Source organism: Bacillus sp. RO1 (assembly GCF_012524115.1).
Classification (GTDB): Bacteria; Bacillota; Bacilli; order Bacillales; family Bacillaceae_I; genus Sutcliffiella_A.
On sequence record NZ_JAAZWB010000092.1, the window covers coordinates 1 to 57,671 of the forward strand.

Annotated in this window: 52 protein-coding genes (1 of these 52 running past the window's edge); 7 read left to right on the plus strand and 45 right to left on the minus strand. The window is 40.7% G+C overall.

The annotated features are described in order from the left end of the window. Positions 1-139: 139 nt before the first annotated feature. The 21 genes from pepF to HC179_RS20445 form a co-directional block, all read right to left on the minus strand. Positions 140-1,951: an oligoendopeptidase F gene (gene pepF / locus HC179_RS20345; protein ID WP_168866016.1), complete on the minus strand. Its 1,812-nt coding sequence runs from the start codon at positions 1,949-1,951 to the stop codon at positions 140-142. Between the two features lie 744 nt (positions 1,952-2,695). Continuing rightward, positions 2,696-3,403, minus strand: a complete 708-nt coding sequence (gene treR / locus HC179_RS20350; RefSeq protein WP_168866017.1) for a trehalose operon repressor — start codon at positions 3,401-3,403, stop codon at positions 2,696-2,698. Positions 3,404-3,430: 27 nt separating this feature from the next. Next, positions 3,431-5,131 (minus strand): alpha,alpha-phosphotrehalase, encoded by a 1,701-nt coding sequence (treC, locus tag HC179_RS20355; RefSeq protein ID WP_168866018.1) that lies wholly within the window; start codon positions 5,129-5,131, stop codon positions 3,431-3,433. Between the two features lie 34 nt (positions 5,132-5,165). Then, positions 5,166-6,848, minus strand: coding sequence for a glycoside hydrolase family 13 protein (locus tag HC179_RS20360; RefSeq protein ID WP_168866019.1), 1,683 nt, complete (start codon positions 6,846-6,848; stop codon positions 5,166-5,168). A gap of 64 nt (positions 6,849-6,912) precedes the next feature. Next, the gene (treP, locus tag HC179_RS20365; RefSeq protein ID WP_168866020.1) at positions 6,913-8,328 is read right to left on the minus strand and encodes a PTS system trehalose-specific EIIBC component; all 1,416 of its coding nucleotides are present in this window, start codon (positions 8,326-8,328) and stop codon (positions 6,913-6,915) included. 51 nt (positions 8,329-8,379) lie between these two features. Continuing rightward, positions 8,380-8,889: a PTS sugar transporter subunit IIA gene (locus HC179_RS20370; protein WP_168866021.1), complete on the minus strand. Its 510-nt coding sequence runs from the start codon at positions 8,887-8,889 to the stop codon at positions 8,380-8,382. A 133-nt stretch (positions 8,890-9,022) separates the two neighbouring features. Then, positions 9,023-9,538 carry a CBO0543 family protein gene (locus HC179_RS20375; protein ID WP_168866022.1) on the minus strand — a complete coding sequence of 172 codons (516 nt, stop codon included), beginning with the start codon at positions 9,536-9,538 and terminating at the stop codon, positions 9,023-9,025. A 133-nt stretch (positions 9,539-9,671) separates the two neighbouring features. Beyond that, positions 9,672-10,154 carry a hypothetical protein gene (locus HC179_RS20380; RefSeq protein WP_168866023.1) on the minus strand — a complete coding sequence of 161 codons (483 nt, stop codon included), beginning with the start codon at positions 10,152-10,154 and terminating at the stop codon, positions 9,672-9,674. Positions 10,155-10,232: 78 nt separating this feature from the next. Beyond that, positions 10,233-11,495: an MBL fold metallo-hydrolase gene (locus tag HC179_RS20385; protein WP_240948604.1), complete on the minus strand. Its 1,263-nt coding sequence runs from the start codon at positions 11,493-11,495 to the stop codon at positions 10,233-10,235. Between the two features lie 74 nt (positions 11,496-11,569). Then, a complete protein-coding gene (locus HC179_RS20390) occupies positions 11,570-13,777 on the minus strand; it encodes a poly(ethylene terephthalate) hydrolase family protein (protein ID WP_168866025.1) in 2,208 nt (735 codons plus the stop codon). 21 nt (positions 13,778-13,798) lie between these two features. Next, the gene (panF, locus tag HC179_RS20395) at positions 13,799-15,262 is read right to left on the minus strand and encodes a sodium/pantothenate symporter (RefSeq protein WP_168866026.1); all 1,464 of its coding nucleotides are present in this window, start codon (positions 15,260-15,262) and stop codon (positions 13,799-13,801) included. Beyond that, positions 15,259-15,552, minus strand: a complete 294-nt coding sequence (locus HC179_RS20400; RefSeq protein WP_168866027.1) for a YhdT family protein — start codon at positions 15,550-15,552, stop codon at positions 15,259-15,261. Before HC179_RS20400 ends, panF begins: the two co-directional genes overlap by 4 nt. Positions 15,553-15,572: 20 nt before the next feature. Beyond that, positions 15,573-16,742, minus strand: a complete 1,170-nt coding sequence (locus HC179_RS20405; RefSeq protein WP_168866028.1) for an acyl-CoA dehydrogenase family protein — start codon at positions 16,740-16,742, stop codon at positions 15,573-15,575. 345 nt (positions 16,743-17,087) lie between these two features. Continuing rightward, positions 17,088-17,621, minus strand: a complete 534-nt coding sequence (locus tag HC179_RS20410; protein ID WP_168866029.1) for a DUF6241 domain-containing protein — start codon at positions 17,619-17,621, stop codon at positions 17,088-17,090. Between the two features lie 147 nt (positions 17,622-17,768). Continuing rightward, entirely contained in the window at positions 17,769-18,215 is a 447-nt protein-coding gene (locus HC179_RS20415; protein WP_168866030.1) for a pyridoxamine 5'-phosphate oxidase family protein, read from the minus strand. Positions 18,216-18,359: 144 nt separating this feature from the next. Then, positions 18,360-19,598, minus strand: a complete 1,239-nt coding sequence (locus HC179_RS20420) for a D-alanyl-D-alanine carboxypeptidase family protein (protein WP_168866031.1) — start codon at positions 19,596-19,598, stop codon at positions 18,360-18,362. 186 nt (positions 19,599-19,784) lie between these two features. Beyond that, on the minus strand, positions 19,785-21,377 hold the full coding sequence (locus HC179_RS20425) for a M3 family metallopeptidase (protein ID WP_240948602.1): 1,593 nt from the start codon (positions 21,375-21,377) through the stop codon (positions 19,785-19,787). Positions 21,378-21,426: 49 nt separating this feature from the next. Beyond that, the gene (locus HC179_RS20430) at positions 21,427-22,323 is read right to left on the minus strand and encodes a GNAT family N-acetyltransferase (protein WP_168866032.1); all 897 of its coding nucleotides are present in this window, start codon (positions 22,321-22,323) and stop codon (positions 21,427-21,429) included. 281 nt (positions 22,324-22,604) lie between these two features. After that, a complete protein-coding gene (locus HC179_RS20435) occupies positions 22,605-23,144 on the minus strand; it encodes a GNAT family N-acetyltransferase (RefSeq protein WP_168866033.1) in 540 nt (179 codons plus the stop codon). A 7-nt stretch (positions 23,145-23,151) separates the two neighbouring features. Next, positions 23,152-23,490: a hypothetical protein gene (locus HC179_RS20440; RefSeq protein WP_168866034.1), complete on the minus strand. Its 339-nt coding sequence runs from the start codon at positions 23,488-23,490 to the stop codon at positions 23,152-23,154. An 11-nt stretch (positions 23,491-23,501) separates the two neighbouring features. After that, complete coding sequence (locus HC179_RS20445) at positions 23,502-24,008, minus strand: GNAT family N-acetyltransferase (protein WP_168866035.1); 507 nt, start codon at positions 24,006-24,008, stop codon at positions 23,502-23,504. Positions 24,009-24,199: 191 nt separating this feature from the next. Here HC179_RS20445 and nagA point away from each other — a divergent pair, with 191 nt between their 5' ends. From nagA to HC179_RS20460, 3 genes are read left to right on the plus strand one after another with little or no spacing between them, the layout of a single operon-like run. Further along, on the plus strand, positions 24,200-25,384 hold the full coding sequence (nagA, locus tag HC179_RS20450) for an N-acetylglucosamine-6-phosphate deacetylase (RefSeq protein ID WP_168866036.1): 1,185 nt from the start codon (positions 24,200-24,202) through the stop codon (positions 25,382-25,384). Between the two features lie 4 nt (positions 25,385-25,388). Then, positions 25,389-26,126 (plus strand): glucosamine-6-phosphate deaminase, encoded by a 738-nt coding sequence (nagB, locus tag HC179_RS20455; RefSeq protein ID WP_168866037.1) that lies wholly within the window; start codon positions 25,389-25,391, stop codon positions 26,124-26,126. 19 nt (positions 26,127-26,145) lie between these two features. Beyond that, positions 26,146-26,871, plus strand: a complete 726-nt coding sequence (locus HC179_RS20460) for a GntR family transcriptional regulator (RefSeq protein WP_168866038.1) — start codon at positions 26,146-26,148, stop codon at positions 26,869-26,871. Between the two features lie 51 nt (positions 26,872-26,922). On the opposite strand, the gene safA is transcribed toward HC179_RS20460, so the two are convergent. The 7 genes from safA to spoIIP all read right to left on the minus strand — a co-directional run bounded on the left by safA (position 26,923) and on the right by spoIIP (position 33,289). Further along, positions 26,923-27,543, minus strand: a complete 621-nt coding sequence (gene safA, locus HC179_RS20465) for a SafA/ExsA family spore coat assembly protein (protein ID WP_168866039.1) — start codon at positions 27,541-27,543, stop codon at positions 26,923-26,925. 128 nt (positions 27,544-27,671) lie between these two features. Further along, positions 27,672-28,427, minus strand: a complete 756-nt coding sequence (locus tag HC179_RS20470) for a threonine/serine exporter family protein (protein WP_481747981.1) — start codon at positions 28,425-28,427, stop codon at positions 27,672-27,674. Next, positions 28,428-28,895, minus strand: coding sequence for a threonine/serine exporter family protein (locus HC179_RS20475; protein ID WP_168866040.1), 468 nt, complete (start codon positions 28,893-28,895; stop codon positions 28,428-28,430). Positions 28,896-29,032: 137 nt separating this feature from the next. Further along, the gene (locus HC179_RS20480) at positions 29,033-29,611 is read right to left on the minus strand and encodes a YdcF family protein (protein WP_168866041.1); all 579 of its coding nucleotides are present in this window, start codon (positions 29,609-29,611) and stop codon (positions 29,033-29,035) included. Positions 29,612-29,903: 292 nt separating this feature from the next. Continuing rightward, entirely contained in the window at positions 29,904-30,548 is a 645-nt protein-coding gene (locus tag HC179_RS20485; RefSeq protein WP_168866042.1) for an SDR family oxidoreductase, read from the minus strand. A 143-nt stretch (positions 30,549-30,691) separates the two neighbouring features. Then, on the minus strand, positions 30,692-31,528 hold the full coding sequence (locus HC179_RS20490; RefSeq protein ID WP_168866043.1) for a nucleotidyltransferase family protein: 837 nt from the start codon (positions 31,526-31,528) through the stop codon (positions 30,692-30,694). Positions 31,529-32,050: 522 nt separating this feature from the next. Beyond that, positions 32,051-33,289 carry a stage II sporulation protein P gene (gene spoIIP / locus HC179_RS20495; RefSeq protein ID WP_240948603.1) on the minus strand — a complete coding sequence of 413 codons (1,239 nt, stop codon included), beginning with the start codon at positions 33,287-33,289 and terminating at the stop codon, positions 32,051-32,053. Positions 33,290-33,624: 335 nt separating this feature from the next. On the opposite strand from spoIIP, the gene HC179_RS20500 reads away from it, so the two are divergent. Both HC179_RS20500 and HC179_RS20505 read left to right on the plus strand, forming a co-directional pair. After that, the gene (locus HC179_RS20500; RefSeq protein ID WP_168866113.1) at positions 33,625-34,827 is read left to right on the plus strand and encodes a GTP-binding protein; all 1,203 of its coding nucleotides are present in this window, start codon (positions 33,625-33,627) and stop codon (positions 34,825-34,827) included. Positions 34,828-34,910: 83 nt separating this feature from the next. Then, positions 34,911-36,053, plus strand: coding sequence for a glycosyltransferase family 2 protein (locus HC179_RS20505; protein ID WP_168866044.1), 1,143 nt, complete (start codon positions 34,911-34,913; stop codon positions 36,051-36,053). Between the two features lie 17 nt (positions 36,054-36,070). On the opposite strand, the gene HC179_RS20510 is transcribed toward HC179_RS20505, so the two are convergent. The 4 genes from HC179_RS20510 to HC179_RS20525 form a co-directional block, all read right to left on the minus strand. Continuing rightward, positions 36,071-36,463: a hypothetical protein gene (locus HC179_RS20510; protein WP_168866045.1), complete on the minus strand. Its 393-nt coding sequence runs from the start codon at positions 36,461-36,463 to the stop codon at positions 36,071-36,073. Positions 36,464-36,597: 134 nt separating this feature from the next. Continuing rightward, positions 36,598-37,161, minus strand: coding sequence for a maltose acetyltransferase domain-containing protein (locus HC179_RS20515; protein ID WP_168866046.1), 564 nt, complete (start codon positions 37,159-37,161; stop codon positions 36,598-36,600). Positions 37,162-37,197: 36 nt separating this feature from the next. Then, positions 37,198-38,130 (minus strand): nucleoside hydrolase, encoded by a 933-nt coding sequence (locus HC179_RS20520; protein WP_168866047.1) that lies wholly within the window; start codon positions 38,128-38,130, stop codon positions 37,198-37,200. Between the two features lie 108 nt (positions 38,131-38,238). Then, entirely contained in the window at positions 38,239-39,165 is a 927-nt protein-coding gene (locus HC179_RS20525; protein ID WP_168866048.1) for a phosphatidate cytidylyltransferase, read from the minus strand. Positions 39,166-39,273: 108 nt separating this feature from the next. Between HC179_RS20525 and HC179_RS20530 the strand changes: the two genes are divergently transcribed. Beyond that, positions 39,274-39,828 carry a C40 family peptidase gene (locus HC179_RS20530; RefSeq protein ID WP_168866049.1) on the plus strand — a complete coding sequence of 185 codons (555 nt, stop codon included), beginning with the start codon at positions 39,274-39,276 and terminating at the stop codon, positions 39,826-39,828. 39 nt (positions 39,829-39,867) lie between these two features. On the opposite strand, the gene HC179_RS20535 is transcribed toward HC179_RS20530, so the two are convergent. The 13 genes from HC179_RS20535 to HC179_RS20595 form a co-directional block, all read right to left on the minus strand. Continuing rightward, positions 39,868-40,833, minus strand: a complete 966-nt coding sequence (locus tag HC179_RS20535) for a DUF6612 family protein (RefSeq protein ID WP_168866050.1) — start codon at positions 40,831-40,833, stop codon at positions 39,868-39,870. A gap of 1,209 nt (positions 40,834-42,042) precedes the next feature. Continuing rightward, complete coding sequence (gene leuD / locus HC179_RS20540) at positions 42,043-42,633, minus strand: 3-isopropylmalate dehydratase small subunit (protein ID WP_168866051.1); 591 nt, start codon at positions 42,631-42,633, stop codon at positions 42,043-42,045. Next, on the minus strand, positions 42,633-44,054 hold the full coding sequence (leuC, locus tag HC179_RS20545; RefSeq protein WP_168866052.1) for a 3-isopropylmalate dehydratase large subunit: 1,422 nt from the start codon (positions 44,052-44,054) through the stop codon (positions 42,633-42,635). The genes leuD and leuC overlap by 1 nt, the downstream gene beginning before the upstream one ends. Before the next feature lie 197 nt (positions 44,055-44,251). Next, the gene (gene leuB, locus HC179_RS20550) at positions 44,252-45,343 is read right to left on the minus strand and encodes a 3-isopropylmalate dehydrogenase (RefSeq protein WP_168866053.1); all 1,092 of its coding nucleotides are present in this window, start codon (positions 45,341-45,343) and stop codon (positions 44,252-44,254) included. Next, positions 45,340-46,890 (minus strand): 2-isopropylmalate synthase, encoded by a 1,551-nt coding sequence (locus HC179_RS20555; RefSeq protein WP_168866054.1) that lies wholly within the window; start codon positions 46,888-46,890, stop codon positions 45,340-45,342. Before HC179_RS20555 ends, leuB begins: the two co-directional genes overlap by 4 nt. Next, entirely contained in the window at positions 46,877-47,902 is a 1,026-nt protein-coding gene (gene ilvC, locus HC179_RS20560; RefSeq protein WP_168866055.1) for a ketol-acid reductoisomerase, read from the minus strand. Before ilvC ends, HC179_RS20555 begins: the two co-directional genes overlap by 14 nt. A 201-nt stretch (positions 47,903-48,103) precedes the next feature. Next, positions 48,104-48,361 (minus strand): acetolactate synthase small subunit, encoded by a 258-nt coding sequence (gene ilvN, locus HC179_RS20565; protein ID WP_010192589.1) that lies wholly within the window; start codon positions 48,359-48,361, stop codon positions 48,104-48,106. Further along, positions 48,358-50,073: an acetolactate synthase large subunit gene (gene ilvB, locus HC179_RS20570; protein ID WP_168866056.1), complete on the minus strand. Its 1,716-nt coding sequence runs from the start codon at positions 50,071-50,073 to the stop codon at positions 48,358-48,360. The genes ilvN and ilvB overlap by 4 nt, the downstream gene beginning before the upstream one ends. Positions 50,074-50,100: 27 nt before the next feature. Next, positions 50,101-51,768 carry a dihydroxy-acid dehydratase gene (ilvD, locus tag HC179_RS20575; RefSeq protein ID WP_168866057.1) on the minus strand — a complete coding sequence of 556 codons (1,668 nt, stop codon included), beginning with the start codon at positions 51,766-51,768 and terminating at the stop codon, positions 50,101-50,103. 290 nt (positions 51,769-52,058) lie between these two features. Further along, positions 52,059-53,003 (minus strand): branched-chain-amino-acid transaminase, encoded by a 945-nt coding sequence (gene ilvE, locus HC179_RS20580; RefSeq protein WP_168866058.1) that lies wholly within the window; start codon positions 53,001-53,003, stop codon positions 52,059-52,061. Positions 53,004-53,532: 529 nt separating this feature from the next. Further along, entirely contained in the window at positions 53,533-54,795 is a 1,263-nt protein-coding gene (gene ilvA, locus HC179_RS20585; RefSeq protein WP_168866059.1) for a threonine ammonia-lyase IlvA, read from the minus strand. Positions 54,796-54,913: 118 nt separating this feature from the next. After that, complete coding sequence (locus tag HC179_RS20590; protein ID WP_168866060.1) at positions 54,914-55,708, minus strand: (2Fe-2S)-binding protein; 795 nt, start codon at positions 55,706-55,708, stop codon at positions 54,914-54,916. Positions 55,709-55,963: 255 nt separating this feature from the next. Further along, positions 55,964-56,953: an ABC transporter substrate-binding protein gene (locus HC179_RS20595; RefSeq protein WP_168866061.1), complete on the minus strand. Its 990-nt coding sequence runs from the start codon at positions 56,951-56,953 to the stop codon at positions 55,964-55,966. Positions 56,954-57,181: 228 nt separating this feature from the next. Here HC179_RS20595 and HC179_RS20600 point away from each other — a divergent pair, with 228 nt between their 5' ends. Continuing rightward, positions 57,182-57,671, plus strand: the 5' portion of a protein-coding gene (locus HC179_RS20600) for a patatin-like phospholipase family protein (RefSeq protein ID WP_168866062.1). The gene runs 356 nt beyond the window's last position; only the first 490 of its 846 coding nucleotides appear in the window; it begins with the start codon at positions 57,182-57,184; its stop codon lies beyond the right edge, outside the window.

The window sequence follows — 57,671 nt, forward strand, 5'->3', positions numbered from 1 at the left end:
GCTCCAATTAACAGCTGGTGCAACCCAAAAAATAAATGTATCTTTTAAACGAAAAAAGACCCGAACTAATATAAGATTTTAAATTAGTTCGGGTTTTATTTAGACTAAAACACTTTTGTCCCAGCCTCGTTAAGGTGGATTAAGAAAAGCTTTTCTCAAGTTCGTCTATTAAGGAGCCGACATAAGCAACAGCTACCTTAATTGGTTCAGGTGTTGTCATATCGACTCCGCCCAGTTGCATTAATTCTAACGGTTTCAACGTGCCCCCTGCTTTTAACGCTGACAGCCAACGGTCCACTGCAGCTTGACCTTCTTCTTGAATCTGTTTGGCTGCTGCTGTAGAAGCAGTAAGCCCAGCGGAATACGTATATGGATAAAGCCCCATATAATAATGTGGCTGGCGCATCCAGGTCAACCCAGCTCCTTCATCCATTTCCACTGCATCTCCCCAGAATTCAGAAAGCAAGGCAGCCTTTTGTTCACATAGAACATTTGCGGTGATAGGAATTCCCTCGTCTGCTAGATTGTAGACCCTGCGCTGAAGCTCACCTTCTAGAATATGTGTAACGAAGTTATGATAATACGTCCCCAATGATTGTAAGATTACCCATCTGCGCATTCTCTCATCATTTGGTTTTGATAGAATATGCTGACTTAACAGCATTTCATTCATCGTGGAGGGAGCTTCTACAAAATATCGGGACGGACGTGTGTTAGAAAGCTTCTGGTATCTGCCTGCTAAGCGGAAGTGCCCTGCATGACCTAATTCATGGGCAAGCGTATAAGCATTTCTCATAGAGTCACTCCAGGTCATGAGGATATAAGGATGGACACCATAAGGACTGGAACAGAAAGCACCCGAACCCTTCCCTACGTTATCAGCCAAATCAACCCAACGATTATTAAGCCCCTCTTCCATTATTTCCATATATTCAGGTCCCATCACTTCTAATGACTCTAGAATTAATTTAGATGCTTCCTCATAAGTAATCTCAGGATTAAAATCTGGATCTAGTGGTGCTTTTAAGTCACAGAATTGCATTGTCTCTAAACCTAGCACCCGCTTTTTCAATTTCGCATATCTGCGCATATGCGGTGCCAACTCGTTTTGTATAGTATCCAATTGATTATGATACATCTCTTTTGTCACCTGTTGATCATGAAGCAGCATATCTGTGACGGATTCATAGTTTCTTAGACGCGCTTCCACCACCTGCTTTTTCACTTCTGTTGCATAAGTTGCCGCATATGTATGCTTGTATTGTTTTAGTGTATCAATATAGGTTTGATAGGCTTTTCTTCGTAATTCAGTATTAGAAGACCCTTCATAATTAGGAAAAGAATTAAAAGATAGCGGATGTTCCTGTCCATCATCTGTAAAAAAAGATGGAAATCTCATATCCGATATTAAGCTTCTTTGATAAATGGTATATGGTGCATTATGCACTTCTCCAAAGGCAGAAAGTACTTCTTCCGCCTCTGGGGATAGCTTATGAGGCTTTGTTTCCAGCACATCCATCAAGGTCTTTTTGTACTCTTCCAATTCTGGTTCTTCTGCTGTGTATGCATTCAATGTTTCTTCATTTAGTTGAAGGATTTCAGATTGGATGAATGATATACTTGCGCTGAAGTTGGAAAGCATGCCGCCTACACGAGTCGAATTAGCTTGATTCTCAGGATTTGTTCCGTCTTCAGATTGTTTTAGGGATGCGAAAGTCATTACTCTCATAACTCTTTCTGTTAAGGCATCCTTGTCTTTTAAACAACGAAGCAATGATTTAGCATCCTTTCCAACTTTTCCTTTATAACAAGTGACAGTTGATAGGTCTTGTTGTACGGCTTGCAACTCCTGTTCCCAAGCTTCTTGTGAAACAAACAAATCTTCGAGATTCCATGTTTGCTCAACTGGGACTTCCTCCCTTTTTAATGCTTTATTCATAACCTTTGCCATTAACTTCCCCTCCATTTATTTCGATAATCGAATCTTTAATATAACTATTATATAAGAAGGAGGAAGTAATTTAAATGATATTTTTGAAAATTCGATATTTACAAAAAGAAAAAATCGCTAACACACCTAAACCCGCGTTACAAATGAGATATCAATCCCTTGGAACTCCTCTCGATTATGGAATATATTGAAAATATTAACCTTGGAAGAATCTTGCCTTTGCGCTTCAACTTTGCCATTTCTATGTAATTTCATTTTCACCAAGGTTTTCATATTGACGATCAGGACCTCTCTCCTCCTTTTTTCTTGTCACCGAGGTCTTCATATCGGCGATCAGGACCTCTCTCCTCCTTTTTCCTCATCACCGAGGTCTTCATAACGGCGATCAGGACCTCTCTCCTCCTTTTTTCTTGTCACCGAGGTCATCATAACGGCGATCAGGACCTCTCTCCTCCTTTTTTCTTGTCACCGAGGTCTTCATAACGGCGATCAGGACCTCTCTCCTCCTTTTTTCTTGTCACTGAGGTCTTCATAACGACGATCAGGACCTCTCTCCTCTTTTTTTCTTGTCACGGAGGTCTTCATAACGGCGATCAGGACTTCTCTCCTCCTTTTTCCTCATCACCGAGGTCATCATGAGGTCGATCAAGAATTACTATCAAGACTATCTCACCATTAAATTACTTTATATTTCCTAAACAATAAAAAAGACACTCTCGCTAAACCGAGAGTGCTCCCTTGTTTTTATTTCATCCTTCTTGCAAAATCAACAAATCGGAATTTGTCCAACCGATGACGCGATTCCGTAAATTGAAAAGGACTTGCATCATCCAAATGGACGATACTTTTTACCACTACCACGTGGGTCAGTCCATTTAAGTCCAATAGCTGCCTATCCTCATCCGTTGCTTCCTCAACTGTTACCTCTTTATCAGCAAAGGCTATTTGCATCCCTTTTTCAGACTCCAAGTAATCATAGATGGAGTTCTTGCATATTTCTGTGTCTAGATAAGGGACTTGACTTTTGATGAAGTAGTCTTTATCCAATATAATACTTTCATCATCCACCCTGCGAGAGCGTACCACCTTCCACAGCTCCCTCTCTCCCAACTTAGCCAGTAAATCAGAAGAGCCATGTACAGTGTCTAGTTCGTGTACGACTGTTTCCCAAGGTCTCCCCATTTTCTCTGCTAATTCCTTGAAACTTACCAAACCTGAAATGGGAAAATCAAATTTATCACGGGCTAGGACAATGGATCCTTTACCTCGGACTTTTTGGATATAGCCGTTATGAGCAAGTTGATTCAACGCTTTCCTTACCGTTTCTCTTGATGTTGTGAAAAGCTCCATCAGCTCATGTTCAGACGGAAGTTTATCTCCTGCCTTGAAATCCTGTTTCTCTATTTTCCTAACCAGCTGCTGATAAATTACTTGATATTTATTATTTTTCATTTTCTACCACCTATGGCTATTGTAGCATTACTTTTTCAGGTGATAAACGATGGATTCGTATGGACGTAGGGTTATTTCGTTATATTGGCTGCTAGAGTCATCATAATTGCTTAATAGCACTTCGGATTTGTAGCCGTCCACATCAACATCCTCTGGTAACACAAAGGCACTTTCCTTGCCATAGTAGTTGCTTATTACAAGAAGTTTCTCATTTTCACTATTGCGGATATAGGCAAATATTTGCGGATGGTCTCCTGAAATCAATTGGAAATCTCCATGTGTGATAACATCATAGTTCTTGCGTAATTCAATTAACTTCTTATAATGATAGAAAACTGAATCTTTATCATTCAACGCCGTCTCTGCATTTATTTCTTTGTAGTTTTTTGCCACTCCTATCCAAGGTGTACCCTTTGTAAACCCAGCATTCTCTTCATCATTCCACTGAACCGGCGTTCTGGAATTATCGCGAGACTTATGGCGAAGGATCTCAAGGATATCCTCCTCGCTCATTCCAGCTTCTTTTTTCAAATTGAAGATATTTAAGGATTCCACATCACGATAATCACTTATTTTCACAAATCCGGGGTTAGTCATTCCGAACTCTTCCCCCTGATAAATATAAGGGGTACCTCTCATCATATGCATGCTTGTAGCAAGCATTTTTGCTGACTTGTTGTGATATTTGCCATCATCACCATATCGGGAAACGACACGAGGTTGATCATGATTACACCAAAACAAGGCATTCCAACCGCCGCCTCTTTCCATCTCAATCTGCCACGTAGACAAAATATCCTTCAACTGTTGGAAATCAAAATCCGCAACAGACCATTTTTCTCCGTTTGGATAATCCACTTTTAAATGATGGAAGTTAAATGTCATGCTGAGCTCGTTCCGATCTGGTCGAGTGTATTTAATACAATGATCAATTGTCGTCGAGGACATTTCCCCTACCGTCATGCTGTCATATTTAGAAAACACTTTTTCGTACATTTCATTCATATATTCGTGAACGCGTGGTCCATCGGTGTAAAATTTACGGCCATCTCCTGGAGGCACTGAACCGTCATCATCCGGGAAACTCTGGTCTTTGGAGATAAGGTTAATTACATCTAACCTAAAACCATCCACTCCCTTATCAAACCAAAAGGTCATCATATCGTAGACTTTTTTGCGAACTTCTTCATTCTCCCAATTCAAGTCTGCTTGCGTCACATCAAATAGGTGCAAGTACCATTGACCTGTTTTCTCATCATATTGCCAAGCATTTCCACCAAACTTGGATTCCCAGTTTGTCGGTTCGCTGCCATCTTGCTTGCTGTCCTTCCAAATATAAAAGTCACGATATGGGTTATTTTCTTTTTGTTCTATAGATTTCTGGAACCACTCATGTTCAGTTGATGTATGATTCACGACAATATCCATAATAACTTTGATTCCTCTATCATGAGCTTGTGATAAAAGCTGATCGAAATCTTCCATCGTTCCATATTCTTCATGAATGGAAAAATAGTCGCTGATATCATAGCCATTATCTTTTTGCGGTGATTTGTAAATAGGAGTCAACCAAATAACATCCACTCCTAATTCTTTTAAATAATCTAGCTTCTCAATAATTCCCTGGATGTCTCCTACACCGTTTCCGGTTGTATCATTGAAGCTTTTTGGATAAATCTGATAAACAACAGATCTCTTCCACCATGGTTCTTGGTCTATTTTGCTCATTTTCATGCACCTCTATATTCAATATATTTAAACGTTAGTTCAGTAAATAAACTCTTGCTTCATATGGCTGCATAGTAAATTCACCTATATTACTTTGTTCTTGCACCGTATAGTTGCTTAGTAAAAGTTGTTTGGTCATAAAGTTAATACCTTTTGGCAGTTTGAAAATAGGCTCCTTGTCATAAAAATTGCATACCACAAGTAGCTTTTTGTCTTGATAGTTTCTAACATAAGAGAAAATCTCCGGGTCATCCTCAAGTATCAATTGATAATCCCCATAAACGATCAGTTCATTCTGTTTTCTCAAGTGAATCAGTCGTTTGTAATAGTTAAAGATAGAATGTTCATTATTTCTTTCGGCTTCTACGTTAATAGACTTGTAATTCGGGTTAACGGCTAACCATGGCTTTCCGGCAGTGAAGCCAGCATTCTCCTCATCACTCCATTGCATTGGCGTTCTCGCATTGTCCCTACTTTTCTTAAAGAGGCTTTCCATCACTTCCTGCTCACTCCATCCTTGTTTTTTCAGGTCAGAATAAGCCTGCAGAGTTTCAATATCCTTATAAGAATCTATCGAATCAAACCTAACATTTGTCATCCCAATTTCTTCACCTTGGTAGACATATGGAGTACCTTTCATCATATGAATAAGCGTAGCCAGCATTTTAGCGGATTCAACTCGGTATTTTTCGTCATTTCCAAATCTCGAAACAGACCTTGGTTGGTCATGATTATTAAAATATAGACTGTTCCAGCCACTATTTGCTAAGGTGTACTGCCACCTTGATAAACTTTGTTTAAGTTCAATCAAATTCAGTTCCTGCACGTCCCACTTTCCATTAGGTCCATTATCCAATCCCATATGTTCGAATTGAAATACCATGTTCAACTCATTTCTTTCTTCACCCGTATAATCTTTAGCCTGATCGGGAGTGACACCTGGCATCTCTCCGACGGTCATGACATCATAGTGAGATAAAACCTTCCCATTCATTTCTTTTAAGTAATCATGTATCTTTGGTCCGTTACGGTAGAACTTGCTTCCCGAAGCATAATTTTTGCCGGGCTTAATCTCTCCATCAGGCATGCTATCTACCTTAGATATGAAGTTGATGACATCCATCCTAAAACCGTCGACACCTTTATCCAGCCACCATTTCATCATGTGATACACTTCTTCCCGAAGCTTTTCGTTCTCCCAGTTGAGGTCCGGCTGCTCTTTGGAAAATAAATGCAGGTAATAATCTTTAGTCTTTTCGTTGTATTCCCAAGCAGATCCACCAAAGTTAGATGCCCAGTTGTTCGGCTCGCTTCCGTCTCCTTTTGGGTCCCTCCAAATATAATAATCACGATATGGATTCTCTCTGGATGTTTTCGCCTGTAAGAACCACTCGTGCTCATCAGAAGTATGATTGACCACAAGGTCCATGATCAATTTCATATCTCGAATATGTACCTCGTGTAACAACTCATCCCAATCATCCATCCTTCCGAACTCATCCATTATTTTCATGTAATTACTTATATCATAACCGTTATCACCATTAGGAGATTCATAAACAGGAGAAAGCCATATGGTATCGATACCAAGTCCCTTTAGATAATCAAGCTTCGTGATTATACCTTGAATATCCCCAATCCCATCACCATTAGAATCCATAAAACTACGAGGATAAATTTGATACACGACACTTTCTTTCCACCAAGAATGCTTCATCTATCAAGCTCTCCCTTCATAATTGAAAAAAATTGTAAAAAGGGGTAGACCCTTTTTACAATCTTTACGCTTCTTTTCTCATTTTCACTTTTGCTATTAAGAAAGTAATGATAAATGGTACGACGAGCACAATTCCCATGCCAAGGAAGAAAATTGGCCAGTATTCCGCCATAATCGAGAAGAATGCGGGTATTCCACCCACTCCTATAGACGGAGCCTTAACGCCAGCAATGGTAATGATAATCCCTGCAATGGCAGATCCGATCATTGCTGCGAAGAAAGGATAGCGGAAACGTAAGTTAACACCAAACATTGCTGGTTCAGTAATCCCCAACCAAGCAGAAATGGAAGATGTTAATGCCAACCCTTTTAACTTCTCATCTTTGGTTGCAAGCATCATGGCAAAGGCAGCTGAGCCTTGTGCTATGTTAGACAGGGCAACCATCGGCCATAAGAATGTACCCCCAATTGTTGCAATCAGCTGGAAATCGACTGCAAGGAATGTGTGATGCATCCCTGTGATTACTAATGGCGCATATAGACCACCATAAATAAGTCCACCTAGTGCAGGAACAGCATCAAAAATTCCGACAAATCCGTTCGTCAGGAAATTACCGATCGCGAATGTAACAGGTCCGATTGCAACAAACGTTACAAATCCTGTCAATAATAAGGTAATCGGTGGGACGATAAGCATATGAAATGCATCACTTACCCGTTTGGATAAGAATTGCTCTACTTTAGCCAGTACAAATGCTGCCACAAGAACAGGCAATACTTGACCTTGATATCCTACTTTTTCAATTTCTAATCCAAAGAACTTCCAAGTTTCAACCGCTCCGTCTTCTTGAGCTTCTGCATATCCCCATGCATTAAGAAGATCAGGATGCACAAGCATTAGTCCAAGCACAATCCCTAACAGTTCACTGCCGCCAAATCGTTTGGCAGCAGACCAACCAATAAGCCCCGGTAAAAAGACAAAGGCCGTATTGGCTATCAGGTTAATGATACTTGCAATATCTGCCCATTCTGTATGAACATCAATAACAGATTGTTCATCATAAAAGATACCCGGCCCGGTTAACAGATTGTTAATTCCCATCAATAGTCCTGCTGTTACAATGGCAGGCAAGATTGGAATAAAAATATCAGCAAGTGTTTTTATTGCACGCTGGAGGGGATTCAAGTTGGATTCAGCAGCTTTCTTTACTTCATCCTTTGAAGCTTCCCCCACACCGGTAATATCTACAAACTCTTTGTAAACCTTATTGACAGTTCCTTGTCCGATAACAACTTGAAATTGACCATTAGTGGAAAAAGAACCCTTCACCACATCAATGCTCTCTAACGCTTCTTGATCTACTTTACTTTCATCATGCAAAGCCAAACGGAGACGAGTCACACAATGTGTGGCTGCACTAACGTTTTCTTTTCCCCCTAAGGCTTGGACAATTTCTTCCGTCTGTTTTCTTATGTCCATTTGTGTTTCCTCCTGTATGCCTTCTCTTTTAATATTGAGATTCTATCTCATTTAATTTTTCATTTTAATTTTTAAAAATTCCGTTTGTCCTTTCACTGCATCTCCACTTGATATCTTTTCGAGACTCTCCACATTTTCTCCATTTGTGATGACAACTGGGGTAATAATGTCAGCAGCTTTTTCTTTAATAAGGTCGATATTAAAAGTAATCAGCTTGTCTCCAGCCTTCACTTTATCGCCTTCTTTTACATGTCCTTCAAAACCTTCCCCATTCATGGACACCGTTTCCAGTCCTACATGAATTAATATTTCCGCACCTGTCAGGGAACGAATACCAATTGCATGTCCTGTATGGAAGAACTGAACGATTTCTCCATCGACAGGTGATACTACCTCCCCTTCTGTTGGAACGATTGCCAACCCATCTCCCATCATTTTTTGAGAAAACGTAGGATCTGGAACATCGCTTAGCTCAGTCACTCTTCCGCTCAAAGGAGCAACAATGGTTTCCTCTGTTTGAGTTTGTGTGGTATTTTTCATTCCGAACAGCTTTTTGAACATGATAATCCCTCCAAATAATTATTTTTTTATGGGTTGTTCTTTTAATTTAGCGAAAAAACGCTTACATTCACATAGCGGCTTGTATATACATGCTAGTGGTATTTAGTCTAACTTGTATATACATGTTAGTCAACTAAAAAGTACTCTGCTTTTTATTAATAAAAGAAAAAAGTGTTTTAGTGGCCAGTGCTAAAGAAATAAAGGAGAAAAAAGATTTCATATGGGTCCATTCTTTCAACTCCAACATGTCAAGCATCATAAACAATGGTTCAAAAATAAAAGACAAAACCGCTGCACAAAGCACACTTCCTATGACAAATCTTTTCCAAGTAGACACATACTGATAAAGAATCATATACATAACCGGTATGACAGCTGAATCCGCCGGGAGCAATGTTTGAATGTCTGTGTTTAACTTAAAGGGGTAGCTCCACTTGCCATATTCTGTCCCAAGTAAGTCAAGCCAAGTTGCCATTGCAGCCCAACAGAGACCATATGCAAGTATTTCAAATACCCTCTTTTTATCTACTATCCACCACCATATTACCCATGGAAGAAATATGGATGTTAACAAAAGCCACCAGCGTGGATCGGCAATTGAGCTTAAAACTATCCGGTTGTATAGGTAGTCATAATTGACAATCTCCATTATGTACATTCCCTCTCTTTATTACCTTAAACACTTATAAAAACAGTCATAAGTTGTTTTATTTTCCCCTACACCCCTTAATTTACTCAATCCCTTAATGTCCAAACAAAAAACACTGCAGGTTATGCAGTGTTTAGAGTGATATCGTTGTCGTTATTGGGAGGAAGGAAAATATTTTAAAGGTGATCTTTACTTTTTCTGCTGCTTCTACGCTTCCTTTACTTTTTGAATCAGTGATATAGATGCTATAGATTTCTTCTTTTTTGGAAGTGTCACTTGGAATGGTAACCTCCTTCAATTCTTCAAACTCCTCTGTTTGAGTAGACATGAATGACTGATCCACGTTGGCGTCACTACCAGAATACACTCCATTAAGTTTGATGCTATAAGCCGTGATGGGCAGCTCGTTTTCTTTGCTGTCCATCATGGAGGCCCTGTAAACTTTAATGGGCATGACATAAGGGTTTTGCAGGCTTAATGATATGCCATTTTGATTTGTTTCCTTTACTGCTGAAGCGATAACTTCTTCTTTTGTGGTGTGGATATAGAGCATAAATAAGAATAGGCTTATGATTAGTGCTAGTGTAAGACGTACTGGTTTTTTTAATTTTTTCAATTGTAAGGCTCCTCGCATTGTGTTCTTTGAAAATAATATCTTTTTTACTTACATAACACAATTCGAAGCTATTGAAACCTATTCGTCCTTCACTCCTGCTTCATATTCATCCACTAAATCTCCTTGATCATCATATAGCTGGGCTTTATCTCCATTATTATTCCATAAATGGTCACTCAGCCAATGGATATATTTTTTGAAATGTTGTTTATGTGCGCCAGAAGCAATGTAAATGGTTTCGCCTGGTTGGAGCTTATAATTTTCAGGGAAATCATACGTTTGATACCCTTTTTTACTTACTAATTTCCAATAGGACATATCAACTGTTTCAGCACTTTTATTTTCTAACGTGACCATTTCTTCTTTAACATCCAAATCAGTGATGACAATTGATTTTTTAGATTCTTGCTTTTGCTGATTAGCATAAAGCCAGGGACGATTATTGACGAATAATAACTTTCCATCTGTTGAAAATACGATGCTCCCAGACTCTGCCGTATTGTATATATCCGCCCCGCTCTCAATCAATCTGTTTAAGACTGGCAAATGGGGGTGGTGAAAGTCATTATCTTTTCCGGCGGATATTACGGCTATTTTAGGTTGAACATCCTTCAAAAACGAAGCTGTTGATGAGCTATTAGAACCATGATGTGCGACTTTCAATATTGTCGATTGCAGGTTGTACTTCCTGCTCATTCGCTTTTCTTCTTGCTCCTCCGTATCACCCATCAAAAGAAATTTCATCTCCCCATATTTTATATGTAGGACGATGGAAGCATTGTTGGTTTCTTTTTCTTCCGACCCACTGTTTAACACCTTGATCTTCAACTCTGGATCAATGTCCAACATCATTTTTTCCTTCGCATATTGTACGGGGACAATATTGTTCCAGACATATTGTTTGTATTGAATAAAAGTTAATGTTGTATGGGCCTTTCCGCTGTCTAATATTTTCTTGACGGGTAACTTTTCTAATAAAGAAGGGATTCCTCCAATATGATCAAAATCGGGATGAGTGATAACTAATAAATCAATGGACTTAACGTTAAGCTTCTTCAAATAAGCAAGCAGCTTTTTAGAGGAATCCTTTGGGCCAGTATCTACAAGTACGTTAGATCCATTAGGTGTTTGCAATAGAATTGCGTCCCCTTGTCCGACATCAATGAAATGAATAAGTAATGGCAGCGAAACAATGTTAGTATTCTTAGGTTTTTCTATTTCATAAAGAAATGTTTGTGCGTCTGTTTGATTAATGGAAAGTGGTGTCAGAGTACTTGACTGGGATGTATTCAGAGGCTGAAGAAGAATGGAGAGAAGCAGCAGTATGATGATTTTTTTCATGTTCAACCTACTCCCCCCCTTGTGTGATGATTCTATATTTACTATGAGGGAGAGTCGGTATTTTTATTCATTAATTAGTTCGTAAAGCCGATGTTATCTAAGAAAATTAAACCCCTATCGGTCTGGTTGAATTCAAAAGTAACCTCTTCTATCTGAGTGTAATCTATGTCCGGAAAGTTCTCTTTTAAATAATTTAATGGAATACCGTAAGTTTGGAGCATATGTTCATACTGATTACCGTACCGCTCGTTCCACCAATCAAAACGGTACAAAGTAGTCGTATAAGTAGGTTCGATATCGATGGTTTTTCTTACTCTGCCATCAAAATTGGCTATTCCCTTTGCTTTAACACTTACTGATACAGGAATCGCTTTATTTTCAGATCCCTCGGGTAGGTCAATATGATAAAAATCATACCTTGATGAATGGGCCTGTACTGCATCAAACCTTAATACTGTCTGTTCTGAAAAGTTATCAGCAGCACCTTCAGGCAATTTAAGGGTATATCGACTATTTTTATTCGTCCAACCCAATTTAACTACTTGATTATTTTGCTGTTCTTTATTTCTCAGAAGTAAATTAATTTCTTTCCAGACGCGAAGGTTGTACCCTTGTAGCTGTCCGCCATTTTGTGTTGTCTTCGTTACATCCACATCCTCTTCGAATGTAGCAATAGGTTGAAAATCACGATCTTCATAGCGCACACGAAGTGGATCGGTTGGAATCCACGTCGAAGCAATTTCCTTATCTGAGAAGACTCCACGGTAATCACGTTTTCCTTTTAGCGTGGCGTCAAGAAAAGCAGAAACATACACCTTGGTGATTTCTCTTTGAGTTTCAGGATCCATTATTTCTTTTCGGTTCATAAACCACCAATATGGGCTTGGCTGATCCACTTCCCAGTCTGAATTAAATTGGCCATGGTTGGCGCCATAGATATACACACTGCTTTTGAACCCGTCAAAGTCTTCAGAAAAAGAAACACGCTGAAATTGCTTCATCCCTAGGTAGTTCGTATGGTCAGTATCATTACCACCTTGGAGAGTAAGATAGTTCACATCTTGTAGACTGACTGGTTGATCTCCCGGTTTGAATCGACCATCACCAGGGGATAAACCTATTAATGATTTTATGGAAAAATCAAAGTTCAAACTCACTTTTGCGTTGTTCGGAAACCTGTCAAGTTCATTAAAGAGAGCCGCGATACTGACAGCTTCTCCACCCCTAGAGTGGCCGATGAGAGCGATATTGTCCATATCTACTCTATTGTAAAGCGCATGTGTTTTGTCTTTGTTCCATGACTGCCAAAGTTCCAAGTGCTTTAATAATAGCCAGGCCCTACCGGCGTTATCCCAGCCGATATGACCTGTTTTCCCGGAGTTGATGAAATTTTGGTCAACCGACGCAACGATATACCCTTTACTTGCCAGCATTTCTCCAAGATAAGCGTAACCTCCGTCTGAAAAATCAACCATATTATGGTTGCCATGAACGATTAATACAAGAGGATATGCACCTCCCTCATCTTTTTCAGGCATCCACACTCGCCCATTCAACGGGGCATTGTATAAATCAAAACCCCAAAACCATTCTCGATACCATTTATTCAAGCCCTTAGGTTGTGCAACAAACGATGACATATTGACAGTTTTGGTTTCATATTTAACATCTCTATACTCCTTCCTGCGTTCATCCTTGCCACTTCCATAGGTAAAATATTGAACCTTGGCACTTCCACTCTCGGCTGGATTTGTTAAAGTAGTGGCAACTTCTCCTACCTCAAGTGACCAAGGACCATCTTTTCCATCTGTAATTGCAAGATAAATAGCGGCTACGTGCAAGCCTAGCGTAAGAAAACTAAAAAAGAGAAAAAGTGCTTTTTTCCGTTTACGATAGAGAAATACGGTGATTCCTAATAATATGGCCAGTACCATTACGGCAAAACCCATCAATCGGAAGAATGGGCCCATAAATGAGCCAACACTGTATATTACAGCTATACAAGCTACGATGACTGACACAAGAAATCTAGGTAAACCCCTTAAAATATTTAAGAGGATTAGCGTAATCCCTATCCCCAAAACTAATGCCAATGCACCAGTACCTGAAATCAAAAGTATATCAAACCACTTTCCTGCACCCGTAAAGAAAAAATAACTTAATACCACAACAAAAAACGATATATAAAGAAGGAGACTTATTACCAGTTGCCTTTTGCTTTCGCTCATGAAGCTACTAGCTTTTTCTACACTGTTATCATAAAGCTGTTTTAGCTTGTTCATTTTAAACTCCTACTCATTTTATTAAAGCAGGTATTTTTTTATAATTTCTTGGTGTTCCTGCTTCTTTCTATCACTACTTATAATGCTACATAAAAAATAGGCCGCAAGTGAAAGTATTACTGGTACTACAACGCTGTGCATCCCAAATGCGTCCGGATAATATAAAGTTATATAGATATAGGAAAGTACCCCTACCAGTATGGATGCCAGTGCACCTATCGCATTGCCACCTTTCCAATAAAGCCCCAACACAACCGGCCAGATAAAGGCCGCTTCCAGCCCACCGAATGCAAATAGATTTAAGGTAATGAGGAACGCAGGTGGATCAATCGCCATAAAGAACACAAGTACCCCTACGACCGCTGTTACTCCAATACTTATACGCTTGATGCTTTTTTCTGGTGCGTCAGGACGGATATAATTTAAGTATACGTCTTTCACTATGGAAGAACTCACTATAAGCAATAGAGAATCAACCGTTGACATAATGGCAGCCATAGGAGCTGCCAAGACAATCCCTGCCAGCCATCCTGGCAAAACATGCAGGGCCAATAGTGGCATGACTGTATCTGGTGTATCTAAGCCCGGTAATACCGCTCTTCCAAACACACCTGCCAAGTGCATGCCTAGCATGATGAACCCAACAACGACCGTACCAATCATCAATGCTGCATGCATAGCTTTGGAATTCTTATATGACATAGCTCTGACAGCCACCTGAGGAAGTCCAACTACTCCAACGCCTACTAAGATCCAAAAAGAAGATACATATAATGGTGTCAATGACCCATCCGCTCCAAAAGGAGTGATAAGATTAGGATTCTCCTTTAAGAGATCGCTCATAATTGCAGGTATGCCACCACCAGCAACGATGGTACCTGCCAATATGACTGTCGTCCCGATCACCATGATGATTCCCTGCACACTGTCAGTAATGGCCACTGCACGGAATCCTCCGATGATTACATATACCAATACCGATGCAGCAAATACAAATAACGCAGAGGTATACGAAAGACCCGTTATCGACTCGATTAGCCTTGCACCGCCAATCCACTGTGCTGCCATAGCAGAGAAAAGGAAAAGTATGATGCTACAGGCCGATAATAACACGACCCATTTACTCTGATACCTTTCTTTTAAAAAATCGATCAGGGTGATGGCTTTCATTTTCCGTGCTACAATAGCGAATTTCTTTCCTAAAATCGTCAAAACAAAATATCCTGTCACCACTTGTATCATGGCCAACAACACCCAACCGAGCCCTTTATGGTAAGCAATTCCCGGTCCTCCGATGAAGCTTGAGGCACTCCCATATGTCGCGACCATGGTCATAGCAAGTAACAGTCCTCCAAGCTCTCTTCCTCCAAGGAAATAATCCTGTACAAATGAAGAGGAGTTAGCTAATTTCTTGGAGGCAAACACTCCTATTAGAAAAATAATAACCAGAAAAATCAGCAATGGAATAATAACTTGTATGTTCATGAACGATCTCCTTCTTCATCTGACTCTAAAGGAAGATCCTTAAACAAAAACCTGACCACTAGAATGACGAGTATTATGATGATAATGAAACCTAGTATACAACTATAAAAAAACCAAGCGGGAAAACCTAAAATATATGTATATGTTTCGACCGGCTTTGATCCAAAACCATAAGCAAAACCGTACCACCAAGCAAAATGGAAAAGAACCAGCGCAATCCCGATCCATGCTTCTCTGTGTGCGATGGGATAGCGCCAGTCTCCTTTACCTTTGTTAAATTTTTCGTGCATAAAATCACTCTCTTTTTATTTCAGTCTGTATTTCTTAAAAAAGCCTGCTTAGCCAGTATTTCAATTGTAATCTCATCTGCAGGAGGGTTATGTAATCCTGCCCGGACATCACGGTAATGGCGTTGAAGAGGATGTTCTGCATGTAGGCTTTGTGCGCCAACAATCCGCATCGCTTCATCAACAATTGAGATGGCACTGTTTGTTGCAACCAGCTTGGCTGTTGCAAGTTCTCCAATTAATTCATTTCGTTTATCAGGCTCTTCATCCCATATTCTAGCCACGCTGTATAACAAATGACGTGCTGTCGTCAATTCCATATCCATCCTTGCTACCCTATCCCTTACTTTAGGTACTTCTCTTATTGGATGAGGCAGGCTGTTTGGATGGTATGAATCAGCAAATGATACAGCTTCATTTCTTGCTGCAATGGCTATCCCTAAGTAACATGCAGGTATATGTAGAAGCCACCCTTGTGGTCCCGGAATTTTTTTCTTTTTTATATATAATAGTGCCTGTTCATCTGTCATTACATCCGTTAACACCAAATCATCACTTCTTGTAGCTCTCATACTCATAGAGTTCCACGTTTCTTCAATAGAGATTCCCTTCAGTTCGCGAGGAAGTAAAAACTCCCCTACATCATCCGTTCCTTCTATGCTTGCTGAGATAATGAAATAATCCAAAACAGGCGCTAGGGAAGTGAAATTTTTTCTTCCGTTAATCTGCCAACCGCCTCCAGAGAGCTTTTTGGCAACTGTCTCAGGTTTCCCTCCTCTTGCAGGGCTCCCGGTCTTTCTTTCACTATGCGCACTGTTAATCAATTTTTTGTGTTGTACAATATCCCCACAAATCTTTCTATAAATATCCTTAGGCCATGATTGATTTATCCCTTCGTTCATCATGATACCTAAATGCCAACCAAGACTTAGTGCAGTTGGTCCATCACCTTGTGCAATGGTTTCCTGCAGTAATACAAACTCATATAGCCCTGCACCTTTCCCACCGTATTCCTTTGGTATGGTAAGATCCAATAAACCCGCATCTTTAAGTGCTTGAAAATTTTCAAAAGGAAATTCAGCATTCTGATCATACTTGCCAGCGCGGGTATAAAAGTCTGAAGCCAATGAAGATGCTTTTTTTTCGATCAGCTCTTGCTCTTGTGTTCTTGCAAAACTTCTGATTCCATTCATATGAAATAACCACCCCTATGCGAATGAGACCACTGAAAAAGTCATTGAATTAAGACTGTGTTTAGAAACCGCTGTTGATTTCCGAAAATGGCTTCGCTTTCCTAGGGGCTGACGTGAGCCTCCTTCGGCTACGCCTGCGGGGTCTCCAGCTAACGCTATCTCCCTCAGGACAAGGAAGGCTTCGGCAGCGAAACATCGCACGAAGAAAATGCGTAGCATTTTCGAGGAGTCTTCGCCTTTTGCTCCAATCACCAGCTAGGAATCATTAAATACTTTCCGTTATCAGTTTTTCAGTGGCCTCATGCGAATTCCCCATCATTTTACCATAAGGTGATGTTGTAGCCATTATTTAAAGTTGATAGTTGGATTTTTTAAGTATTCTTTTTCTTCTTCTTCCGTCATAACGCCAGTTGCTTTACCAATCGTCCCATTAAGCAAGGACCAGACCCTGTTATGATCTAGGTGTGCCGTGGAAAAGTCACCTTTCTGCCATTTTGTTAGAATTTCCACATACACTTTTTCATGTTTATAATCGGCTTCTTTGACTTTTTCTAATAGCCAATCAATTCTTTCAGGGGTCATCTTATAGTGGGTCCATTTGCTTTCCGCTTTGACTTTTTGGTGAGACATCCAATGAATGTAATTAGCAACATGGACTTCATTCAGTTTCTTCTTATGATTGAATGGATTTTCTTGTTCAACTGAAATATTGTTTGATGTTGATAATGTACTAGAAGAAGGGTTCCCTTGTACCCCTGCAGACCCGGTTTCCTGGGATGGGGACGTGTACAGATAGTAAGTAATGATTGCTCCGGCCATAAGTAAAACTGCCACAAATGGAAGGACTTTACTTTTGTTCGATTTGGACCAATTTTTCATAGAAACCCCTTTCATTTAGAAAATTTAGTATTCTATTATTATATATGGTAAAGTATTACTTTTCTATGTTTCTATTAACTTTGAGAGATTTTTAAGACAAATAGAAAAGGCTGCCCTCAAAATATGGACAGCCCGTACAGCGTTACATCAGCCTTTCAATAGCTCATAAACTTCTTCATCTAACTTTTTGGCAAGGTCTTCGTCGTATGTTTTCACATAGTCAGGTTCTTGCGTTATTTTTCCGCCATAAAAAATGACATCTTCCACAGATTCTACTTCAACGGTTACTACACGATACTTCATTGTTTTATCAATGACTTCAGATACCGATCCTTTACCGTTAATGGAATAACAGCTTCCTGCACCAACAACACCTAAAATCAATTCCGGGTTTTCTTGAATGTTGAATGCGCTCTCTGCCTTGTGGCCTAAAGCAAATTTAATCGTTTTACCATCTTCATGTGCAACCAACCATGACACGATGCTTAAATTCGGTTTGTTGCTATCCTTGTCTGTTGTAATCAGGGACACGATTTTCTCCCCTTGCAATAGTTCAACTAGCTCTTTACTAAGCGAATTCTCTTTTCTCGGCATAATCTTTCCCTCCTATTATCTACATATCACCATTATATACAATCTTTGGACAACTCGCCAAACCCTTATTCATACCCTCCCCCTCTTTTTAAATACAAAACAGCGAAGCAACCTGATATTCTAACAGGATGCCCCGCTGTTTCCTTACCTATAATAGCTGCTTCTTCTAGAATAAACGAAAGAATCAGCGTAACGTTGTTGCATTTTCTTTCTCCTTCTTCTTCTTTGCAGCACATTCATAACAAAAAAGAAGATTAATAGTGCAACGAAAATAAAAATAGTAGAACCCACACTGCTCTTTGTACTTGTATCTCCTTCTGATTGATCTGTGGAATCTATTGAAGATGCAGTAGGAACAGGAGTCAAATCATTTCTTTCTTGTTCAACCAACACATTTTCTTCCACATGTTTACGGTTGCCGATTTTCACAACCAAATCCTTGTCCTCGTTTACACGCAAGGTAACCGTTTCATCATCCTTCTTTGATACATAAACATTTTTCGCAAGCATGTACTCTCTACCAGTAGCATCTGTGACCATTTCACCTTTTTTGATTTCATCTGTCATAAAATTTGCAAACCCATAATCCATTAAAGTCATGGTGTCTTTGTAGCTGTAATATTTTGAAGCTGCCTTCATGGTTACCACAATGAGATCCATTCCATCCCTTTGGGCAGAAGTAACCAATGTATGACCTGATTCTGGAACATATCCATTTTTCACGCCAGTTGTTCCTTCGTAATCCCATAATAATCGGTGATGATTGTACAATGTGGTCTCCCACCCTTCACCAATCCACTCCATTTCCTTTGTTCCGACAATCTCCCTGAATGTTTCATTCTTCATTGCATATTGGGCAATCTTTGCCATATCCTGTGCAGTTGTCACGTGTTCAGGGTGAAACAATCCATGCGGGTTAGTGAAATTCGTATCCCCAACACCCACTTTTTCCTTCACAAATGTATTCATTCTCTTGGCAAAAGCTTTTTCACTGCCATCAAAATGTTCTGCTATGGCAGTACCGGCATCGTTACCAGAATTAATCATCAGGCCTTGAACAAGCTTTTCAAGCGTTACCTTTTCCCCTTCAAGTAAATATACTCTTGATCCGTCCTGATCCCTTGCATTTTTACTTACCGTTACAATCTCCTGTAGGTTCCCCTCTTCTATTGCAATGATAGCTGTCACGATTTTCGTGATGCTAGCTGGATACATTTCACGTTTACTGTCTTTTTCATAAAGAATATGACCAGATTTTGCATCTATTAATATAACGGACTCACTAAATAAGTCTCCAGGTTCTTCTGCTTGCACTGCCATCGAATTCCCAAAAACCATAACAAGTAGTGGGATGATGATACATAGTTGTATTTTTTTTATCATAAAAGAAGACATACCTTTCTAGTTTCTTGTGTAGTGTTATGTCATAAAAACTCGAAAAATCTTTCTGTCTATTAGTCTATATTAATTTCATTGGATTTTCATGCAAAATTAAGGATTTGTTAGAAAAGTCATAAAAACTTAACAAAAAAAGGGTAAGTAGAGGAGATATCTACTTACCCTAAACTATCAGTTATTCACTTTTTCATAGTGGCAATAGGCTTTTATGAAGTGGTCTGAGTTTAGTGGCTCGCCCGTCACTTTTTCAATTTTTTCATTCCAATGGTAGGTTGCTCCTGGTGCAAGGAATTCATCACGGATAAATGCTCCTACTTTTAGGGAAAAGAACTCATCAGATACATTGTTTTTGATATGCTGATAGAGTTGTGCAGCTGTCAATTCCCCCAACAAGTAGTTCTGGTAATACACCGGTGCAAGTGTGAAATGAATCTTTGCCGCCCAATCTGGATTGCTCCGATCTTCTGGTGGATGAAGTAATTGAATCGTTTCCACTGTTTCCCACCACAGAGCGTTAAGATCCTGGTCAGGATTTGCATATAGCTTTCTTTCAAAGAAAACAAATGTAATAATCCATCTTGCTGATATAAGCATTTTCAATTGTTCATGCTCTTCAAGAGACGGCATTAATGTATCAAGCTTGGCATCCTCTACTTTCAAGAATTTAGATAGCCACTCTCTATTTTCCGTCATTTTTCCGAATAACATTGCAATGGCCTCTGTTGTTAAGATATGAGCAAAGCTTCTTAATAAATAGGGAAGATCGCGATTTACATATTTGTTGTACGCTGCATGTCCAAATTCATGAAGCATGGTCCCCATCCAATACGTATTATCTACATTGTTGCACAGTACCCGAATATCTCCCTCACGGTTCATATCCATACAAAACGCAGTAGGGTTCTTTCCTTCACGTGGGTTTAAGTCAGAGGAAGCATACAGGCCTTCAATTGGCATATCCATGGAATCAAACGTGTCTGCAGTCAATTTCTCTAGATCCTGCCCTTTGAAATATTGATCCAGATTCGTTTGTTCGTTTGCCGGTGCTTCTTGGAAGAATGGATCCACATAATGCCATGGTCGTAATTCTTCCGCTTTCACTCCAAATTTTTTGGCTAGATCGTTATCTAATTCACTTTTCAACCTACGATAAGTAGAATCCGATTGTTCTACTAGATTTTCAAACATAGAAAAAACTTCTTCTAAATCTAGCTCCTGATTGGCAAACGACATTTCATAGTAGTTTTCATAGCCTAGTTTCCTTGCCGCTTCATTCCGCTTTTTCACTAGTGCCAACAGCTTTTCCGACACAACTTGTCCGACTTCTTTGCTTGCCTTCCAAGCTTCTTCCCGCTCCTTATTGTCTGTACTATTCAACAAGATATTTCTAATATCATTTGCGGATAACTTTTTGCCATTCACTTCAGGCAAGTACGTATTAAAAAGGTAATTCAGTTCAGATGACATAGAAGACATCTCTTCAATTGTTTCCTTATCCAATTGATTTTCTTTCATTCCATACTCTAGGATTTCTAACTGTCTTCTTTGTTCCATCGAAAGTTCTGGATCTAGCAGGTAAGATTTCACCTGGTTGTAACGATCTTGATTGGCATAAAAAAGGCTGAATTCACTGGAGGCTTTACCGGCTTCCTCTGCCCATTTCTTTTCTCCAGTCGTTTGTGCCATCCATCCAGCGTGGGTGGATTTTTTTAATAGCTTCTGAAACTGTTCATTTTGTTCATCTAAAAATTTTTCAACCATCATAACGTTCCCTCCAAAATTAAAACAATATGTAAAATACGACTCTATCTTCTTAACTTTTATGTCCTGAGTCCACAGCAGCTGCTATTGTCTTCTTCATCCAAACTTGCTCTACCTTCATCGAAAAACCTTTGTCGATAAGATAGTCATACACCATCTTATTGGACGTTTGAAAGAATGCTACCGTGCACTGGTAAGGCGCAACAGTCGGTGGAAAAAGATGAAAGAATAAAGCTTCCAACACTCTTTCAGGTTTTTTCTGTTCTTCATTTATAAAGCAATGGGTGACTACAATGGAATTCAATGTTCCATCAGGACTATATTGTCTTTTGAACAAGGCATATGCAGCAGTTTCGCCGTCAGTCCCCAATATTTGCAAAGTCAAACCATCTTTCATGCACCACCATTGACTTTGCCATGGCGTGTCATGATGATAACTTGATAGATACTGAGCATCATGTGCAGATGTATAAATGGGATAATATTCCAATGAGTCATTAAATTCTAACGACGTCTCTAGGGACAGGTGCACCACATGATCTACAATCTGATAACCTTTTGATTCGTACAACGCGATTGCTTGTCTGTTTTTTGAGATAGCTTCCAAAGTAGCTGTATGTATCCCTTTTTCGTTATACAATTCACAAGCTTTTTCTACTAATAGCTTCCCAATCCCTTTTCTGCGATGAGTAGCAGCTACCCCTGTACCTCCATTCCAAGCAACAAGTTGTTCCCCTATCTTTATGTATCCACTTAATAAAAGCCCTACAGGTTCTACACCGTCAAACGCAATAATGGATAAGGCAGCGGATATATTCTCCTGACCCAATCTAGCAGCAAATCGGTCCACATCCATGGTTGCATCAAAAAAATACCCTTCAAACCCCTTGTTCCAAGCTTCAAGTGCTTGATTAAGTGTACATTCACTCAAACGTTTTATTTGATACATATACATGCCCCCTTTGTTCCCTAAATGCATGCCAAGCCAACCTAATTACTATCTTATAATAATAACAGAAAAACTTACAGTATATTCTAACAAATAGATTTTTCTGAAATTAAATTCTAGTTGATCGGTTAATCGCAGCTGTTCCTTTCCGCAAATGGCTTCGCTTTAGGCAAGCGAAGCCACTGGAACGGAAATCAACGGATATAAAAACTTTCTAAATCTTTTCAAAAAAATTACAGGTTGGAAAGTTGTTGTTCCGACCTGTAATTGTATTATTTTTATTATTCATGGTCTTCCTTAAGTATGGAAAATACATTTGCATCATGAAATTTTCCACCTTGATATAAATATCCCCTCAAAAGACCCTCATGAGTAAACCCTACTTTTTCTAGAACCTTTCTCGAGCCGACATTTTCGGGATAGACATTTGCACCGATACGGTGGAAATTCATCCCCTCGAACCCGAAATGAACCAGTGCTCCTATGGCCTCTGTTGCATAGCCTTTTCCCCAATAAGGAATATCTATCTCATAGCCTATTTCTGCACGTTGATGCTTTTCAGATATTGCATGAAAACCGCATGTCCCTATGAGACTATTAGTTTCCTTTTCGACGATTCCCCATCTATAAAGAGTTGTATAGTCATCAATGAAATCTTTAATGAATTTATCTGCCTCCAGTTTTGTCTGAAAAGGCTCCATTCCATAAAATTTCGTCATCTCAGGTTGGGAAAAATAAGAAAAAATAACATCTGAATCTCTTAAGCTTAGACTTCTTAATTGAAGTCGTTCCGTTCTGAGCATTGGTACCGGCTTTAGCATGATCTACCTACCCTTCTGTCATCTCTGCTACGATATATTGGTTTGTCCACATTTTCAACATTATCACAAGGCTCTCATCCCCTTTTGAAAAAAGAAAGGTAGAGCCTAGTTGTTCTTCAAATTCCCAGCCATCTTCTTCCACATGGGAAAGAACATCCTGCAGTCCTGCACCATTATCCATTTTCGCCATGACTGTTGTGGAATCTTCTGCTGAGGATAGTGTTACAATTGGAGAACCGGTCAATGCTAATTTCACCGCTCCCCTTACCTCTTCATTAAATGCAAGTAGTGTTCCTGTGACTAGTAGTATGCCTGTGAAAATGACGAGCAACCATTTCCATTTCATTCTACTTCCTCCTACTCTATTATTCTTCTCCCCATTATCACCAAATCCCTTTTTACAGAATCAAGTTCCGCGACACCAGGAAGATATCCCCACTTTTCAAATCCATACTTTTCAAACAATCGTACGCTTGGGACATTATGTGCAAAAATGAATGCCAATAGATTCTCAATTTGAAGAGCTGAACACTCCTCCATTGCTTTTTCTAATATTTTTGACCCTAGTCCCTTTCCTCTAAATGCCTCGCTAAGATAAATACTTACCTCTGCTGTTGCCTGATATGCCGGACGACCGTAGAAATTTTGAAAACTTATCCAAGCGCAGATTTGATTGTTTAGTTCCACTACCTTTAAAGGCCTTTTTTCATTATGTTTATCAAACCATTCCTTTCTACTTTCCACTGTGACAGGAGAAGTATCTGCCGTCACCATCCTGTTTTCGATGGTGGAATTATAGATGGAAACTATTATAGGTAGGTCTTCTAAAACAGCATCTCTTATATGGATAGACAAGTTATTCATGATGATTCACCTTTCTAGTATTCTATGCTTTTATTCTGTTAATAGTATATTATTTCATAAGAAAATTAGATAGAATTATTTTGGAATCTAGGCGAGAAGAATTGTATATACCAATACGAAAATTGGTATATACAACTAGACATATTTTTGCTAAGCTGAACATATAATAATTACGAAAAGAGGACTTTGACATGGCTTCTCAATCAAATAGTTACTCCCTCCTCGCTATGAAGATAGTTACGGGAGAGGAAGTAATAAAAAATGGATATTTGACCATCAAAGAAGGGAAGATCTCTGATTTTGGTCCCATAACCCATTATTCGAATGATGAAAATTTGCCAGAAATTCATTTATCGGAAGATTTATATGCTTCACCTGGCTTTATCGACATCCACGGCTTAAATGGAGCAGATGTGATGGATGCAACAAGGGATAGTATTATGACTATGGCAACGACTTTACCAAAAGAGGGAACCACTAGTTTTTTAGCGACCACCATTACGCAAGAAAAAGCGGCACTTGAGAAGGCTTTACAGACTGTGAGCAGTTTCATTTCTAGTCAACACTTGGATCATGTAGGGAGCGAAGTGTTGGGTGTACATTTTGAAGGACCTTTTATCAATGAAAAACGTGCCGGTGCTCAGCCACCTGCCTATATTTTAGAGCCCTCAGTTGAGACGTTTCGTCATTTTCAGGTAGAGTCTGGTAACCATATTAAAGTTGTTACGTTGGCACCTGAGGGAAGAGATGGTTTGGAGCTGGTAAAATACCTTTCCGATACCGGAGTAATCTCCTCCATCGGACATTCCGACGCATTATATACAGAGGTAGTAAAAGCAATGGAGGCTGGAGCCGAGCATATTACTCATTTCTTTAATGGAATGAGGGGAAGTCATCATCGTGAACCAGGCGTTGCTGGTGCCGGCTTGGCCCATCCTGAACTCTTTTTGGAAATGATTGCAGATGGCATTCATATTCATCCTGCCATGGTAAAAGCAACGTTTCTTGCAAAAGGAGTGGATAACATCCTATTGATAACCGATTCCATGAGGGCTAAATGGTTGGAAGATGGAGAGTATGAGCTTGGAGGCCAAAAAGTGTTTGTGGAGAATCATACTGCCCTTCTTGAAGATGGAACCCTAGCTGGAAGTGTTTTGAAAATGAATGACGCTGTTAGGAACATGAAAAAATTCTCCGATTGCACAATCCAAGAAGCAATCCAAATGGCATCCGTCAACCCTGCCAAACGACTTAAGGTGTGGGATAGAAAAGGTAGCATTGCGATCGGTAAGGATGCCGATATTGTTATTTTAGATGAAGAAATGCAAGTAAAAATGACCTTTTGTAAAGGGAATCTTTCATATAAAGGAGAGTAAGAGCATGGATATCATCACTACCCCTTCTTATGAGGCGTTAAGCAAGGAAGCCGCATCTTTTGTGTCAAAGAAAGTTAGAGAAAATCCTTATATTGTGCTTGGCCTTGCCACAGGCAGCACTACAACTGGCATGTATGAGCATTTAATAAAAGACCATATAACGATGGGTACAAGCTACCGTCATGTAACCACTTTTAATCTGGATGAATATGTGGGGATGAGCAAACAAAACCCTAACAGCTACTATGCTTTTATGGAGAAACATCTTTTTCAGCATATTGACATTGAAAATGAATTAACGTTTATCCCGAATGGAATGAGCGACCATCCAGAAATAGAATGTAGTTTATATGAAGAGAAATTACGGAAACACGGGCGAATTGACCTGCAAATTTTAGGTCTTGGCGCAAACGGACATATTGGTTTTAACGAACCAGGTACTTCATTTGGAAGCAGGACTCATGTCGTAAAGTTGACTGACTCTACTCGAAAGGCTAACTCTAGGTTCTTTAAGGATATAGAAGATGTACCGACACATGCCATCACAATGGGAATCGACTCCATCATGGATGCCAAGGAAATTCTTCTTCTTGTAGCCGGAGCCAACAAAAGAGAAGCATTTGAGCAACTGTTGTACGGGGAGATTTCGGAGGACTTCCCCGCCTCTATTCTGAAGAAGCACCCATGCGTGAAGATCTTGGCAGACCAATCCGTTCTGGACACTTCCAGCATCATTGCTTGAAAGGAGCGAAATACCCTAAATGATAGATAAAACATCGCCTATTCCTATATATTATCAATTGGAATCACATATCAAAAAACAGATTGAAGCTGGATTCATCTTGCCTGGTGAAACTATTCCATCAGAAAGAGAATACGCCGAGAACTATGGGATCAGTAGAATGACGGTAAGACAGGCAATCAATCCCCTTGTTAATGAAGGGCTTCTTTATCGAAAAAAAGGAAGTGGCACTTTTGTTTCCGAAAAAAAAATCGAACAGCCCCTTCAAGGTTTGACAAGCTTTACAGAAGATATGAAGAAACGCGGCATGACGCCAACTAGTAAACTTATTCATTTTGAAGTAATACCTGCAAATAGATTTATCGCAAAAGAACTGAATATAAGCGAATATGCACCTGTATATGAAATAAAGAGAATTCGCCTTGCAGACGGAGAACCAATGGACCTTGAAACAAACTATCTGTCTGCAAACTTGGTAAAAGGCCTCACAGAAGAGGAGGTTAAGGCTTCTATATATTCCTATGTAGAAGAGAAGCTGGGACTTCGAATAACACATGCCGAACAAATGATAGAATCAGTAAGGGCTTCAGAAGAACATGAAAAACTTTTGTATATTGAAAAAGATCATCCCATGCTATATATTCAACGGAACACCTTTCTCCACGATGGAACCCCCCTTGAATTAGTCAAATCCGTCTATAGAGGAGACCGTTATAAGTTTCAGATTAAGATGGAGCGGAATTAACATTTTCATAGGAAAAGGCGGTACCATCTTGTGGAGGTACCGCCTTTCATATTATCTAGAGATGAACATTTGCGTCCAGTAATGACCATATTGGCCACCTTTCGCATAGCCCACTCCAATTTCCGTATATTGGCTGGATAAAATATTTTTACGATGTCCCTCACTATTCATCCAAGCATTCATGACCTCTTGTGGTGTTTGTTGCCCAGCAGCAATATTTTCACCTGCTGATCGGTAAGAAATACCAAAGTTACGAATCATATCGAATGGAGATCCATATGTTGGAGATGTGTGGCTGAAATATCTTTTATCAATCATATCTTGAGATTTATATCTTGCGACTCTGGATAACTCCCAGTTAAGCTTCAAAGGCTTTAACCCATATTTAGCACGTTCCTGGTTTACTAACTTAGCAACTTGCTCTTCTTGCGTTTGCCCCTCCCCTTTTTCTGGAATAGTAATTCTTTGACCTGGATAGATTAGATCAGGATTGTTAATAGAAGAATTCGCAGCGATCAGTTCGGATACTCCAACCTGATATTTCACCGCAATCTTCCACATCGTATCACCGGATTGAACCGTGTGAGTAGTAGCTGCGAAGGCAGCTGAATTTCCACCTAAGACTAGTGCGACAACCGACAAAGTTATGAGGACTTTCTGTAAAGTTTTCATACTATAAATCTAATATGATTTTTCCGTTAAGGAAACAAGTAATTATTGTAAAATAACGAAATATACTGTTAATTACCTGTCATGACTGTAATGAGTAATATATTCCAGTGAGGTGGCACGGTCGCGATTTAGAGGAACACTACCGCCACACCTGCTCCAATGGCAAAGGCTGTAAAAAGAGCCTCTGCTCCTTTAGATAATCCTGAAACAAAATGCCCCACCATTAGGTCACGGACAGCATTGGTGATAAGCAGCCCTGGAACCAATGGCATAACAGATCCTATAATTATTTTGTCTAATTCCATCCCGTATCCAAGCTTAACCATCCCCAGTGCGACAAGGCCAATAATTAAGGATGCGAAAAACTCTGCAAAAAACTTAACCCTCGTGTAATGTTGTATCAGTAAAAGACCTGAATATCCTAGACCACCGGCTAGCATTGCTGGGAGGAAATCCGTCCATACTCCCTTGAACATTATAAGAAAAGATCCACTCACAAAGGCAGCCGCGAGGATCTGATAGCTTATCGGAAATAGCAGATGTGATTCCTCTAATTGAATTAGTGATTGATGGGCCTGTTGCACGGAAAGCTCGCCAGCAGCAATTTTACGAGAAATCTGGTTGACTTGTGCTACCTTTTCTAAGTCTGTGGTTCTAGAATTTATTCGTACTAATCGCGTAGGATTATCTCCTTGAAGCGAAACGATGATGCCGGTAGGTGTAACAAAACTGTGCGTTTCAATGATCCCGTATGATGCCGCAATCCTTGTCATCGTATCCTCTACACGGTACGTCTCCGCTCCCCCTTCCATCATAATTCTTCCGGCAAGCAGACAGACTTCCAAAATTCTCTCCGTTTCCCGCTCTGTCATTTCCTTCGTCACCTAGCTCACCTCACGTTTCCTATTCAAAGATACTCGTTTTACGATATTCATGATAACCTGCATGATGACCTCAGCAAACACAAGCCCCATCGCAATAGCACCAGAAATCATAAATGCCTTTGCCGCTAAGGGAATTGCTCCTAGGTAATCATTTTCCGCAATTTGCCGCATTGTATTGTACGCTAAGCCCCCTGGTACAAGCGGGATAATCCCAGCAACACTGAATATAATCATGGGCATTCGGAATCGCTTCGCCATTATATGACCAACAAGCGCTACCATAAATGACCCAACAAACGAAGCCACCACCGGATCCACCCCGGCATCGGCCAATATTATGTAAAAAATCCAGCCAATCATCCCAACCGTTCCGCAATGGACCAAAGCCCTTCTCGGTGCATTAAAAAGAACCCCGAAACCTGCCGCTGCTACAAAGCTGAATCCCAACTGTGAAAGTATATATAGCATGCTGTCACCTCATTATTTCTAGTACTGCTTATTATATAGGAAAGTGGGGATTGAAAAAACCTCCTTTTATGGAGGTTTCAGAAGTGAGTTATGATTGCTTTATTTTAGTATATGTTTATGGTCCATCACATCTTCCACTACTTATCAACCAACCACGTCTTTGCTACTGCAAAATACTCCCGTGACCATAACTTAAATATTGCAATAGTGGGAGTCTTACCGGCAAGTGTATGTACCTCTGCAAAATCCAGTCTTTTCCCGATAACGGATGCCCGATACACATGGAAATCATTACTTACAATGGCAACAGAAGCCCCTTCTTCCATTAAAGATTTGGAGTAGGATAGGTTTTCAAAGGTAGTAGTTGACTGGTCTTCCAAGATAATTCTGTTCTCATCGATGCCATGTGCTACAAAGTACCTTCTCATTGCCTCGGCTTCTGTAATATCTTCTCCTGGCCCTTGTCCGCCTGATGCAATGACTTTCGTGTTTGGATTTTCTTCAAGGTACTCTAGCGCAGCTTCCACCCTCAATAATAGGGCCTTGGTCATCACTTCCCCCTTCACTCTTGCTCCAAGGACAATTAGGTAATCTACACCTTTAGGAGGTTCCTGCTTGGCAGTTTGGTAGATGAGTGAGTGGACGATGATTAGGTAGATTAGCAGTGGAACAATTGTGATTTTCGTTAATGTTTTTACTTGCTTTTTAGTTATCATTATTGTTTTTCCTTATCTAATTTAGTTTGTCTATTACTATAACGAAATGGGGGTGGGATTTGTTTCAAGTGTTTATATAATAATTATAGGGGATGTCGATATTTATTGGTTATTGTCAAACGGCTCGTATATTTCTGTAGCGGAAAATAAATGATAGAGTTTGGAAAATATTATTGTCAAAACGGCTCATATATTCCGCTAACGGAAAATAAAACCTGCAGTTTGGAAAATAAATTAAAATGGAGACGTAAAAAGACTGCCTCATCCAGAGAGACAGTCTCGAATTTACTATTTATATCTTACTCACAGCATCCTTTACGCCATCCTCACCTGCAACTACGTCAAATGAAGCGCCATATGTGTTCTTTGCCCCCAGTACCTCAAGCAAAACTTTCGCTACATCTTCTCTAGCAATAGTTCCGGGTTCAATATTATCCCCAATTTTCACCATGCCAGTACCTGATTCATTCACTAAGTCACCTGGTCGCACAATGGTGTAGTCCAAGCCACTTGCCATTAACACCTTATCTGCATAATGCTTGGCTACATAGTAGGGACGAAGCTCGTCATTCCAATTTTCCCGATTGTCCGCTTGAAAAGCACTTACCATCACATAACGGGAAATGCCAGCTTTTTCAGCAGCTTCCACCGTTTTTGCGGCTCCATCTAAATCGATCAACAATGTCATGTCTGACCCTGTGCTTCCTCCAGATCCCGCAGTGAACACCACTGCATCACTGCCACTAAAAGCCTTCACAAGATCATCTACGGGACCTTCCAAATCAGCCAATACTGACTCAATACCTTCTTTTGCAAAATTATCTGCTTGCTCTTCTTTCCGAACCATCGCGATAGGAGTGTATCCATCTTCCTTTTTTAAGAAATGCACGAGTTGTTTTCCAATTTGTCCGTTAGCTCCAACTACTGTTACTTTCATTGATAACACTCTCCCTTAACTTTTGTGTGCATTATTGCAAATGCATAAATGGATAGCAAATAAACTGCTCACCGATACTATTCCCTAAAACAAAAGAAAAGCAACATGCTATAGCACATGCTGCAGTTTGGTAGGTATTATTTTTATAGAACCATATCTATAATTTCTTGTAGTAAATCTTGATTTACTGGTGCACCAACTCTCTCAGCAAGAACACAATGAATTCGGATAAACTCTTCTGTTTGACTCCTTGCAATAGTAAACAATTCTTTCGCATCTCGCATTCTAGTATCCCATTGTTCTAATTGGCTCAGCTGCTCCCCACTCAGTGGACTTCTCGGGCCTTCAACTTTAGACCAGTCCCCAAATGAGTTAGGGACTTCCCCCACTTCTACATACCAACCGATTACAATGGAATAGCTCAAGGAATTAACCATCTGAAAAGCATAATTATACTCACCACGTTGAACCCGTCGATAAACTTCATGCAGATAAGCAAAGAACTTGTCTCGCCATACTTCGAATTCTTCTTCTGAAAATTGATAGTCTATTGACTGGGACTTGTCTCTTATCTGAGAGATAATCCCATTAGGATCATGTTCAATTAAAAGGTACTTCAAATAAGGAGAAGGTTGCAAATCAGATTGCCGGTAATAAAATGTGTCCACTTTTATAAAAGAACGAAAATGAGCGATGGAATATGGTGCCCTCGGAAAATCTTCATAATATAACACATCACCCCAGTTTGTTGCGCGTTCTTTTTTATTCGAACGATATGTTTCATAGGAAGAGTCCTCCACAACAATACGTAGATCTAAATCGGAGTACAAGTCTTCATTGCCTTTAGCAAGAGAACCTCCGTAGAAGAATGCTAGAATGTTAGCGTCTTGAACTAAGTCCTTGTATATCGCCTCTCTCAATTTCTGCCGCTCTGTCGGCAAGGAGGCATCTCTTTGTTCATGTTTAGGTAAAAATCCCACACATAATAAATCATCTCCTAACTGGTTGTTGTATTTTTATTTCTACAAAAATATGTAAAAACCTTTAATAGAGTAGGATTAGCATATTCCAATCTTAACTTAGTAAAGGGAAAATTAGCCTAATCGTATAACATTTGATATAAATGGTAGAAGTATGGCTGGGAAATGTAGAAGCTAGTCCGGGAAATGTAGAAGGTCGAAAAATTAAGGTAGAAGGTAAATGTTAAAGTGTAGAAGCATAATTGGTGCCGCCACAAAAATAGACAAATCTAATTACCCATCCCCACTTTTAGTAAAACCAAACCTTAAACTCTCTAAAAAACCAAAAAAGAGCAGAATAATATCCCGCCCCTTCATTTCGCCATATAAAAATCCTCAAACAATGAAATAGAAATAACGATAACACCGGCCAAAAAGGATGCCAATGTAGCAATCCAGTGAAAGTAATTAAACGAAATGATAATAGCCACAAACATAACTACTAGCCAAAAAAATGCATATTTGATTCCCCTCACTCCTTTATCAAAACTCTCTTGCTTCCCGTTCTTCCCAAACGATTTCACTGTAGATATCTGCAAATGCCTTTATGGAGTTTCGTGCCTCTTCCAGGTTATTGTCCACCCCGCCAACTTCTAAAAGAATGGCACGGTTGGAGAGATCCTGATTGTACAAGCCGTTACCAGTTGATTTCCCTTTAGGAAAGACTCCTATGCTCAGTCCAGGATACTTTTCCTCAATAGAATGATGAATCCGTTCCGCAAATTCAAGATTTTGTTCATAGTTTTTGTGGGCAGTTCCCACTACGAACATAAGGCGAGCGTATTTCTTTCCTGCTATTTCCTCAGTTGTCTTATCTTTTCGAGCAGAGTCACGATGAATATCAATTAAATATTCCACATCACTATTAAATGTCATTGCAGCTTTCACTGTTTCTCTAGAATAATGATAGGAGTGGTTGTAATTCCATCCTCTTGCAGCAAGGTCCTTTGGAACGTTTCTCGTATCATGATTCGCTTTTATACCTTTATCCGCAAGTTCGTTTTTGAGCATTTTCCCAACTGCTATAACATTGGCCTCAGGATTATTACTCGTCGCATCATCCGGTTCGCTGACACCTCTCAAAAGCGGGAGATAAGATTCCCAACTATGAGACTGATAGATATGCACAACGGTTTCCTCCATCGATTTTTCCGGTGCAGGAGACGGCTCATCCTCTTTTTCGTCAACAAGTAGCATTTCCTCCGCAATTTCTCTTTCCTTTAACAATACTTCCATAGGGGCCACTGATTCAAACGGGATATCTGTATAATCAGTCCCTTTTCCTGCCACATAGAACTGAGTGTCATAAGCATAGAAACCAGGAATCTCATTTCCTAGAAAACTTCTGATATCATAGGGCTTTAAATTGGTTGCGAGTTCAAACGTTAACTCCAGTATCGGGAGCTTTGGAACCTCAACATCCTTACCTGTCAGATAATGATTTTGTGATTGAATGACATTTAGGTAAAGTTCAGTAGACTGTACCTTCCTCAATATATTTCCAATATACTCAGAGGAGAGTTTAGAAGATAAGACGCTTGTAATGGTGGAAATAACAATGAATAAGATCACCATGAATAGGACGGTATTATTAATGAAGAGAACAAATCCCGTTCGCTTAGTAGTTTCTATCTTTCTCCCCTCCTTTCTATCTAATTTGTATGCCTTATTGATAGATATTAGAAGGGCAAAATAAAAAGATGACTCTATTTCTAGAATCATCCGCTACTTTTACAACCATCGCAGAAATTAGAAGCACTATTAAAGTATTCCCTTCCACATGACACACACATGGAGGGACGCACGAACTTGCTGCCATAGATTTCATGATGTTTTTTTAATGATCGATTTAGAAAATAGAAGAAAATAGCGACAAGAACGGTAAAGCTGATAAAAAATACCCAGATCATCCCTAACACAACCTTAACCTTTTTTACTATATTCTACCATATCAAAGCTTTAAGAACCATAATCTCTTTACATCGCAACAATACTAAGATAATATATAAATCGTAATCATTACTATTTATGAATTAAAGGAGATTTCTAAAATGACGATAAAAAAAATACCTGTCACTGTTCTAAGCGGTTATTTAGGAGCCGGTAAAACGACCCTCTTAAATCATGTATTACATAATAGAGATGGATTGAAAGTGGCGGTCATTGTGAATGACATGAGTGAAGTGAACATTGATTCTGGCTTGGTACGGCAGGGTGGGAGCCTTTCTCGCACAGACGAAAAACTGGTGGAGATGTCCAATGGTTGCATATGCTGTACACTTCGTGAGGACTTGCTTGTAGAAGTGGAAAAACTGGCTACTGCCGGTGATATTGATTACATTTTAATTGAATCAACAGGAATAAGTGAACCGGTACCGGTTGCCCAAACTTTTTCTTATATTGATGAAGAGCTTGGCATTGATTTAACCAAGTTTTGCAGGCTGGATACGATGGTGACGGTTGTGGATGCTTATCGTTTCTGGCATGATTTTGAGTCTGGAGACAGCCTTTTAGACAGAAAAGAGGCAATGAGTGAGGAAGATACAAGGGAGATTGCAGATTTATTAATTGACCAAATTGAGTTTTGTGATGTACTTATTCTAAACAAATGTGACCTTGTATCAGAAGAAGAGCTGGAAAAGTTGGAGAAAGTTCTAAAAACACTCCAACCTGAGGCAACTATTATTAGATCTACAAATTCCAATGTTCCTCCAGCTTCTATATTGAACACTGGAAAATTCGATTTCGACAAAGCGAGTGCATCTGCTGGCTGGTTGAAGGAGCTTCAAGCTGGTCACCAACACCACACTCCAGAGACAGAAGAGTACGGAATCTCCTCCTTTGTTTATCAGCGTAGGCTACCTTTCCATTCTCAGCGTTTCAGTGAGTGGTATGCGTCTCTTCCTGAAGAAGTTGTAAGGGCCAAAGGGATCGTGTGGTGTGCTACTAGAAACAATGTAGCGCTTCTCTTTTCCCAAGCAGGGCCATCTGTTCAACTACAACCGGTATCCTATTGGGTAGCATCTCTTCCAAAATTGGAACAAGAAGTCGTGATAAAGGAAAATCCACACTTGTTAGAGGAATGGGATCCTGAATTCGGTGATAGAATGACAAAGCTTGTCCTGATTGGTGTGGATATGGACCGTGGGGAGCTGACAAGAGAGCTGGACAGCTGTCTATTGACTCCAGAAGAATTCGATCAAGATTGGTCTTCACTTCCTGATCCTTTTCCATGGACAGTTAACAAACAAACGGTATAACATCTTAAAGCACCTCATGAGGTGCTTTTTCTATTACCCTTCTGGTAAAATACAATACAATAATCAACTACTGGAGGTCCGTGATGCTCTATCTAGCTATATTTACCTTTCTGTTCTGGTTTGCTGTATGGCTGGATGCAAAGATAGGTATGAAGAAGATTGCAAAACTAGAACATGTAAAAGAAGATGAAAGTTTGCATAGTAGCGGTCCCCTTCTTTCCATCATCCTTGCTGGAAAAGATGAAGAGAAGCATATCGAAGCAAGTCTGCAGTCTCAATTTCAGCAAACGTATTCCAATATAGAATGGATTGTTGTGAACGACCGCTCCTCTGACCGGACTGGCACCATAATCGATCAAATGGCAAAAACGGAGCCAAGAATGAAGTGTATCCATATTAAACAACTTGAAGATGGTTGGCTCGGAAAAAATCATGCACTGTATAAAGGTTACCTTCAAAGCAAAGGCGAGTATATCCTTTTTACCGACGCAGACATCTTATTTGAAAAGGATACTCTCATAAAAGCAATAACCTACTACCAGAATAAGAGACTCGACCATTTAACCCTTGCTCCCAATTTAAAAGGAAACAGTTTCTGGACCAATGCATTCGTCTCCTTCTTTCTTTTTGGTTTTGGTTATTTTAAAAGACCGTGGAAATCTAATGATCCTAAAAGTAAGTCTGCCATTGGCATTGGAGCTTTCAACCTTTTATCTAGAGATGCTTATGAGGAGATCGGAACACATAAAAATATAAAAATGAGACCAGATGATGACTTGATGCTAGGCAGCCAGATCAAAGAGGCCGGAATGAAGCAACACTTAGCCCTTGCGCTGGACCACCTGCAAGTTGAATGGTACCCTGATCTGCGTTCGGCACTTATCGGTTTGGAGAAGAACACCTTTGCAGGACTCTTTTACAGCTACTTTATGGTGTTATTTGCCCTTAGCGGTTTATTTTTATCACAACTTTTCCCTTTTATCGCCTTGTTAATGACGACAGGAACCACTCAACTGATCTTCGCTTTCAGTATTTTAATGTTAGCTCTAGCTTACAACGAAACAGCAAACAAAATGGCAAAGGGAGCAAATATATATATAACCGTCTTCCCTATCACTGTCTTGCTTTTTATGTATAGTATCGCTCGGGCAACCATCCTCACTCTCCAGAGAGGCGGCATCATCTGGAGAGGGACATTCTACTCCATCAAACAACTTAAAAAGTGACGGGACTCCCCGTCACTTTAATAATGTCGCACAAGAAAAATCAATTTCAGCAACGGATATACCACAATTGCCATCGACAACTGGACATACAACACCATCTCCACCGAAATCCGCTCCATAATCAAAAGCAACACCGAACATACCACACTTGTAGCCATGAGAATGTAAGCAACATGTCCACTTTTCTGATTAATTTCAGCACGCTTCCTCTTCGTCGGACGGTAATGCCTTCTCATCACAGCACGGATAATTTCGGATAACCCTAGCAGAATGAACACCACAGGGATGTATTTCAGTTTCCCTGAATTATGTGCTTCCACAAGCAAAAATACTCCAAACAGCATTATAAGTATTGGCAAGCCAAAGGCTATAATTGGTTGATCAAATAAGGAATGCTCTTCTTTTTCCAAAACCGTCCCTCCCACCAAAAACACTAGTATGTACAGTTCCGCATCTAAACTAGAAGCAGTGATATATATGTTAAAATACAAAAGAAGAATCGTTACATTATATGCAACGATTACTAGGAAAAATGATAGATTCTTTATTTTACTTCTATTTCTTTTATGATTTGGGCTGGATTTCCTCCGACGACTACATTTGGAGGCACATCTTTCGTCACAACGGCACCAGATGCGACAACCACATTGTCCCCGATTGTGACTCCCGGATTAATAACGGCACTGCCGCCGATCCATACGTTGTTGCCTATTTTGACTGGAATTCCATATTCAGGTCCTTTGTTTCTTTCAACCGGATCGATAGGATGAGTTGCTGTGTATATATGTACACCTGGCGCAAGCATACAATTATCACCAAACTCCACTTTGCACACATCAAGTATGCAGCAGTCAAAGTTGGCGAAGAAGTTTTCCCCTACATGAATATTGTATCCATAGTCACAACGGAAGTTCGGTTCCAGGAAGACATTTTCTCCCGTGGATCCAAAAAGCTCTTTAAGCAGTGCTACTCTTCGGTCACTTTGCGTTTCTGAAGCTTCATTTATTAGTCTACTTAGTCTTCTTGCATTGGCTCTTTCCTTCGTTAACTCTGAATCCCATGGTTTGTATAACTCGCCAGCGAGCATTTTTTCTTTTTCAGAAATCACCTTTATTTACTCCTTCCATTGTTGAAACTTCTCTTATTATAAGGGTTTTGTTAATACTTGAAAAACTTCTTGCAAAAAATGTTCATAGTCGAAGCCTAAGGCGATGTGATGGTTACTCTCACTATCCACGTTCATATGACGGAAGTCAGCAAATGATTTCCCACGTGTTTTTCCTTCTACAACGACATGCACTTTTTTAGCCAAGTACTGCATCCTCTCTGGATGAGCAGCAGAATAAACTGTTAACAAATCATGAAATGGCGCACCTTCCATTCCTGGTACTAGTTTTGAATAGGCTTTTGCATAATAATTTATAATCGGAATGTACATTCCTTTAAATTTATTTTTAGTATAGTACTCAAGAGCCTCCGCATAATCATTCGTAATAATTGCCTTTTGAGTGACATTTAGAGGGGTAAGAAAAACTTTCTTACCGTGAGCTAATAAAAGATTGGCTGAGGTCGGGTCTCCGAAAAAATTTGCTTCGGCTACAGGGGTAACATTTCCAGGAACCATGAAAGCTCCGCCCATAATATGAAGCTCTTTTACTTCTCCCATTACTTCCCTGTTTAATAAAAAACATGCGGCTAAAGTGGTCGATCTACCTAGGTCGGCAATAACCAAATCTTTATTACGCTTAATGATATCAAATACCTCACCAAGGTTACGAATTCTAAAATGGTAGGACCCTTTCTTCACTTTTATAGGGCCAATACCGTCCTCTCCATGAATCTCAGGATAGTAGTTGGCAAGTTCTCCGGAGACCGGCATTTCTGCACCATTGAAAATGGGGATGTCCATCCTGCCAGCCAAATGCAAAATATGAGCTGCATTATAGGCAGCAGTGATCTTATCCACATTTCCGTAGCTGCATACAAGACCAAGTACTTCTATTTCGGGATGAAGTAGCGCATAGATTAAAGCCATCGCATCATCAATTCCAGGATCACAGAAAATAAGCAGCTTCATACATCATTCCTCCCAATATCCTATTATTGTAAAATATTAGGTGAGATGTAAAATTATGTGATTCAAAAGATGTATTTCTTCTACCCCTTTATACACGGGCCTCAAAACCTACATGAAATCAAAATAATACCGGATAACATGAAAGAAAATTGGAGCAGAATATGCAAGGCTATCCACTCTCGTTAAATAACTTTTCTTCAGCACAGCTGCTTTTTCATCATCACCCACTAACAGATCGCGCTTCAATACCGATACTGCCAAACTGCCTCCAAAACAAGCAACGCTAATTATTAAACCCGATAATAACCCGAACAACTCATTTAAAGGAGTCAAATAGGCAAACAGATTATAGGAAACTCCTGTTGTGACAAAAGTTGAAATGAGAAAGCCCTCCCAGGTGATGTTCGGGTTGGATGATGGAATAACCTTCTTTTTTCCAATATAAAGCGAAATCAAATATTGTATCACATCATGTAATTGGGTCAGCACAACCAAATATAAGACAAGGTTCGCACCATACTCCGGGGTTGCAACTTGATAGAAAGCCAGGTGACTCAGACCGAATACCATGAGCATCAATCCCCATTGTGTGGAGGAGACGGAGCGAAGGAAACCAACCGTTCCTTTCCCAAGTATTCTTGGAAGCGGTAAGAAAAGGAAAACATAAACTGGGATAAACACGATGAACATGCCGTACCATCCGATATAGATCCAATAAAACTGAATGGGAATAGAGAGATACGCCCATAAAAATAATTGCCTGTCAACCTTACGGGTTCGCAATATCGAGAAATACTCTTTTAATGAAAAAAAACATAAAAACATAAGGGCAAATAAAGATACCATTGGATGAAACAACGTCGCAATGCTAAATACTGCAAGCATACCCCACCACGTTTTTACCCGCACAGATAAATCTGAGAAATCCTTAGACGTTGTATTCCTTTTTACTATGTAAAAGATCGAACTAAACACACTTAATCCAAATGCAATAACCAATAATGTTATGACTGCCTCTTTCTCGAAAATAAACATAATAATCCCCCTATCTACCTATTATTATGAAATTAATGGTTAATTTTGGTCAAGAGAAATTATATAATATTTATAATAGTAGAAATAATTCTTTCAAAGGTGTGGGGAATGTTGGGAGATACATATGTATTCATATTACTTACTGATACTGGTACCTTATTTACCAAATCCATAAAGAAATACACGAAAGCCCCATATAACCATGTCTCTCTTTCATTTGACATTGAATTAAAGGAGTTATACAGCTTTGGTAGAAAACGACCAAGTAACCCTTTTAACGGCGGATTTGTTCGGGAAGATGTGGAGAATGGAACGTATAGAAAGTATCCGGGTACAACATGTGTGATATATAAAATGGCCGTAACTCAACGAGAAGTGGAAAAAATGAGGAGAATCATTGGGGTTTTTCAAAAGAAAGAAACAAAGTGGTTCTATAATTTGCTCGGCGTAATTGGCGTTTCAATAAACGAGCCGGTAGAAATAGACTCCAGTTATTTCTGTTCCCAGTTCGTCTCAGATGTTCTTCACCGCTCCGGTATCAAGTTATGGGATAAACTCCCCTCCCTAGTGACCCCTGATGATTTCAGGAAAAGCGACCGGCTAGAAAGGATTTACGAAGGTAAACTTTATGACTATCAACCTGTAAAATTGCGAATAATGTAAAAAAGGGAGGAAGCTTTATCTGGCTCCTCCCGCTCTTTTTTAGTAGCTGCCTTGCTGTTCCATTTGTTCAAGGTCTTCTTGTGTTATTTCCTGTGCATTATCAATGACTTCTTGAGGAACAGTAATTTCCCCTACTTCATCAAAGTTCGTTAATGTTGAATCCATCACTTGAATGCTTGACACCGTTTCCCCGTCAACATCCATTTCCATATCCATATTTAATAAAACCTTTGTTTGATAAAAGCTTTCTTTATCAATATGAACCAAATAACTTAATTGGTTAACTGTCATCATGGAGAGCATTTCTTGCATCATCTCCCCCATGCCGTCTCCCATCATACCGCCAAACATTCCAACCAATTCATTGAATTGTTCACCAGACCCTTCAAAGTTCAACACATAGTGATCTTCTTCTTCTGTCATTGTTATCTTATCAGTGTAGTCTTTCAGCATCTCCAACTGTTCTGCCGGATTTCCTTGCATTTCGGACATTGCGTTTAACTGAGCTGTAAATTCTTCCGGCATTTTATACCATTGTCCAGCCATGGAATCGTATACAAAGAAACCGTCTTCAGAGAAATACGATTCATTTTCCATGCCATCCATCATTCCATCAGCATCTTCAATGGATGTCACCTGATACATAGCCATTGGATTTAAAGACATATCAGTTGTCGTGGTGGTAACCATTTTAATAGTCTCTTCATTTGCCATAGAAATTTTCTGATCTGAGATCATTTCCATTGAATAGCTAGAAAGTCCAGCCATCGCTTCAGTGGATTTTTGTAGAACTTCCTCTGCAGTCAGGGCATGTTGTTCTTCTGTTTCTTCTGTCGCATCAACTTCTTCTACCTCAGTAGCCGAATTAGTTGTTCCCTCGTTAGTCATCTCTTCCGCTTCTGCATTCCCCTCAACATTCCCACTGGCCCCATTGGAGGAATTGCCGCAAGCTGTTAGTAACATGACAGCCAGGATTCCCACCAACACCAATTTCAAAGCTTTCACATAATCCTCTCCTATTCCCTTTTGTGTTTTATAGACTATTTTCTTTTACCCCTTTACAGGATAAAAATAACAGTAATAACAAAAAGTTATATTCTTCTAGTAAACTCTTTGTTTTCCTAATAATTATACGAGATGGGATGCTAGTAAGTTTCAGAAATGGGTATATTTAGTAGAATGTACCTAGTATATGAATGTCTATTTAATATTGCTTCCTTTTCCAGAGGGGATTCTGGCTTATAGAACGCTTCTATTAGACAGTTCTCCCTCTTCAGACACAGGTTCGGGCGAATAGAACGCTTCTATTAGACAGTTCTCCCTCTTCAGACGGAGTGTATGACGACCAATGAGGGTGAAAAAGCAGAGGAGACGTCGTCTTAGGAGGTGTATGACGACCGGTGAAGGTGAAAAAGCAGAGGAATGGTCGTCATAGGGAGTGTATGACGACCGGTGAAGGTGAAAAAGCAGAGGAGACGTCGTCTTAGGAGGTGTATGACGACCGGTGAAGGTGAAAAAGCAGAGGAATGGTCGTCATAGGAGGTGTATGACGACCGGTGAGGGTGAAAAAGCAGAGGAGACGTCGTCATAGGGAGTGTATGACGACCGGTGAAGGTGAAAAAGCAGAGGAGACGTCGTCATAGGGAGTGTATGACGACCGGTGAAGGTGAAAAAGCAGAGGAGCGGTCGTCATAGGGAGTGTATGACGACCGGTGAAGGTGAAAAAGCAGAGGAGACGTCGTCATAGGAGGTGTATGACGACCGGTGAAGGTGAAAAAGCAGAGGAGACGTCGTCATACGGAGTGTATGACGACCGGTGAGGGTGAAAAAGCAGAGGAGTGGTCGTCATAGGGAGTGTATGACGACCGGTGAAGGTGAAAAAGTAGAGGAGCGGTCGTCATAGGACGTGTATGACGACCGGTGAAGGTAAAAAAGCAGAGGAGACGTCGTCATAGGACGTGTATGACGACCGGTGAAGGTAAAAAAGCAGAGGAGACGTCGTCATAGGCGATTAATCCTTAGAACTCTTTGTAACTATTTTTATACATTAATATGGACTTGACTTTCAAACGGAGTTTCGGGCTTATAGAACCCTTCTATTAGACAGTTCTCCCTCTTCAGATACAGGTTCGGGCTTATAAACCTGACTATCAAATACATTTACACAGCAAAAAGCCATCAACCCTTTAAAAGAGATGATGGTCTTCTCCAATTTTAGTAGACTATTCTAGTTTGCTCATAATCACAAATCTCTTCCATATACATTTCGGTCAGGCCAATATCGTCCAGTCCTTTTAACAGCATCCGCTTCCGATATTCATCTGCTTCAAAATGGTACTTCACATCATCTCCAACACAAACCTCCTGGAACTCAAGATCCACCTCCAGTTCGAGAGTCTGATTAGAAGCTTTCTCAAAAAGCTCCTCCACCTCTGCTTCTTTTAACACAACCGGTAAGATTCCATTTTTAAAGCAGTTGTTATAAAAGATATCTGCAAAAGATGGTGCAATGACCACCTTGATTCCATAATCTTTCAAAGCCCATGGTGCGTGTTCACGAGAAGATCCACAGCCAAAATTCTTTCGTGCCAGAAGAATCGAAGCACCTTCGAATTTCGGGTCATTCATAATAAAGGAATGATTCTTTTCTCCACTTGCTTCAAAGCGCCAATCATAAAAGAGAAATTGACCAAATCCTGTTCGTTCTATTCTCTTCAAAAATTGCTTCGGAATAATTTGATCAGTATCGACGTTGGCTTTATCCAAGGGGATAACTTTTCCGATATGATTGATGAGTGCTTCCATTAGACCACCTCCTCTTTTTCATATCGCCATTCATTCACATTGACAAATCGGCCGCTAATCGCAGCAGCAGCGGCCATCGCAGGACTGACCAAATGCGTGCGGGCACCTCTTCCTTGTCTGCCTTCAAAATTGCGGTTAGAGGTAGAAGCGCATCTTTTCCCTGGAGGAACCACATCTGGATTCATACTGAGGCACATGCTGCACCCAGCTTCTCTCCATTCAAATCCCGCCTCTAAAAACACCTCGTGAAGCCCTTCTTCTTCAGCCTGTTTTTTCACCTGTTTGGAGCCCGGAACGACAAGCGCGGTAACTTGCGGTGAAACGGACCTTCCTTTTACCACTTCAGCAGCTTTCCGTAAATCTTCAATCCGTGAATTGGTACAGGAACCGATGAACACATAATCAATGGCAATATCAGAAATCTTCATACCAGGTGTCAGCCCCATATAGTCGATTGCTTGTGCGACAGATTTTCTTTCCCCTTCATTTTTATAAGTAGCAGGATCCGGCACCCTACCACTGATACTTGTACCCATTGAGGGATTTGTCCCCCATGTCACCTGAGGTTCTAAATTTGTAATGTCAAATTGGATTTCTTTATCATAAACCGCACCCTCATCTGAGCGTAATGCGTACCATTCCACTTCCGCCTTGTCGCGTTTCTCCCCGACAGGAGCATATTTCCTTCCTTTTAAATAGGAGAAAGTCGTTTCATCCGGTGCCACAAGTCCAGCGCGAGCACCTGCTTCAATAGCCATATTACAGATGGTCATGCGTTCCTCCATGGACATCTCTTCAATTACCTTACCAGTAAATTCAAGCACATACCCTGTGCCGAAATCCGTACCATATTTTGCGATTACCGCTAAGATGAGATCTTTGGCAGATACTCCTAGTGGCCTGAGACCCGTAAAATCAATTTTCAAAGTCTTAGGTTTTGACTGCCACAAGCATTGGGTGGCAAGGACATGTTCGACTTCACTTGTACCAATTCCAAATGCCAAGGCACCAAAAGCTCCATGAGTGGAGGTATGGCTGTCACCGCACACGATGGTTTTGCCTGGTAATGTCAAGCCTAGTTCAGGTCCGATTACATGGACAATTCCTTGTTCTGTACTGTGGAGGTCTGCAAGTCTAATTCCAAACTCTTTGCAATTTGCTTCAAGTGTCGTCATTTGCTTGGATGCGATTTCGTCTGTCACATGGAACGGGTTTATCGTTGGGACGTTATGGTCCATGGTTGCAAATGTTAGGTCTGGTTGTCTTACTTTTCTTCCTGATAGACGGAGTCCCTCGAATGCTTGAGGAGAGGTGACTTCGTGCACCAAGTGGAGGTCAATGTACAACAGACTTGGTTTGTTCTCCTCATTTACTACTATATGACGATCCCAGATTTTCTCGAATAGTGTTCTTGGCTGCATGTCACTCACCTTCCGATTTTCATAATTATCTCTGTTTAACTCCTTTCGATTTCCGTTCCAGGTGTTCGCTTTCCGCGGGACGATGCTTGAGCCTCCTCGGCTTCGCCTGCGGGGTCTCAACCAACCGTTACTCCCCCGCTGGAGTCTCACACCTTGCACTTCAATCTACAGGTGAATTCTTTTACTTTGTAACCTTGCTAGTTCTTTATCGGTGCTCTTAGGTAGCTTCTTACGGCTTCTCCCATTTGGACCGTTCCTAGGACGCGTTCCCATTCTGTGCCGATGTCATGGGTGCGGTAGCCTTCCTCTAGTGCAAGGTCTACTGCTTTTTCGACAGAGGCTGCTTCTTCCTCTAATCCGAGGGAATGCCTGAGTAGCATGGCCGCTGAAAGGATGGTAGCCAATGGATTGGCAATATTTTTGCCGGCTATATCAGGAGCAGTACCGTGGATCGGTTCGTAAAGGCCTGGACCCTCTACCCCGAGACTTGCGGAAGGCAACATGCCAAGGGAGCCCGTCAGCATGGAGGCTTCATCGCTTAATATGTCTCCAAACATGTTTTCTGTCACGATTACATCAAAATGCCGTGGATTTCTAACCAATTGCATGGCCGCATTGTCTACTAACATGTGGTCTAATTGAACATCTGGGTATTCTTTTGCAATCCGATTAGCCGTTTCCCTCCATAGCCTGCTGCTCTCCAACACATTTGCTTTATCAACAGATGTAAGTTTTTTCTTTCTTCCTTGCGCGACTTCAAATCCTTTTCGTATGATGCGATCGATTTCTTTTTCCGTATAGTGAAGGGTATCGATTACTTCAAGTCCATCCTTCCCTTGTCTTCTTTCACGGGGAGACCCAAAATAAATCCCTCCTGTCAGTTCCCTTACTATTAAGATATCTGTATCTAAAACCACTTCTCTTTTTAAGGGAGATGCATGGATTAGAGATTCAAAAAGTGAGACAGGGCGGAGATTGGCATAAAGTTTTAACTGTTTGCGAATTCCTAGCAATCCAGCTTCAGGCCTTCTTTCAGGAGTTTCTTGGTCCCATTTTGGACCGCCTACCGCTCCTAAAAGAACCGCGTGGCTGTTTTTACATATTTCCACCGTTTCTTGTGGAAGGGGAGTTCCTGTCTCATCGACAGCAACTCCCCCGATCTTGCCATAGTTAAACGTAAATGTATGCTGAAAGTTGTTAGCCACCTGCTCTAATACAAGGACAGCTTCCCTTGTCACTTCCGGGCCGATTCCGTCACCAGGCAGGACGCTGATGGTAAACTGACTCATCCTACCTCCACCCCTTTCGCTGAGTATCTGGAAAATTTTTCTTTTATAGATAAGCGATTAACTGCATCCAAATAGGCTTTTGCGGAAGCCTCCAGGACATCATGCTCAATTCCTCTTCCACTTGATACTTCACCTTCACAGTTTATTTTCACATACACCTCTGCAAGTGCGTCACTACCGTATGTGGTAGATTGAATGCGATAGTCTAGTAGAGATATTTCTTTTTGTAAAATCCTAGAGATTGTATTATAAACAGATTCCACGCTTCCTTTTCCTGTAGCAGATTCTTGGAGCACCTCTCCATCTTCCGTTTTAATGGCAATAGTGGTCGTTGGAATAATATTGGAGCCGTAAGAGATTTGTAGGGTTTCCATTCGGTAATGCGGGAAAAGTCCCTTTACGGTTGAATCCATCATCAAGGCAAAAATATCGTCCTCGGTTACTTCTTTCTTTTTCACCGTAAGATCCTTGAATGCTTTAAACAGCTTTTTTCCTTCTTCTTCGTTTAAGAATAGTCCCAGTTCCTCGCATCTTTGCTTAAAGGCATGACTGCCGGAATGCTTGCCAAGAACCATTTTGTTTGAATGTAGCCCGACCATCTCGGGATTGATCACTTCATAGGTACTCTTGTTTTTCAATACCCCATCCTGATGGATTCCTGATTCGTGGGCAAAGGCGTTAGCTCCTACGACCGCTTTATTTTGCGGAACAATCATACCGGTCAGTTTGCTGACAAGATTGCTAGTTCTGACCGTTTGTTTTAAATCAATATTTGTTTCCACCTCATACACGTCTTTTCTTATTTGAAGGGCAACTATAATTTCTTCCAAGGAAGCATTTCCTGCTCGTTCCCCAATTCCATTAATGGTTCCTTCAATTTGGTCTACCCCGCTTTGGATGGCTGCCAATGAATTGGAAACGGCCATTCCAAGGTCGTCGTGGCAATGGGCAGAAAGTTTAACTTTGTGGATATTCGGCACATGTTCGCGAATATATGTGAATAGTTGAGCATACTCTAGTGGAGTCGTGTAGCCTACCGTGTCAGGAAGATTGATGACATTTGCCCCTGCATCAATAACTTTTTCTATAATATGAGCCAAGAACGGCCATTCGCTTCTTGTTGCATCTTCAGCAGACCACTGAACATGATCGAAAAAACGTTTTGCGTATTCAACTGCCTGGACGGCAGCTTCCACCACTTCTTTCGGCTTTTTTTTCAATTTGTATTCCATATGGATCGGAGAGGTTGCTAAAAATACATGGATCCCATTTATTTCAGCATCCTTTACCGCTTCATAGACGGCATCAATATCCGATTTTACGGAACGGGCAAGACCGACAACTCTTGACTTTTTGATGGTTCTGGCAATTTGTTGAACTGCTTGGAAGTCCCCGTAGGAGGAAGCAGGAAATCCTGCCTCCATCACATCTACTCCATATTTTTCTAATTGAATCGCTATTTCTAATTTTTCGTGTGGATGAAGATTCACTCCAGCTGACTGTTCACCGTCTCTTAGGGTTGTATCAAATATGTCAACCTTTCGCACTGCCAACGACTCCTTTCTTCTTCGATTGGATGAATGGCATTTTCGCGCGGAGCTCCCTTCCTACCACTTCGAGTGGGTGTTGTTTTTCTTGTTCATTAATAGAGTGGAACATTGGGCGGTTTGCCTGGTTTTCCAGTACCCAGCCTTTTGCAAATTGTCCTGACTGAATTTCAGAAAGAATTTTTCTCATTTCATCCTTTGTACCGTCATTGACCACTCTTGGTCCTGCGGTAAAATCTCCCCACTGAGCTGTATCCGATATAGAGTAGCGCATTCCTTCTAATCCATTTTCATATAAAAGATCGACGATTAATTTAAGCTCATGCAGGCATTCGAAGTAGGCGACTTCCGGCTGGTAGCCTGCTTCCACTAACGTTTCAAATCCTGCTTTCACTAAAGCTGTTGTTCCTCCACAAAGTACAGCTTGTTCTCCAAAAAGATCTGTTTCTGTTTCTTCTTTAAAAGTGGTTTCCATTACGGCTGCTCTTCCGGCACCAACTGCCTTACTGTAAGCCAATGCCACCTCTTTTGCTTCCCCTGATGCATTTTGTTGGACTGCAAAAAGTGCAGGTACACCGCCACCTTCTTCGTATACGCGTCTCACTAAGTGGCCAGGCCCTTTGGGTGCGACTAAGAATACATCCACGTCTTTTGGAGGCACCACTTGATGGAAATGAACATTGAAGCCATGGGCAAATGCCAATGCTTTTCCTTCTGTTAAATGTGGTTCTATTTCTTGTTTGTATACTTCCGGTTGCCTCTCGTCAGGTAGTAACACCATTACAACATCTGCTTGTGCGACTGCTTCTCCCACGGAGTATACTTGGAATCCGTCTTCTTTTGCTTTATCCCAAGAGCCACCGGGTCGAACGCCCACTACTACTTCTACGCCGCTATCACGTAAGTTTTGTGCGTGCGCATGGCCTTGGGATCCGTAACCTACTACTGCTACCTTTTTTCCGTTCAATGCTGCTTGGGAGATGTCGTCGTTATAATACATGTTTGCTGCCATTTAAATTCCTCCTTGGAAAATATAAGTATTTGAACGAACTCCCGTTGACTTTCGTTCCAGGCGTTCGCTTATCCAGTGGACGGTGCTTGAGCCTCCTCACAACGCTTCAGGGGTCTCAACCAACCGTTATTCCCCCGCTGGAGTCTCACGCCTTGCACTACAGTCAACAGGTCATACCACTCTAACTTTAAGAATATTCCGTTAATTTGTTAGAGCAATTTGCTCGGATATATCGGTGATTTGGATGACGTCAATTTGTTTGTCTAGTTGGAGCTTTATTTTCTCCACTTCTTGTTCCTCGACCACGTTAACAACGATGGTCATGAGTGAAATCGAGGATTCATTGACAGGTGCTACTGCCAGGCTTTCAATGTTCAATCCCTTTCTCAAAAAAAGATTGGTCAATCGATTCAAAACTCCAAGTTGGTTGTTTACTAGGAGCGACAATGTACGCTTCATGGCTTCACACCTTCCATTTGTTGAATTCCTTTTCCAGGAGCTATCATCGGATACACATTTTCCATTGGAGTCACCCGACAATCTAATAGATAGGGCTCATCTGTAACAAGTGCTTCAGTGAATGCTGCTTTGAATTCTTCTTCATTTTGGACTACTGCCGCCTTGATTCCAAAAGCATCGGACAATTTTACATAATCAGGTTGGTTCGGGAGTAAGGATTCTGAGTATCTCTCTTTATAAAAGAGTTGCTGCCATTGTCGTACCATTCCCATAGATTGATTGTTTACGAGTACTACTTTTACCGGAAGTTTGTATTCTTTTAGGACAGCCAGCTCCTGCAGTGTCATTTGGAACCCAGCATCACCAAGGACTGCTACAACTGTAGTTGGCCGTTCCGCCACCTGCGCGCCGATTGCTGCCGGTAATCCGAAGCCCATGGTTCCGAGTCCTCCTGAGGTAACCCAGCGATCCGGTTTTTCAAATCCATGAAATTGCGCTGCCCACATTTGATGCTGCCCAACGTCTGTTGTGACAATCGCTTCTCCTTTTGTAAGTTCATGAACAAGTTCTACAAGCTTTTGAGGCTTGAATGTTTCTCCATCTTCTACATACCATAGTGGATAATCTTCTTTAGATTGCAAGAGTTGCTCCAGCCAACTACTTGTATCCGCCGTTTCTGTTATTTCCTTTATTAGTAATTGAAGTGACTTTGCTGCATCCCCGATAACAGGATAATCAGTCGGGACATTTTTGCCGATTTCGGATGGATCAATATCAAAATGAACCACTTTTGCAAACTTAGCGAACTCTTGCAAGTTACCTGTTAGTCTGTCATCGAACCTTGCTCCGATATTGATTATAAAATCCGCTTCATACAAGGCCATATTTGCCGTATACGTTCCGTGCATGCCAGCCATCCCAAGAAAAAGTGGATGGTCTGCCGGAAAGCCTCCAAGTCCAAGTAATGTATTAACTACAGGGATTGTCGTTTTAGCAACCAGTTCCTTCAATTCATTCGTTGCTTTACTGTGGAGAACGCCTGCGCCAGCTAGAATGATGGGCTTTTCCGCTTTCTTCAAAGCCTGTGCTACTTTTTTAATCGCCTGCGGATCCGGCTCTGTTTGGAGCTTATAACCGGGAAGGTGCACTTCTTTTGAATAGTCGTAAATACCTGAAGCGGCAGTGATGTCTTTTGGAATATCGATCAATACCGGTCCTGGTCGTCCAGTGGATGCAATGTGGAACGCTTCTTTAAAAATTCTTGGGAGGTCTTGGACATCCTGGACCTGAAAATTATGTTTGGTAATTGGCATCGAAATTCCTAAAATCGGTGCTTCTTGAAAGGCGTCTGACCCAAGGACCTGTGAATTAACCTGACCTGTAATCACGACTAGTGGCAGGGAATCTATCATGGCATCCGCAAGGCCAGTGACGATGTTGGTGGCACCGGGACCGGAAGTGGCAATGACCACTCCAGGTTTTCCAGAAACCCTTGCATACCCTTCTGCTGCATGGATCGCTCCTTGTTCATGTCGGGTTAAAAGATGCGGGATACCACCGTCATATAATGCGTCATAAATGTTTAGTACAGCGCCACCGGGATAGCCGAATATTACCTCGACTTTTTCTTCTTTTAATGCCTCGACAATCATACGTGAACCTGTCAGCAGCTTTTTTGCCACCTTTGTTCCGCTCTTTTCAACTGTACTCATTCGTTCTCCACCTCCTTGTGTTCGGTGCTATACTTTTAGGATTCCTCCAGTATTAGCTGACGTTACAAGTGCTGCATATCTTGCAAGGTAACCACTTTTCACTTTTGATTCTGGTCGTTGCCAGTTCTTTTTTCTCGCTTCTAATTCTTCCGTCTCAACCAATAAATGTATGGTTCGTTTTGGTAAGTCTATCTGAATGATATCGCCATTTTCCACAAATGCGATTGGACCGCCTTCTGCGGCTTCAGGAGAGATATGTCCAATAGAGATACCCCTTGAGGCACCAGAGAACCTGCCATCTGTAATGAGGGCTACTTTAGTGGATAATCCTCTCCCAGCAATAGAGGAAGTTGGTGCAAGCATCTCAGGCATTCCTGGTCCGCCTTTTGGCCCTTCATACCTGATGACTACTACATGCCCTTCTCGGACTTGACCACTATTAATTCCTTCCTGGGCCTCATCTTGTGATTCAAAAATGATGGCCTCTCCTGTAAACGTTTTGATAGATGGATCTACTGCTCCAACCTTTATTACACTTCCATTTGGTGCAAGGTTTCCGAATAGAATACTTAACCCACCGACAGGACTATATGGATTATCTTTTTTCCTGATGACCTGGTCATTTAAGATCTGTGCATGATCTACCACTTCTTGAATGGATTGACCGGAGATGGTGAGACGATCAGGATGGATGGCACCTTCAATTTGGCAAAGTTCCTTGATGATGGCACTTACGCCACCTGCCTCATGGACATCCTGCATAGAGTAATCTGATGCCGGACTTACTTTGCATAGATAAGGGATCCTTTCTGCGATTTTATTAATGTCTTCTAATTTGTACTCGATTCCAGCTTCATGTGCGATGGCAAGGGTATGTAGAACGGTATTGGTCGATCCGCCCATTGCCATGTCGAGTGCAAAAGCGTCGTCGATTGCTTCTTTAGTGATGATATCTCTAGGTCTTACATCTTCTTCGATTTGTCTCATAAGATGTTTTGCAGCATCTTTGATCAGTTGGTGGCGCTCATTGGAGGTTGCCACCATGGTACCGTTACCAGGGAGTGCCACTCCTAGCATTTCCATTAACGTATTCATGGAGTTTGCAGTAAACATTCCGGAGCAAGAGCCGCATGTTGGACAAGCACTCGATTCAATTTCGAGTAGTTCTTCACGGGACATTTTTCCGGAAAGGACACTTCCAACTCCTTCAAAAACGGATACAAGTGATAGTGGCCTGCCATCTTTTGTTCTACCGGCTTCCATTGGTCCACCGGATACAAATACTGCAGGGACATTGGTTCTGGCCGCTGCCATCAGCATGCCTGGTGTGATCTTGTCACAGTTCGGGATGTAAAACACGCCGTCAAACCAGTGGGCGTTGATGACAGTTTCTGCTGAGTCTGCAATCAGCTCCCGACTTGGTAGCGAATAACGCATTCCGATATGTCCCATCGCAATTCCGTCATCCACCCCGATTGTATTAAACTCGAAAGGAACGCCACCAGCTTCCCTGATTGCTTCCTTTACCACTTCTGCAAATTTATTTAAATGCATATGCCCCGGAATAATATCCACATAAGAGTTACAGACGCCGATGAACGGCTTATCCATATCCTCCGGCTTTACCCCAGCAGCATGCAACAAACTTCTATGTGGTGCTCTGTCAATTCCCCTCTTGATCGTATTACTTCTCATCGATTGCTTCACTCCTTTAGAAGGGACCTTGACGATTTACTAGTGATGACAGGTCCCCTTTTTAATGCTTTAACGTAGTGAGGGTGAGACCCCTCTTTGATACTTTAACGTATTGATAATAAACAATTTTTCTCCTGTTTCTCCAGTTGCCTGTAGTGCAAGGTATGAGACTCCGGCGGGAGGTAGCGGTAGACTTGAGACCCCGCAACGAAGTGAGGAGGCTCAAGTACCGCCCCGCGGAAAGCGAATACCTGGAACGGAAGGTAACTGATGTTAACAAGTTTTCTTTATTAATGATTCAACGCTTCACCCAACAGCACTCCGCCGTTGATTTCCCAGCCTACTTGAGTTTCTTCTGGGTAGACTTTGTGGCCGTCTTCTACAACTAACTGGCGGAAGCGGTTTAGAATTTTGTGGGTTTCTTTACCTGGTTTTCCGTCTGCGATTTTCCTTGCATCAAGACTGATAACCGGGATTACCTCTGCTGCAGTTCCTGTTAAGAACACTTCGTCAGCTACGTACACATCATGCCTTGTAAACGGTTCTTCTCGGACATCATATCCCATTTCATTAGCGAGATCGATGATGGCATTTCGCGTGATACCTTCCAGTGCTCCAACATAACTTGGCGGAGTTAATAGTTTGTTGCCCTTTAGGATAAAGATGTTCTGTCCAGATCCTTCTGCAACATACCCTTCTGTGTTAAGCGTAAGGGCTTCATTGGCACCAGCCATATTTGCCTCAGCTTTTACCATGATGTTATTCAAGTAGTTAAGTGATTTTACTTTAGGACTTAAGATATCCGGACGGTTTCTTCTAGTAGGAACGGTTACCATCGTAATGCCTACGTCATAGAGTTCTTTAGGGAATAATGCCAGTTGCTCAGCAATGACAATCAGGTTTGGAGTTTTGCATTTTGTGGGATCTAAACCGAGATCGCCGACTCCTCTTGATAGGACCAGTCGAATATAGGCCGTATCATGCAATTTGTTCTTTCTGAGAGTCTCAACGATAATATCCTCAAGTTCAGACATGGTATAGGGGACGTCCAATAGTACAGACCTTGCAGAATCATATAATCTTTCAAGATGTTCGCGAAGACGGAATACATTTCCGTTGTACATTCGGATTCCTTCAAAAACGCCATCGCCATATAGGAATCCGTGATCATATACAGATACAACTGCCTTCTCTTTTTCTACTAGCTGCCCATTCATATAGATGTATCTACACATAACTAATCTCCTCTTTCCACTTTTTATTGTTTGAATATTCTGACATATAACAGTTTAAAAGTTGCCCCTTGGTCAGGTTGAATAAACGTTAAACGTTCATCAGAACCTATCCGTAGAGGCTTTTTTCCTCGCGGTGTACACCATCTGTCAAGATCGTGCTGGTATCGCTCGGACCAGACATGATTGGAAAATTCGGCTGATATTGCAAAGATTATTCTTTCTTGCACTACCACTTTACTTTCCTGAAATCACCGGAACCCTAGACACCCTTCTGATAAGGGAAATGTTATTTCTTTTATCAATGTTTCTTTGAGTTGATGTTATTTTAATACCGTCGATACAGGCAGTCAACACCTAATTTCAGATAATTCAAATTTTACAGACAATATAAAAACGCTTTCATTTTTGTCCTATAAACAAAGAAAACGCTTACAAATGTTTGTTAAATTTTTTTACATACCCTTCTTTTTTTCTCTCAAAACATAAAAAAAGAACGAGTTACCCCGCTCTTTTCTAAGACAATCTAACATTATATCAATAAATTAAATAACTGTTTGTCTTTATTTATTTCGATATAGGTAAATCCTTTCTTTTCCATACGGTCAATAATAGCAAAATAATCGTCTGGCTTGCGAAGTTCGACGCCGACCAACACCGGACCCTTGTCTCGGTTATTTTTCTTTGTGTACTCAAATCGTGTAATATCGTCTGTGTCTCCCAAAACATCCTCCATAAATTCGCGCAATGCTCCTGCACGCTGAGGGAAGTTGACAATAAAATAGTGCTTAAGCCCTTCATAGATCAAGGACCTTTCTTTCATTTCTTGCATCCGGTCTAAATCATTGTTGCCTCCGCTCACAATACAGACTACCGTCTTACCGGCGATCTCATCCTTATAAAAATCTAGTGCAGCAATAGACAAAGCTCCTGCCGGCTCGGCAATAATGGCATTCTCGTTATACAAATTTAGGATAGTAGTACAGACCTTCCCTTCTGGTACCAACACCACATCATCTACGAGGTCTTTGGTCATTTCAAACGGCAGCTCTCCTACCTGTTTCACAGCCGCTCCATCTACAAAGCTATCAATCTCATTTAATCTTACCACTTTATTCTGAGCCAATGATTGCTTCATACCTGGAGCACCGAACGGTTCCACACCAATCAATTTTGTATCGGGACGCTTTTCTTTCAGATAGGATCCCACACCTGAGATCAGTCCCCCACCGCCTATACTCATAAACACATGAGAACACTCTTCCTGCAATTGCTCAGAAATTTCCATGCCCACTGTTGCCTGTCCGGTGATGGTTAACCTGTCGTCAAATGGGTGGATAAATTTCATCTCTTCCATTTCACATACTCTCATCGCTTGCTGATAGGAATCGTCGTATGTGTCGCCCGTAAGAACAACTTCTGTAAATTCGCCCCCAAAAAACTCTACTCGTGACACTTTTTGTCTTGGTGTAGTAGTTGGCATAAAAATCTTGCCTTTTATTCCGAGCTTTTTGCAAGCATAGGCAACTCCTTGTGCATGGTTACCTGCACTCGCACACACGACCCCTTTTTCTCGTTGTTCCTCTGTTAAACTATGAACCGAATAGTAAGCTCCTCTAATCTTAAAGGATCTTACCACCTGTTGATCTTCCCGTTTCAGATAGACTTTACAGTTATATCGTTCTGAGAGGATAGTATCCAACTGTAGCGGGGTTCTGACAACCACATCCTTCAGTACCTCATAAGCACGCTCCACTTCTTCTGATGTCACTCTTGTCTGTAATGCTTTTGCCAATCTTACCGCTCCTTTCTTTTAACGAAAAATGAATATTGTGAATTATTGTACAACAAGTTGTTTTAAAAAGTCACGATGAATTTTCCGCTCGTACATAAATAAAAAGCATTCGACATCTTTACCTCGTTGTCGAATGCTCTGCTAACACTTTATCAAATTTCTCTTGTCGCTCGGATTTTTTCATTCTCGGACAGGTATAACATAAGTGCCCTCCCTCTGTTTGATAAGCAAGACAACAAGAAGGTTTCAAAGGCATCGGATCATTTAAATCCCAAGGATTATCAATAAATATTAGTTTTTTTGCATAGGGATGTTTTGCCGTATTCATTCCCATGCAAGATAAAGGATTTCCACCCTTAAACTTTTCCACGTTTTTTTCATATTGTAACTTATATTTTTCAGGAAGACTAGAATGCTTCATCCGGTCTGAAATCCAATAAAGACTATGAGTTGCCTGGTACCACATATGTAAAAGATGGTTGCTATCTGACTTAGAGTGCATTTGCTTATATACGGGATTCATAATATCTTTATAAAATTCTTCTACCCACTCTCTGTCCCCTTTTTCATCTATATCTTCCGAATGAACGACAAATGAAATCAGTATCGTTCCACGTTGATTTTTATATAATTGCAGTTTAATATTTTCTGGGGTGACCTTCCATCCATCCGAAGATAAGAAATGCATAGACCCACATAAATATCCAAACCAGCCTGCAAGATACATGACAGTAACGTCCTTTGTCGTTGCTTTAATTCCCTCACCGTAAATGTCCAATAATTTTTGTAGAATTTCTGGATCGCCCAACTCACTTATCCGACATTCCCAGACAACATCCACTTTTTCTTGGTTCGACATATAAAAGAAACATGTCATCTGGTCCCAAGTCCACCATTGTTTTTTAAGCTCCATCCTCTCCCTCCTTTTATAAAAGGCTCTGTTAAACACCGCTGTTGATTTCCGCACTAGGCTTCGCTTTCCTAGGGGCGTTTGGGGAGCCCTCTTCGGAAAAACGCCTGCGGGGTCTCCCCTAAACGCTATCTCCCTAAGGAGTCTTCGCCTATTGCTCCAATCAACAGCTAGGTTGCTGAAAAAATCAACAGTATGCTTTAACAGAGCCGTATTAAAAGAAGGCTGACAGCATATGTCAACCTTCCCTATTCTTACTTACTTTTCTTCCATATACTTCACGATATCTTCTAATAGAAGATTTGCTGCTTTAATTCCACCAGATAGGTTCCAAATGATTTCATCTACTTTGTAGGCAGATTCCGTTTGTGCAACATTTAGCTTTTCATAAAGAGGATGTTCCATCCAAGCTTCTTGCATTTTTGTTCCGCCTTTTTCCTCATCATAGTCGGCATTGAAATAGAACATAACGTCACCATCCATGCTGCTCATCTGTTCTTCTGTAATAACTTCCATGAAATTATCTTTATCTTGCGCTTCTGGACGTGCAAATCCTAAATCAGAAAGGATTGTCCCTGCAAATGTATCTTTTTGATAGATACGAACCGTCGTTGGCAAGAATCGGACAACGGATATTTCCATATCCAATTTATCTACAAGCTTCCCTTTTACTTCTTCTACATGCTTATCGTAATTTGCCATTGCTTCTTTGCCTTCCGCCTCTTTATTCAACGCTTTTGCGTATAGTTCAAAGTTCTGCTTCCAATCTCCTGCTAAATCTTCAGAGAATACAGTTGGTGCAATCGCTTCTAATTGTTCATAAATCTCTTCGTGGCGAATTTTGTTTCCAATGATCAAATCAGGCTGAAGACTTGCGATTGTCTCAAGGTTGGGTGCTGTTTCTTCCCCTAGCTCTGTTACCCCTTCCATTTCGCCTTTGATATGAGCGTACCATTCCGTTCCTACACCAGGGCTAGCAGCACCGACCGGAGTGACACCAAGTTCCAATAAAGCTTCTGTTCCTTCGTTTGTAAGTACAACCACTTTTTGCGGCGTATCTTCAATGGTTGTTTCCCCCATTGCATGTTGAACCGTGTATTCTGAAGACTCTTCCTTTTTTACTGCATCATCGTCTTTAGAACTGTTCACTGTATCGCTTCCTGTATTGTTTGCTCCGCATCCAGCTAAAATTAATGTCAGTATACTGAATGTAAGCATTAATTGAGTAAACCCTTTGTACTTTCTCATTTCTATCTCCCTTTCTTTTGACTGTAGCTCAGCCTGTGTAATTGATAATGATTTTCATTATTATTATAGGTCGCAAAGACTAGGAATGCTATGCACTTTTTATACATTTTGCATGGACTTTTTCTCGCACGATTATTTTCAGGCACTATTCCGGACAAAGGTTGGAGTGGTTTGTTACAATATGCTTTATGAAAAGAATGGGACATTTTATGAAAAGAGGGATAGAAGTTGTTGAACAGTGGATTAGTGCTTGAAGGCGGAGGTATGCGCGGAGTATATACTGCCGGAATTTTAGAATATTTTATGGAAAAGGACTTATACTTTCCATATGTGATTGGTGTTTCTGCAGGAGCTTGTATGGCAGCTTCCTATCTATCCAGACAGCCAGGTAGAAACAAAAAGGTAAATATCGACTTCGTTGGAGACCCTAGATACCTTTCCTATCGTAACTTTTGGAAAAAACGACAGATGTTTGATATGGATTTTTTATTTGATGAAATTCCGAATAAACTTGTTCCTTATGACTATGAGACATTCTTGAACAGAACAGAGCAGTTTGTGGTCGTAACGACGGATTGCCTGACCGGTGAACCCATCTATTACAACATGGATCAACATGGAGAAGATATGCTCCAACTTATACGTGCATCAAGCTCTCTTCCCTTTGTTGCACCAAGTGTTGCCTATCAAGACAAAATGCTCTTAGACGGAGGAATCA

What these genes read in the sequence shown, in the direction of transcription:
- HC179_RS20530 (WP_168866049.1), top strand. Translation starts at nt 39,274, where the DNA reads ATGTTGGGAGATACATATGTATTCATATTACTTACTGATACTGGTACC.
- ilvD (WP_168866057.1), bottom strand. Translation starts at nt 51,768, where the DNA reads ATGAGAAGTAATACGATCAAGAGGGGAATTGACAGAGCACCACATAGA.
- HC179_RS20485 (WP_168866042.1), bottom strand. Translation starts at nt 30,548, where the DNA reads ATGAAAGTAACAGTAGTTGGAGCTAACGGACAAATTGGAAAACAACTC.
- HC179_RS20435 (WP_168866033.1), bottom strand. Translation starts at nt 23,144, where the DNA reads ATGCTAAAGCCGGTACCAATGCTCAGAACGGAACGACTTCAATTAAGA.
- treC (WP_168866018.1), bottom strand. Translation starts at nt 5,131, where the DNA reads ATGAGCAAAATAGACCAAGAACCATGGTGGAAGAGATCTGTTGTTTAT.
- HC179_RS20595 (WP_168866061.1), bottom strand. Translation starts at nt 56,953, where the DNA reads ATGAGAAAGTACAAAGGGTTTACTCAATTAATGCTTACATTCAGTATA.
- ilvC (WP_168866055.1), bottom strand. Translation starts at nt 47,902, where the DNA reads ATGGCAGCAAACATGTATTATAACGACGACATCTCCCAAGCAGCATTG.
- leuC (WP_168866052.1), bottom strand. Translation starts at nt 44,054, where the DNA reads ATGCAGCCAAGAACACTATTCGAGAAAATCTGGGATCGTCATATAGTA.
- panF (WP_168866026.1), bottom strand. Translation starts at nt 15,262, where the DNA reads ATGAACATACAAGTTATTATTCCATTGCTGATTTTTCTGGTTATTATT.
- HC179_RS20425 (WP_240948602.1), bottom strand. Translation starts at nt 21,377, where the DNA reads ATGATGGTTGAAAAATTTTTAGATGAACAAAATGAACAGTTTCAGAAG.
- HC179_RS20400 (WP_168866027.1), bottom strand. Translation starts at nt 15,552, where the DNA reads ATGCACGAAAAATTTAACAAAGGTAAAGGAGACTGGCGCTATCCCATC.
- HC179_RS20590 (WP_168866060.1), bottom strand. Translation starts at nt 55,708, where the DNA reads ATGGAGCTTAAAAAACAATGGTGGACTTGGGACCAGATGACATGTTTC.
- nagB (WP_168866037.1), top strand. Translation starts at nt 25,389, where the DNA reads ATGGATATCATCACTACCCCTTCTTATGAGGCGTTAAGCAAGGAAGCC.
- spoIIP (WP_240948603.1), bottom strand. Translation starts at nt 33,289, where the DNA reads ATGATTCTAGAAATAGAGTCATCTTTTTATTTTGCCCTTCTAATATCT.
- HC179_RS20525 (WP_168866048.1), bottom strand. Translation starts at nt 39,165, where the DNA reads ATGTTTATTTTCGAGAAAGAGGCAGTCATAACATTATTGGTTATTGCA.
- HC179_RS20480 (WP_168866041.1), bottom strand. Translation starts at nt 29,611, where the DNA reads ATGATAACTAAAAAGCAAGTAAAAACATTAACGAAAATCACAATTGTT.
- HC179_RS20505 (WP_168866044.1), top strand. Translation starts at nt 34,911, where the DNA reads ATGCTCTATCTAGCTATATTTACCTTTCTGTTCTGGTTTGCTGTATGG.
- treP (WP_168866020.1), bottom strand. Translation starts at nt 8,328, where the DNA reads ATGGACATAAGAAAACAGACGGAAGAAATTGTCCAAGCCTTAGGGGGA.
- nagA (WP_168866036.1), top strand. Translation starts at nt 24,200, where the DNA reads ATGGCTTCTCAATCAAATAGTTACTCCCTCCTCGCTATGAAGATAGTT.
- HC179_RS20520 (WP_168866047.1), bottom strand. Translation starts at nt 38,130, where the DNA reads ATGAAGCTGCTTATTTTCTGTGATCCTGGAATTGATGATGCGATGGCT.
- HC179_RS20410 (WP_168866029.1), bottom strand. Translation starts at nt 17,621, where the DNA reads ATGAAAAATTGGTCCAAATCGAACAAAAGTAAAGTCCTTCCATTTGTG.
- HC179_RS20460 (WP_168866038.1), top strand. Translation starts at nt 26,146, where the DNA reads ATGATAGATAAAACATCGCCTATTCCTATATATTATCAATTGGAATCA.
- HC179_RS20370 (WP_168866021.1), bottom strand. Translation starts at nt 8,889, where the DNA reads ATGTTCAAAAAGCTGTTCGGAATGAAAAATACCACACAAACTCAAACA.
- pepF (WP_168866016.1), bottom strand. Translation starts at nt 1,951, where the DNA reads ATGGCAAAGGTTATGAATAAAGCATTAAAAAGGGAGGAAGTCCCAGTT.
- HC179_RS20420 (WP_168866031.1), bottom strand. Translation starts at nt 19,598, where the DNA reads ATGATAAAAAAAATACAACTATGTATCATCATCCCACTACTTGTTATG.
- treR (WP_168866017.1), bottom strand. Translation starts at nt 3,403, where the DNA reads ATGAAAAATAATAAATATCAAGTAATTTATCAGCAGCTGGTTAGGAAA.
- HC179_RS20390 (WP_168866025.1), bottom strand. Translation starts at nt 13,777, where the DNA reads ATGAACAAGCTAAAACAGCTTTATGATAACAGTGTAGAAAAAGCTAGT.
- leuD (WP_168866051.1), bottom strand. Translation starts at nt 42,633, where the DNA reads ATGGAAGCACTCATCAATCATATCGGAAAAGTTATCCCCTTGGATAAA.
- HC179_RS20475 (WP_168866040.1), bottom strand. Translation starts at nt 28,895, where the DNA reads ATGCTATATATACTTTCACAGTTGGGATTCAGCTTTGTAGCAGCGGCA.
- leuB (WP_168866053.1), bottom strand. Translation starts at nt 45,343, where the DNA reads ATGAGTCAGTTTACCATCAGCGTCCTGCCTGGTGACGGAATCGGCCCG.
- HC179_RS20360 (WP_168866019.1), bottom strand. Translation starts at nt 6,848, where the DNA reads ATGAAGCATTCTTGGTGGAAAGAAAGTGTCGTGTATCAAATTTATCCT.
- ilvB (WP_168866056.1), bottom strand. Translation starts at nt 50,073, where the DNA reads ATGAGTACAGTTGAAAAGAGCGGAACAAAGGTGGCAAAAAAGCTGCTG.
- HC179_RS20430 (WP_168866032.1), bottom strand. Translation starts at nt 22,323, where the DNA reads ATGTATCAAATAAAACGTTTGAGTGAATGTACACTTAATCAAGCACTT.
- HC179_RS20415 (WP_168866030.1), bottom strand. Translation starts at nt 18,215, where the DNA reads ATGCCGAGAAAAGAGAATTCGCTTAGTAAAGAGCTAGTTGAACTATTG.
- HC179_RS20440 (WP_168866034.1), bottom strand. Translation starts at nt 23,490, where the DNA reads ATGAAATGGAAATGGTTGCTCGTCATTTTCACAGGCATACTACTAGTC.
- ilvN (WP_010192589.1), bottom strand. Translation starts at nt 48,361, where the DNA reads ATGAAGCGTACATTGTCGCTCCTAGTAAACAACCAACTTGGAGTTTTG.
- ilvE (WP_168866058.1), bottom strand. Translation starts at nt 53,003, where the DNA reads ATGTGTAGATACATCTATATGAATGGGCAGCTAGTAGAAAAAGAGAAG.
- HC179_RS20445 (WP_168866035.1), bottom strand. Translation starts at nt 24,008, where the DNA reads ATGAATAACTTGTCTATCCATATAAGAGATGCTGTTTTAGAAGACCTA.
- HC179_RS20375 (WP_168866022.1), bottom strand. Translation starts at nt 9,538, where the DNA reads ATGGAGATTGTCAATTATGACTACCTATACAACCGGATAGTTTTAAGC.
- HC179_RS20405 (WP_168866028.1), bottom strand. Translation starts at nt 16,742, where the DNA reads ATGAATGGAATCAGAAGTTTTGCAAGAACACAAGAGCAAGAGCTGATC.
- HC179_RS20385 (WP_240948604.1), bottom strand. Translation starts at nt 11,495, where the DNA reads ATGAAAAAAATCATCATACTGCTGCTTCTCTCCATTCTTCTTCAGCCT.
- safA (WP_168866039.1), bottom strand. Translation starts at nt 27,543, where the DNA reads ATGAAAACTTTACAGAAAGTCCTCATAACTTTGTCGGTTGTCGCACTA.